The 56,134-nt window shown below is 69.9% G+C and carries 54 protein-coding genes and 1 tRNA gene (2 of these 55 cut by a window edge); 22 read left to right on the top strand and 33 right to left on the bottom strand.

The window, feature by feature from the left end:
- Positions 1–615, bottom strand: the 5' portion of a protein-coding gene (locus AB0M59_RS25385) for an MFS transporter (protein ID WP_364619195.1). The gene continues 573 nt to the left of window position 1, outside the view; only the first 615 of its 1,188 coding nucleotides appear in the window; it begins with the start codon at positions 613–615; its stop codon lies off the left edge, out of view.
- 100 nt (positions 616–715) lie between these two features.
- A complete protein-coding gene (locus AB0M59_RS25380; RefSeq protein ID WP_364619192.1) occupies positions 716–1,201 on the bottom strand; it encodes a MarR family winged helix-turn-helix transcriptional regulator in 486 nt (161 codons plus the stop codon).
- Between the two features lie 324 nt (positions 1,202–1,525).
- On the opposite strand from AB0M59_RS25380, the gene AB0M59_RS25375 reads away from it, so the two are divergent.
- The 6 genes from AB0M59_RS25375 (at position 1,526) to AB0M59_RS25350 (ending at position 8,161) form a co-directional block, all read left to right on the top strand.
- The gene (locus tag AB0M59_RS25375) at positions 1,526–2,701 is read left to right on the top strand and encodes a globin domain-containing protein (RefSeq protein ID WP_364619189.1); all 1,176 of its coding nucleotides are present in this window, start codon (positions 1,526–1,528) and stop codon (positions 2,699–2,701) included.
- Positions 2,702–3,055: 354 nt separating this feature from the next.
- Positions 3,056–4,159, top strand: a complete 1,104-nt coding sequence (locus AB0M59_RS25370; RefSeq protein WP_364619361.1) for a globin domain-containing protein — start codon at positions 3,056–3,058, stop codon at positions 4,157–4,159.
- Positions 4,160–4,212: 53 nt separating this feature from the next.
- A complete protein-coding gene (locus AB0M59_RS25365; protein WP_364619186.1) occupies positions 4,213–4,929 on the top strand; it encodes a dienelactone hydrolase family protein in 717 nt (238 codons plus the stop codon).
- Between the two features lie 145 nt (positions 4,930–5,074).
- On the top strand, positions 5,075–5,824 hold the full coding sequence (locus tag AB0M59_RS25360; RefSeq protein WP_364619183.1) for a lytic polysaccharide monooxygenase: 750 nt from the start codon (positions 5,075–5,077) through the stop codon (positions 5,822–5,824).
- A complete protein-coding gene (locus AB0M59_RS25355) occupies positions 5,821–6,354 on the top strand; it encodes a DUF305 domain-containing protein (RefSeq protein ID WP_364619180.1) in 534 nt (177 codons plus the stop codon). The genes AB0M59_RS25360 and AB0M59_RS25355 overlap by 4 nt, the downstream gene beginning before the upstream one ends.
- A 256-nt stretch (positions 6,355–6,610) precedes the next feature.
- Positions 6,611–8,161, top strand: coding sequence for an ATP-binding cassette domain-containing protein (locus tag AB0M59_RS25350; RefSeq protein ID WP_364619177.1), 1,551 nt, complete (start codon positions 6,611–6,613; stop codon positions 8,159–8,161).
- Between the two features lie 51 nt (positions 8,162–8,212).
- On the opposite strand, the gene AB0M59_RS25345 is transcribed toward AB0M59_RS25350, so the two are convergent.
- From AB0M59_RS25345 to AB0M59_RS25315, 7 genes are all read right to left on the bottom strand, one after another.
- Positions 8,213–8,638, bottom strand: coding sequence for a helix-turn-helix transcriptional regulator (locus AB0M59_RS25345; protein WP_364619174.1), 426 nt, complete (start codon positions 8,636–8,638; stop codon positions 8,213–8,215).
- A gap of 5 nt (positions 8,639–8,643) precedes the next feature.
- Positions 8,644–9,813, bottom strand: a complete 1,170-nt coding sequence (gene dnaJ, locus AB0M59_RS25340; protein WP_364619171.1) for a molecular chaperone DnaJ — start codon at positions 9,811–9,813, stop codon at positions 8,644–8,646.
- A 36-nt stretch (positions 9,814–9,849) separates the two neighbouring features.
- Positions 9,850–10,557 (bottom strand): nucleotide exchange factor GrpE, encoded by a 708-nt coding sequence (grpE, locus tag AB0M59_RS25335; RefSeq protein WP_364619169.1) that lies wholly within the window; start codon positions 10,555–10,557, stop codon positions 9,850–9,852.
- A complete protein-coding gene (dnaK, locus tag AB0M59_RS25330; RefSeq protein ID WP_364619166.1) occupies positions 10,554–12,425 on the bottom strand; it encodes a molecular chaperone DnaK in 1,872 nt (623 codons plus the stop codon). Before dnaK ends, grpE begins: the two co-directional genes overlap by 4 nt.
- A 177-nt stretch (positions 12,426–12,602) precedes the next feature.
- Positions 12,603–14,045, bottom strand: coding sequence for an alpha/beta hydrolase (locus AB0M59_RS25325; RefSeq protein WP_364619163.1), 1,443 nt, complete (start codon positions 14,043–14,045; stop codon positions 12,603–12,605).
- 67 nt (positions 14,046–14,112) lie between these two features.
- Positions 14,113–14,346 (bottom strand): hypothetical protein, encoded by a 234-nt coding sequence (locus AB0M59_RS25320; RefSeq protein ID WP_364619161.1) that lies wholly within the window; start codon positions 14,344–14,346, stop codon positions 14,113–14,115.
- 30 nt (positions 14,347–14,376) lie between these two features.
- Positions 14,377–15,147, bottom strand: coding sequence for a DUF4097 family beta strand repeat-containing protein (locus tag AB0M59_RS25315; protein WP_364619158.1), 771 nt, complete (start codon positions 15,145–15,147; stop codon positions 14,377–14,379).
- 173 nt (positions 15,148–15,320) lie between these two features.
- Here AB0M59_RS25315 and AB0M59_RS25310 point away from each other — a divergent pair, with 173 nt between their 5' ends.
- Positions 15,321–15,854, top strand: a complete 534-nt coding sequence (locus AB0M59_RS25310; protein WP_364619155.1) for a YbhB/YbcL family Raf kinase inhibitor-like protein — start codon at positions 15,321–15,323, stop codon at positions 15,852–15,854.
- Positions 15,855–15,897: 43 nt separating this feature from the next.
- On the opposite strand, the gene AB0M59_RS25305 is transcribed toward AB0M59_RS25310, so the two are convergent.
- Genes AB0M59_RS25305 through AB0M59_RS25295 form a run of 3 tightly spaced genes read right to left on the bottom strand, consistent with a single transcriptional unit; the run spans position 15,898 to position 17,240 of the window.
- Positions 15,898–16,332 carry a GNAT family N-acetyltransferase gene (locus tag AB0M59_RS25305; protein WP_364619152.1) on the bottom strand — a complete coding sequence of 145 codons (435 nt, stop codon included), beginning with the start codon at positions 16,330–16,332 and terminating at the stop codon, positions 15,898–15,900.
- A 21-nt stretch (positions 16,333–16,353) separates the two neighbouring features.
- Positions 16,354–16,914 (bottom strand): TetR family transcriptional regulator, encoded by a 561-nt coding sequence (locus tag AB0M59_RS25300; protein WP_364619149.1) that lies wholly within the window; start codon positions 16,912–16,914, stop codon positions 16,354–16,356.
- A complete protein-coding gene (locus tag AB0M59_RS25295; RefSeq protein ID WP_364371872.1) occupies positions 16,911–17,240 on the bottom strand; it encodes a multidrug efflux SMR transporter in 330 nt (109 codons plus the stop codon). Before AB0M59_RS25295 ends, AB0M59_RS25300 begins: the two co-directional genes overlap by 4 nt.
- 153 nt (positions 17,241–17,393) lie before the next feature.
- On the opposite strand from AB0M59_RS25295, the gene AB0M59_RS25290 reads away from it, so the two are divergent.
- From AB0M59_RS25290 to AB0M59_RS25280, 3 genes are all read left to right on the top strand, one after another.
- Positions 17,394–19,607, top strand: a complete 2,214-nt coding sequence (locus AB0M59_RS25290) for a (Fe-S)-binding protein (protein ID WP_364619147.1) — start codon at positions 17,394–17,396, stop codon at positions 19,605–19,607.
- Positions 19,608–20,019: 412 nt separating this feature from the next.
- Positions 20,020–20,388: a DUF742 domain-containing protein gene (locus AB0M59_RS25285; RefSeq protein ID WP_364619144.1), complete on the top strand. Its 369-nt coding sequence runs from the start codon at positions 20,020–20,022 to the stop codon at positions 20,386–20,388.
- 17 nt (positions 20,389–20,405) lie between these two features.
- On the top strand, positions 20,406–21,413 hold the full coding sequence (locus AB0M59_RS25280) for a cation diffusion facilitator family transporter (protein ID WP_364619141.1): 1,008 nt from the start codon (positions 20,406–20,408) through the stop codon (positions 21,411–21,413).
- A gap of 3 nt (positions 21,414–21,416) precedes the next feature.
- Here the strand turns inward: AB0M59_RS25280 and AB0M59_RS25275 are convergent, their stop codons facing one another.
- From AB0M59_RS25275 to AB0M59_RS25265, 3 genes are all read right to left on the bottom strand, one after another.
- On the bottom strand, positions 21,417–22,106 hold the full coding sequence (locus AB0M59_RS25275) for a CAP domain-containing protein (RefSeq protein ID WP_364619139.1): 690 nt from the start codon (positions 22,104–22,106) through the stop codon (positions 21,417–21,419).
- Between the two features lie 154 nt (positions 22,107–22,260).
- Positions 22,261–26,847, bottom strand: a complete 4,587-nt coding sequence (locus AB0M59_RS25270) for a hypothetical protein (protein WP_364619136.1) — start codon at positions 26,845–26,847, stop codon at positions 22,261–22,263.
- A 76-nt stretch (positions 26,848–26,923) separates the two neighbouring features.
- Positions 26,924–27,394 carry a MarR family transcriptional regulator gene (locus AB0M59_RS25265; protein WP_155548142.1) on the bottom strand — a complete coding sequence of 157 codons (471 nt, stop codon included), beginning with the start codon at positions 27,392–27,394 and terminating at the stop codon, positions 26,924–26,926.
- Between the two features lie 73 nt (positions 27,395–27,467).
- Here AB0M59_RS25265 and AB0M59_RS25260 point away from each other — a divergent pair, with 73 nt between their 5' ends.
- Positions 27,468–28,664 (top strand): FAD-dependent monooxygenase, encoded by a 1,197-nt coding sequence (locus tag AB0M59_RS25260; RefSeq protein ID WP_364619133.1) that lies wholly within the window; start codon positions 27,468–27,470, stop codon positions 28,662–28,664.
- On the opposite strand, the gene dcd is transcribed toward AB0M59_RS25260, so the two are convergent.
- Positions 28,661–29,242, bottom strand: a complete 582-nt coding sequence (gene dcd / locus AB0M59_RS25255) for a dCTP deaminase (RefSeq protein WP_329053741.1) — start codon at positions 29,240–29,242, stop codon at positions 28,661–28,663. The two genes, AB0M59_RS25260 and dcd, sit on opposite strands and share 4 nt — an antisense overlap.
- A gap of 23 nt (positions 29,243–29,265) precedes the next feature.
- Positions 29,266–30,459, bottom strand: coding sequence for an oxygenase MpaB family protein (locus AB0M59_RS25250; protein ID WP_364619131.1), 1,194 nt, complete (start codon positions 30,457–30,459; stop codon positions 29,266–29,268).
- A gap of 109 nt (positions 30,460–30,568) precedes the next feature.
- Between AB0M59_RS25250 and AB0M59_RS25245 the strand changes: the two genes are divergently transcribed.
- A tRNA-Gly gene (locus tag AB0M59_RS25245) sits at positions 30,569–30,639 on the top strand.
- Here the strand turns inward: AB0M59_RS25245 and AB0M59_RS25240 are convergent.
- The 3 genes from AB0M59_RS25240 to AB0M59_RS25230 form a co-directional block, all read right to left on the bottom strand.
- Complete coding sequence (locus tag AB0M59_RS25240) at positions 30,631–31,857, bottom strand: DUF6596 domain-containing protein (RefSeq protein ID WP_364619128.1); 1,227 nt, start codon at positions 31,855–31,857, stop codon at positions 30,631–30,633. The genes AB0M59_RS25245 and AB0M59_RS25240 overlap by 9 nt on opposite strands.
- Complete coding sequence (locus AB0M59_RS25235) at positions 31,854–32,204, bottom strand: YciI family protein (RefSeq protein ID WP_364619125.1); 351 nt, start codon at positions 32,202–32,204, stop codon at positions 31,854–31,856. The genes AB0M59_RS25240 and AB0M59_RS25235 overlap by 4 nt, the downstream gene beginning before the upstream one ends.
- Before the next feature lie 97 nt (positions 32,205–32,301).
- Positions 32,302–32,952 carry a hypothetical protein gene (locus AB0M59_RS25230; RefSeq protein WP_364619122.1) on the bottom strand — a complete coding sequence of 217 codons (651 nt, stop codon included), beginning with the start codon at positions 32,950–32,952 and terminating at the stop codon, positions 32,302–32,304.
- A gap of 94 nt (positions 32,953–33,046) precedes the next feature.
- Between AB0M59_RS25230 and AB0M59_RS25225 the strand changes: the two genes are divergently transcribed.
- The gene (locus AB0M59_RS25225; protein ID WP_364619119.1) at positions 33,047–33,580 is read left to right on the top strand and encodes a GNAT family N-acetyltransferase; all 534 of its coding nucleotides are present in this window, start codon (positions 33,047–33,049) and stop codon (positions 33,578–33,580) included.
- Here AB0M59_RS25225 and AB0M59_RS25220 read toward each other — a convergent pair.
- The 4 genes from AB0M59_RS25220 to AB0M59_RS25205 all read right to left on the bottom strand — a co-directional run bounded on the left by AB0M59_RS25220 (position 33,570) and on the right by AB0M59_RS25205 (position 37,656).
- Positions 33,570–33,896, bottom strand: coding sequence for an MmcQ/YjbR family DNA-binding protein (locus tag AB0M59_RS25220; RefSeq protein WP_364619116.1), 327 nt, complete (start codon positions 33,894–33,896; stop codon positions 33,570–33,572). The two genes, AB0M59_RS25225 and AB0M59_RS25220, sit on opposite strands and share 11 nt — an antisense overlap.
- Before the next feature lie 38 nt (positions 33,897–33,934).
- The gene (locus tag AB0M59_RS25215; protein WP_364619113.1) at positions 33,935–35,632 is read right to left on the bottom strand and encodes a bifunctional metallophosphatase/5'-nucleotidase; all 1,698 of its coding nucleotides are present in this window, start codon (positions 35,630–35,632) and stop codon (positions 33,935–33,937) included.
- Positions 35,633–35,745: 113 nt separating this feature from the next.
- On the bottom strand, positions 35,746–36,525 hold the full coding sequence (locus tag AB0M59_RS25210) for an alpha/beta fold hydrolase (protein WP_364619111.1): 780 nt from the start codon (positions 36,523–36,525) through the stop codon (positions 35,746–35,748).
- 51 nt (positions 36,526–36,576) lie between these two features.
- On the bottom strand, positions 36,577–37,656 hold the full coding sequence (locus AB0M59_RS25205; protein WP_364619109.1) for a Gfo/Idh/MocA family oxidoreductase: 1,080 nt from the start codon (positions 37,654–37,656) through the stop codon (positions 36,577–36,579).
- A gap of 453 nt (positions 37,657–38,109) precedes the next feature.
- Here AB0M59_RS25205 and AB0M59_RS25200 point away from each other — a divergent pair, with 453 nt between their 5' ends.
- Positions 38,110–38,745 (top strand): VanZ family protein, encoded by a 636-nt coding sequence (locus AB0M59_RS25200; RefSeq protein WP_364619106.1) that lies wholly within the window; start codon positions 38,110–38,112, stop codon positions 38,743–38,745.
- Here AB0M59_RS25200 and AB0M59_RS25195 read toward each other — a convergent pair.
- Complete coding sequence (locus AB0M59_RS25195) at positions 38,686–38,862, bottom strand: hypothetical protein (RefSeq protein WP_364371784.1); 177 nt, start codon at positions 38,860–38,862, stop codon at positions 38,686–38,688. The genes AB0M59_RS25200 and AB0M59_RS25195 overlap by 60 nt on opposite strands.
- Positions 38,863–38,929: 67 nt before the next feature.
- Positions 38,930–39,574 (bottom strand): class I SAM-dependent methyltransferase, encoded by a 645-nt coding sequence (locus AB0M59_RS25190; RefSeq protein WP_364619103.1) that lies wholly within the window; start codon positions 39,572–39,574, stop codon positions 38,930–38,932.
- A 27-nt stretch (positions 39,575–39,601) separates the two neighbouring features.
- Here AB0M59_RS25190 and mug point away from each other — a divergent pair, with 27 nt between their 5' ends.
- From mug to AB0M59_RS25165, 5 genes are all read left to right on the top strand, one after another.
- A complete protein-coding gene (gene mug / locus AB0M59_RS25185; protein WP_364619100.1) occupies positions 39,602–40,162 on the top strand; it encodes a G/U mismatch-specific DNA glycosylase in 561 nt (186 codons plus the stop codon).
- A 285-nt stretch (positions 40,163–40,447) separates the two neighbouring features.
- Complete coding sequence (locus AB0M59_RS25180; protein WP_364619097.1) at positions 40,448–41,233, top strand: response regulator transcription factor; 786 nt, start codon at positions 40,448–40,450, stop codon at positions 41,231–41,233.
- Between the two features lie 138 nt (positions 41,234–41,371).
- Positions 41,372–43,207, top strand: a complete 1,836-nt coding sequence (locus tag AB0M59_RS25175) for an acyl-CoA dehydrogenase (protein WP_364619094.1) — start codon at positions 41,372–41,374, stop codon at positions 43,205–43,207.
- 134 nt (positions 43,208–43,341) lie between these two features.
- Positions 43,342–43,617, top strand: coding sequence for a GlsB/YeaQ/YmgE family stress response membrane protein (locus AB0M59_RS25170; protein WP_364619091.1), 276 nt, complete (start codon positions 43,342–43,344; stop codon positions 43,615–43,617).
- Between the two features lie 148 nt (positions 43,618–43,765).
- Entirely contained in the window at positions 43,766–44,059 is a 294-nt protein-coding gene (locus AB0M59_RS25165; protein WP_364619088.1) for a GlsB/YeaQ/YmgE family stress response membrane protein, read from the top strand.
- Here AB0M59_RS25165 and AB0M59_RS25160 read toward each other — a convergent pair.
- Positions 44,049–45,428: an MFS transporter gene (locus tag AB0M59_RS25160; protein WP_364619085.1), complete on the bottom strand. Its 1,380-nt coding sequence runs from the start codon at positions 45,426–45,428 to the stop codon at positions 44,049–44,051. The genes AB0M59_RS25165 and AB0M59_RS25160 overlap by 11 nt on opposite strands.
- Before the next feature lie 122 nt (positions 45,429–45,550).
- On the opposite strand from AB0M59_RS25160, the gene AB0M59_RS25155 reads away from it, so the two are divergent.
- Both AB0M59_RS25155 and AB0M59_RS25150 read left to right on the top strand, forming a co-directional pair.
- Positions 45,551–46,390, top strand: a complete 840-nt coding sequence (locus AB0M59_RS25155) for a helix-turn-helix transcriptional regulator (protein ID WP_364619082.1) — start codon at positions 45,551–45,553, stop codon at positions 46,388–46,390.
- Positions 46,387–47,094: a leucine-rich repeat domain-containing protein gene (locus tag AB0M59_RS25150; RefSeq protein ID WP_364619079.1), complete on the top strand. Its 708-nt coding sequence runs from the start codon at positions 46,387–46,389 to the stop codon at positions 47,092–47,094. Before AB0M59_RS25155 ends, AB0M59_RS25150 begins: the two co-directional genes overlap by 4 nt.
- 4 nt (positions 47,095–47,098) lie before the next feature.
- Here AB0M59_RS25150 and AB0M59_RS25145 read toward each other — a convergent pair whose 3' ends face one another.
- From AB0M59_RS25145 to AB0M59_RS25135, 3 genes are all read right to left on the bottom strand, one after another.
- Entirely contained in the window at positions 47,099–49,189 is a 2,091-nt protein-coding gene (locus AB0M59_RS25145; protein WP_364619358.1) for a VanW family protein, read from the bottom strand.
- Between the two features lie 309 nt (positions 49,190–49,498).
- Positions 49,499–49,831, bottom strand: a complete 333-nt coding sequence (locus tag AB0M59_RS25140) for a co-chaperone GroES (protein ID WP_364619077.1) — start codon at positions 49,829–49,831, stop codon at positions 49,499–49,501.
- A 1-nt stretch (position 49,832) separates the two neighbouring features.
- A complete protein-coding gene (locus AB0M59_RS25135) occupies positions 49,833–51,644 on the bottom strand; it encodes an NHL domain-containing thioredoxin family protein (RefSeq protein ID WP_364619355.1) in 1,812 nt (603 codons plus the stop codon).
- A gap of 164 nt (positions 51,645–51,808) precedes the next feature.
- Between AB0M59_RS25135 and AB0M59_RS25130 the strand changes: the two genes are divergently transcribed.
- The gene (locus tag AB0M59_RS25130) at positions 51,809–52,384 is read left to right on the top strand and encodes a hypothetical protein (RefSeq protein WP_364619074.1); all 576 of its coding nucleotides are present in this window, start codon (positions 51,809–51,811) and stop codon (positions 52,382–52,384) included.
- 48 nt (positions 52,385–52,432) lie between these two features.
- On the opposite strand, the gene AB0M59_RS25125 is transcribed toward AB0M59_RS25130, so the two are convergent.
- The 3 genes in view from AB0M59_RS25125 to AB0M59_RS25115 are tightly spaced (at most 56 nt apart) and all read right to left on the bottom strand, a layout consistent with a single transcriptional unit that may run on beyond the window.
- A complete protein-coding gene (locus tag AB0M59_RS25125) occupies positions 52,433–54,748 on the bottom strand; it encodes an oxidoreductase (protein ID WP_364619071.1) in 2,316 nt (771 codons plus the stop codon).
- Positions 54,749–54,804: 56 nt separating this feature from the next.
- Positions 54,805–55,578 carry an amino acid ABC transporter ATP-binding protein gene (locus AB0M59_RS25120; RefSeq protein ID WP_364619068.1) on the bottom strand — a complete coding sequence of 258 codons (774 nt, stop codon included), beginning with the start codon at positions 55,576–55,578 and terminating at the stop codon, positions 54,805–54,807.
- A gap of 4 nt (positions 55,579–55,582) precedes the next feature.
- Positions 55,583–56,134, bottom strand: the 3' portion of a protein-coding gene (locus AB0M59_RS25115) for an amino acid ABC transporter permease (RefSeq protein WP_364619066.1). It continues 396 nt past the right edge of the window; only the last 552 of its 948 coding nucleotides appear in the window; the start codon falls outside the window, past its right edge; it ends in the stop codon at positions 55,583–55,585.

Below are 56,134 nucleotides of genomic sequence, written 5' to 3'. Positions count from 1 at the left end.
GAGGTACGGCCGGTCGCGGAGCACCTTGACGGACCGCTCGTGGTGCTGCTCGTGCGGCCGCGCGAGCCGGCAGAAGAGGGCGAGGATCGACGCGGCCACGAAGAACGTCGCGACGTCGAGGACGAGCGCGACCCGGTACCCGCCGGCACCGAGCCACGTCAGCAACGCCCCCGCGACGAGCCCGCCGAGGCCGAAGCAGCCGGCCCGCACCATCCCCACCTCGGCGAACGGCCGATCCTTCGGGACGTCGCCCGCGACGTCGGCGATGAGCACGAACAGGGAGCTGTAGAACAGCTGCTGGCCGGTGGAGAGCAGGACCGCGGCGACGACCACCAGGCCCGCGCTGTCCGCGAGCAGGTACGCGCCCGCGCCGGCGGCCTGCAGCAGCTGGGCACCGATCACCACCGTGCGCGGCCCGACGCGGTCCACGAGGCGGCCGGCCAGCGGCGGCACGAAGAGCCCGCCGACGGTACCGAGCGTGACGGCCGTGCCCGCCACCACGAGCGGGGTGCCGACCACCTGCGTCACGTAGACGAGCGCCAAGGGAAGGAACAGTCCTGAGCCGAAGTTGTCGATCCCCAGCGCGCACAGCAGTGCGACCCGGCTACGCGTCACCCATCGACGTTAACCCTGTGGCACACCGCCAAGTCAGGACCGAACGGCCACATTCCGGCGGGCAAAATGCCACTGCCGGTGTCACCCCGGCGGCCGTCCGTCACTTGGTTGTGTCGGCCAGGCACGCGGCGCTGCCGAGAGCGCGGCGGAGGTCGGCGTTCATCTCGGCGAGCCGGCCGATGAGGTCGGTGACGCGCTCGTCGTCCCAGCCGCCGAGCGCCGTCTCCATGAACTCCAGGTAGTTGGCCCGCCAGCGGGCGAGCTCCTCCCGGCCCTTCTCGGACACGCTCACCAGGGAGGCGCGGCCGTCTTCGGGCGCGGGACGGCGGTCGACCAGCCCGGCCGCGGACAGCTGCGTGATCTGCCTGCTGACCACCGACAAGTCGACGAACCGGCGCTTGGCCAGCTCGGACGGCCTGGCTTCGCCGTTCTTCGCCAGGTCCGACAGCAGCATCGCGGCCGCCGGGTGCAGTCCCGGTTCGCTCTGCCAGGCCTGCATGATCCAGGCGTGCTGGAGCTGCGACGCGGTCTTCAGCTCGCGCATGAGCTCGACCCGGACGTCGTCGTCGGTGTCGTCGAAGCCCATCGGGACCCTCCTGCCATTACTTGTGCAATACAAGTTTATTGCCCATCGCTTGCGCGAGCAAGGATCACCCCGGTGAGGTCGCCCACGCCGTCGCGGGCAGCAATACACCCGGTCGGAGCAACAATGCGGGCAAAAGGGCGCCCGGCGGCTACCCTGCGGACGGACGCGCGCGCGACGCGTCCGAGTGACTTCCGGTGACGAGGGGAAGCGGTGGCGATGGACCCAGGAGGCGGCTGTGAGCGGAGATGCCGTTCCCGCGCCCGGGCCCGCCGTGGCTGACCGGGTACCACCGCCCCACCGTCCCCGACCCGCGAACACCCGCCCATGACAGCCGACTCGGTCAGCCCGCTCCCCAGGTCTTCGTCCCCGCGCGAGGCCCCCGCCGCCGTCGTCGCGATGGTCCGGCTCATCCGTGACAGCTGGGCGAAGTCCGAGCCGTACATCGCGGACATCTCCCAGTTCTTCTACGGAATGCTGTTCACCCTCGCGCCGACCACGCGCGACTTCTTCCCCATCAACATGGAGATCCAGCGCGGCCGGCTGGTGCGCGCGCTGGTGCACATCGTGCAGATGGTGGACCGGCCCGACGACCTGGCGCCGTTCCTGCGCCAGCTGGGCCGCGACCACCGCAAGTTCGGCGTGGTGCCCCGGCACTACGAAGCCGTCGGCACCGCGCTGCTGGCGTCGCTCAAGAACCACCTCGGCCGGGAGTGGACCCCCGAGGTCGAACGGGCCTGGGCGGAGGCGTTCACCATCGCCGCGCGGGCCATGCAGGACGCCGCCGCGTCCGACACGAACCCGCCGTCGTGGCAGGCGACCGTGGTCGAGCACCGGCGGCTGACCTGGGACCTCGCGCTGGTGCGGCTGATGCCCGACCAGCCCGTGCCCTACCACCCGGGCCAGTACGTGAGCGTCGAAGTCCCGCAGCGGCCACGGCTGTGGCGCTACCTCTCGCCGGCGAACGCGCCGCGCGAGGACGGCGGCATCGAGTTCCACGTCCGCGCGATCGACGGCGGCTGGGTGTCCAGGGCGATAGTCAGCCACACGCAGCCCGGCGACGTCTGGCGGCTCGGGCCGCCACTCGGCCGGATGACGGTCGACCGCGCATCGTCACGGGGTGTGCTGATGATCGCGGGCGGCACGGGGGTCGCGCCGCTGCGGTCGATCCTCGACCACCTCGCGCTGTGGGGCGAGAACCCGAAGACGCACCTGTTCTACGGCGGGCCGGCCCGCGAGGACCTCTACGACCTCGAGGAGTTGCGCGCCCTCGCGTCCACGAACCCCTGGCTGAACGTGACGCCGGTGGTGGAGCGCGGCGGCGACGTCCCCGGGTTCGAGCAGGGCACGCTGGCCGAGGCGATCACGCGGTACGGCTCCTGGCCGCAGTACGACATCCTCGTGTCCGGCTCGCCGGCGATGATCCGCGCGACGGTGTCGCGCATGCTGGTCGCGGGCAGCGCGCTGGACCAGATCCAGTACGACCCGTTCACGATCGACTAGCACCGCCAATTGCGGACGCACCGCTCCGGTGCACAAATCGAACGAACGACGAGAATTGTTACGCGAGTCGCGTAAACCTTCCGGGTGATCCTTTTTACGCTGTGCCAGACGGGGTTTACCCGGTGTGGCGAAATTGCTCCGTTCGAGCGGACCGCGCGGAATCACGCGCATCTGCACGGGAATTCGCCTACAGTCGGAAACCCTCGGGGGCGGCACCCGCCACAGCGACGCCGCATGCACGGCGCCAAAAAGCCTTTGCACGACTGGAGATCACCGTTCCCGATGAGTGCTGAATCCGTGAAGATCTTCGCGCCGCCACAAGCTGTTCCCGTTTCGGCAGTGGAAGGTCGCGAACTGGCCAGGCTGATCCGTGAAAGTTTTGCCGAGATCGAACCGAAAGCCGACGAACTGGCGCAGTACTTCTACGGCGCGTTGTTCGTCATCGCGCCGGATTGCCGTGATCTGTTCCCGGTCACCATGGCGAACCAGCGGAGCCGGTTGCTGCGCGCGCTCGTGTACGTGGTGCAGATGGTCGACCGGCCCGACGAGCTGGTCACCTTCCTCGGGCAGCTGGGCCGCGATCACCGCAAGTTCGCCGTCGTCTCCCGCCACTACGACGCCGTCGGCGTCGCGCTGCTGTCCGCGTTGAAACGGTTCCTCAAGCAGAAGTGGACGCACGAGGTGGAGTCCGCGTGGACGACGGCGTACGGGCTCATCGCCAAGACGATGCGCGAGGCCGCGCAGGCCGAGACCGGGCCGGCGTCGTGGGCGGCGCGCGTGCTCGACCACCGCAAGCTGTCCCGCGACGTCGCGATGGTGCGGGTGCAGACCGAAGGACTGCTGCCGTTCCGGGCCGGCAGCTACGTGAGCGTGGAGGTGCCGCAGCGGCCGCGGATGTGGCGCTACCTCTCCCCGGCGACCGCGCCGCGCGGCGACGGCCAGATGACGTTTCACGTGCGGACGGTGCCCGGCGGCTGGGTCAGCGGCGCCATCGTCAACCACACCGAACCGGGCGACACGTGGCGGCTCGGGCCGGCGATGGGCACGCTCAACGTGCGCCCGACCGCCACGAGGAAGCGGCTGCTGATGATCGCCGGCGGGACCGGGGTCACCCCGTTCGTCTCGATCCTCGACGATCTCGCGCACTGGAAGCGCAACCCGCCGGTGCACTTGTTCTTCGGCGGCAAAAGACCCGAGGACCTGTACGCGCTCGACGACCTCCGGCGGCTGACCGCGGTGTCGAAGTGGCTGACGGTCACCCCGGTGACCGAGGAGGGCGCGATCCCGGGCGGCGACCGCGGCACGCTCGCCCACGCGGTGACCCAGCGCGGCGCGTGGAAGGACCACGACATCCTCGTCGCCGGCTCGCCGCCGATGATCCGCGCGACGATAGCGAAGCTGCTGAGCGTCGGCGTCGAGCTCGACCGCATCCGCTTCGACCCGTTCACCCTGGACTGAGGAACTCTCAGCGGGCCGCGCGGGCGGGTCGGATTCTCGCTATGTTCACCGATATGGAGATGACCATTCCGGTTCCGGACGGGACCATCGGCGGCTACCTGGCGGAGCCCGCGGGCGAGGGGCCGCACCCGGGCGTGGTGCTCATCCACGACGCGTTCGGGCTGAGCCAGGACACGAAGAACATCACCGACCGCTTCGCCGCCGAGGGCTACCTCGCGCTGAGCCCGGACCTGTACTCGCGCGGCGGGATGCGCCGCTGCGTGCGCCGCGTGTTCTCGGACATGTTCGCGAACCAGGGCCGGACGTTCGACGACATCGAGGCGTCGCGCGCGCTCCTGGCCGGCCGTCCGGACTCCTCGGGCCGGATCGGCATCGCCGGGTTCTGCATGGGCGGCGGCTTCGCGCTCGTCGCGGCGTCACGCGGCTTCGAGGCGTCGGCGCCGTACTACGGGCAGCTGCCGAAGAACCTGTCGGTCCTCGACGACGCGTGCCCGATCGTCGGGAGCTTCGGAAAGAAGGACTTCTCGCTGCGCGGCGCGGCGGCGAAGCTCGAGACGGCGCTCACCGAGCGTGAAATCCCGCACGACGTCAAGGAGTACCCGGGCGCCAGCCACGGGTTCGCGAACAAGATCGAAGTCGCGGCGCCGCTGAACCTGCTGCTCAAGGTCGTCGGGTTCACCTACCACCACGAGGCGTCCGAGGACGCGTGGCGCCGGGTGACGTCGTTCTTCGGCGAACACTTGCAGCAACCGGCCCGACCTTCGCACTGAGCCGAGCGGGTCAGCGTTTTCGCTGAACGGCTGTACTTCGTTGACCGTTGTGCCCGATTCGCCTTATGGTCTAGACCACATCTTCCCCGGATGTGCTCGTTCGTCCTCCCTCCGGAACAACGCTGTTCCCCCTCGAGGAGCCGAAATGACCTGGAAACGCAAGCTCTTCGCGGCCGCTGCCGGTGTCCTGATCGCCCCGGTGCTGGTCGTCGTCCTCCCCGCCACCACCGCGAGCGCTCACGGTTACATCTCGGACCCACCCAGCCGGCAGGCCAACTGCGCGGCCGGGAAGGTCCCGAACTGCGGCGCCATCGTCTACGAACCCCAGAGCGTCGAAGGGCCCAAGGGCCTGCGCAGCTGCGACGGCGGCAACTCCCGCTTCTCGGAACTCTCCGACGAGTCGAAGCCGTGGCCGGCCAAGTCGGTCGGCACGATGGTGACGTTCAACTGGGTCTTCACCGCCCGGCACGCCACCTCGAACTACGAGTACTACATCGGCGGCACCCGCGTCGCGAACATCTCCGGCAACAACCAGCAGCCACCGGCGACGGTGCAGCACCAGGTGAACCTGGCCGGCTACTCGGGCCGGGTGAAGGTGCTGGCGATCTGGAACATCTCCGACACGACCAACGCGTTCTACAGCTGTGTCGACCTCCAGATCGGTGGCGGCGGAACCCCGCCCCCGACCACGACCACCCCGCCCCCGACGACGACCCGGCCGCCGACCACGACCCCGACCACGCCGCCCTCGAGTGGCACGTGGGCGGCGGGGACGGCGTACAAGGCCGGCGACGTGGTGACGTACAACGGAGTCAGCTACCGCTGCCTCCAGCCGCACACGGCGATCGCGGGCTGGGAGCCGCCGAACACGCCGGCCCTCTGGCAGCGCCAGTGAGAGTGCTGCTGGCCGTCGTCGCGCTGCTGCTGACCGGCTGCGGCGCGACGGCGGCCCCACCCGCGCACAACGCGGCCGACGTGATGTTCCTGCAGATGCTGATCCCCCAGAACCAGCAGGGCATCGAGATCGTCCGCCTCGCCGCGGACCACCCGCTCCCACCGGCGCTGAAGGAACTGGCGGCGGCGATCGAGTCCACCCAGCGGACCGAGACGGACGACATGAAGCGCTGGCTGCGCGACTGGGGTGAGCCCGAGACGATGGACATGAACCCCCAGGCCCACGCGGGCCACGGCGGCATGAAGATGACCTCGCCGGACCTGGTGGCCACGCTTCGGGCGACCCCGGACGCCGAGTTCACCCGCAAGTTCCTCGACGTCCTGACGGGCCAGCAGCAAGGAGCGGTCGAGCTGGCCCAGACGGAGAACGGCGCGGGCGGCGGAGTCAACGCCCAGGCCCGTGATCTGGCCAGGCGGGTCATCGAGTCGCGGACCGCCGAGGTGAAGCAGTTGTTGAACTTCAAGGTTTGACGTCCCCGCGGCCCCGGGGTGCCGACCGCGAGCAGCCCCCTGCCCGGCTGCTCGCGGTCGGCGCGTTTATTCGGTTGGCCACGCCCGCGCGCCGAGTTAGCCTCGTGATCATGAAATTCTCCTGCGCCGTCTTCGCGAGGTTGCGTACCCGCCGCTGACGGCGGCGCACCGATCTCGTTCCCTGCCCGCCGTTCCGGCCTTCGCCGGGCGGCCGCTCTCGTGCTGCCCGGCTCCCTCCAGAGCTGCGGAGCATCCCTTGACTTTCCTCGTACCCGAACACGCCCACCTGCGCGCGGACCGCGTCAGCGTCACGCTCGGCTCGCGCCGGGTCCTGCACGACGTGAGCGTCACCGTCTCGCCCCGGTCCCGGCTGGCGATCGTCGGCGAAAACGGGCACGGCAAGACCACCCTGCTGCACGTTCTCGCCGGACTGCGAGCGCCCGACCACGGCACCGTCCACCGGACCGGCACCATCGGTGTCGCCCGCCAAACCATGCCGTTCCGGTCCGGCGAAACCGTCGGCACGCTGACCACCGAAGCCCTGCGCGAAACCCACGACGCCTTGCGAGCGCTCGAAGCGGCGACCGAGAACTTCGCCGAAGACCGTTACGCCGCAGCGCTCGACACGGCCACGCGCCTCGACGCGTGGGACGCCGAACGCCGCGTCGACGTCGCCCTCGAAGCCCTCGACGCCTGCGCCGACCGGGGCCGCGAGCTCAGCACGCTTTCGGTGGGGCAGCGCTACCGCGTGCGCCTGGCCTGCCTACTCGGCGCGCGGCACGACTTCCTGCTGCTCGACGAGCCTGGCAACCACCTCGACGCCGGCGGCCTCGCGTTCCTCACCGACCGCCTGCGCGGCCACGACGGCGGTGTCGCCCTCGTCAGCCACGACCGTGCGCTGCTCAGCGACGTCGCGACCGAGTTCCTCGACCTCGACCCCAGCCAGGACGGCCGCCCGCGCACCTACGCCGGCGGCTATCCGGCCTGGCAGGACGGCCGGCGCCGCGACCGCGAACGCTGGGTGCAGGAATTCGAGGAGCAGCAGGACACGCACCGGCAGCTCACCGTCGCGGTGACGCAGGCACGCGACCGGCTCAGCACCGGCTGGCGGCCGGACAAGGGCACCGGACGGCACCAGCGCCAGTCCCGCGCACCCGGCGTCGTCCAGGCGCTCAACCGGGAGCGGGCGGCGCTGGAGGCGCACCGCGTGACCGTGCCCGAGCCACCGCTGTCGTTGCGCTGGCCCGATCTCGGCTCCGGCGCTCGGGCGCTGGTCCGCCTGCACGACGTCGGCGTCGCCGGTCGCCTCACCGGCCCGGTGACGCTGTCCCTCGACCGCGGCGACCGGCTGCTCGTCACCGGCGAAAACGGCGCGGGCAAGTCGACGCTGCTGTCCGCGCTCGCCGGCGAGCTCACCCCGACGACGGGTTCCGTACGGCACCTGCCCGGCGCGAAAGTAGCGCTGATCGGCCAGGAAGTCCCGGCGTGGCCCGAAGAATCGACCGCTCGCCGGCTGTTCGAGCGGGCGGGCGTCCCGTTTTCGGCCATGGGCCTGCTCGACGCGGAAGCCCTGCGCACCCCGGTCGGCCGCATGTCCCAGGGACAGCAACGGCGGCTCGACCTGGCTCTGCGGCTGGCCGGACGCCCGGACGTCCTCGTCTTCGACGAGCCGACCAACCACCTGTCGGCGGTGCTCGTCGAGGAGCTGACCGAGGCCTTGCTCGAAACCCCGGCCGCGGTGGTCGTGGCGACGCACGACCGCCGGATGCTGCGCGACCTCGAGGCCTGGCCACGGCTGGACCTCTGACGCACGAAGGCCTCCCCGATGAGTTCGGGGAGGCCTTCGGTGTGTCAAACGTCAGCGGCGCCTGGGACGCCAGACCACCATCGCCGTCTGCTGGTTGAGCGGGACCAGGTCCCGGCGGTACGACGCGTGCGCCGCCGCCGCGGCCTGTTCGCCCGCGACGTAAGCCGCGGCCAGTTCTTCGGTCAGCTCGGCGAGGCGGGCCCGCAGCGCGTCGACCTGGTTCTCCAGCTCGATGATGCGCTTGATGCCGGCCAGGTTGACGCCGTCCTCCTGCGACAGGCGCTGGACTTCGCGCAGCAGCGCGATGTCCCGCATCGAGTAGCGCCGCCCGCCACCGGAAGTGCGGCCCGGCGAAACCAAGCCCTGCCGGTCGTAGGTGCGCAACGTCTGCGCGTGCATCCCGGCGAGCTGTGCCGCCACCGAGATGACGAACACCGGGGTCTCTTCGTCGCCTTCCTGGGGGATCCCGCCGAACATCCCACTCACCTGCCTTCGAGCAGCTCAGTGATCTCGGGCCGGGGGTCGTGCCCGGCCATCGACTCGGCGTACGACTGCAGTGCCTCGCGCGCCTTGTCGTCCAGTTTGGCGGGGATCGCCGCCTGGAGGGTGACGAGCAGGTCACCCTGCGAACCGTCGCGCTTGGCGATGCCCTTGCCGCGCACGCGCAGCACCCGGCCGCTCGCGGTGCCCGGCGGCACCTTGAGCGAGACCTTGCCCTCGAGCGTCGGCACCGTGATCGTGGTGCCGAGCGCCAGCTCGGTGAAGTCGACCGGCACGGTGATCGTCAGGTCGAGCGCCTTGCGCCCGAACAGCGCGTGCGGGGCCACGTGCACCCGGACGTAGAGGTCGCCCGCCTGCGCGCCACCCCGGCCCGGCTCGCCTTGGCCGGCCAAGCGGATCCGCTGGTCGTCGTCGACGCCCGGCGGGATCCGGACGGTCAGCGTGCGGGTCCGCGTGCTGACGCCTTCGCCGCCGCACTCGGGGCACGGGTCGTCGATGATCTGCCCGCGTCCGCGGCAGTCGCGGCACGGCTCGGAGAACGCGAACGCGCCCTGGCTGCGGCTGACCAGCCCCGACCCCGAACAGGTCGGGCAGGTCCGCGGCGACGTGCCAGGCTTCGCGCCGTTGCCACCGCACGTCGAACAGGTCGCCGGGCTCGACAGCCGCAGCGGCAGGGTCGCGCCCTTGACCGCCTCGACGAAGTCGATCCGGACGTCCGTCTCGACGTCGGCGCCGCGCTGCGGCCGGTTGGCCGTCGCGCCCGCCGTCGTCCGGCCACGGCCGAACAGCCCGCCGAGGATGTCGCCGAGCCCGCCGAAGCCGCCCTGCTGACCGGCGCCGGCCTGACCGAAGATGTCGCCGACGTCGAAGTTGCCGGTGCCGCCGCCACCGGGGAAGTTGAAGCCGCCCCCGCCGCCGAACAGCCGCCGCGCCTCGTCGTACTCCTTGCGCTTGCTCGCGTCGGAGAGCACGCCGTAGGCCTCGGAGACCGCCTTGAACTTCTGCTCCGCCTGCGCGTTGCCGGCGTTCGCGTCCGGGTGGTTCTCCTTGGCCAGCTTGCGATAGGCCTTCTTGATCTCGTCCGCCGTGGCGTCGGAGGAGACGCCCAGTTCACGGTAGAAGTCCTTGCCGACCCATTCCCGAGCACTCATCGGGCGCCTCCTCCTTCCAGCTGAACCGGATACTGCTTACTGCTGCTGGTCATCGAGTCCGCCGCCGAGTGGCAGCTCGCCACCGACGGGCGGGTGCTCCGCCGGGCCGCCGGGCTCGTGGTCGGTGACCCCGACCAGTGCCGCCCGCAGCACCCGATCGCCGAAGCGGTAGCCGCGGCGCATGACCACGGTCACCGTCGGGCCCGCCACGTCCGGCGAGGTGTTGTGCTGCACGGCCTCGTGCACGCTCGGGTCGAAGGCTTCGCCTTCGCTGCCGAACGATTCGAGCCCCGCGCGCTGCAGGCCGCTGATCAGCTTGTCGCCGACGGCCTTGAACGCCCCGGTGAGGTCACCGTGCTGCTCGGCCCGCTCGAGGTCGTCGAGCAGCGGCAGCAGGTCGTTCACCACCGTCGCCTTGGCACCGAGCACGACCGCCTCGCGGTCACGCTCGACCCGCTTGCGGTAGTTGGCGTACTCCGCCTGCAGGCGCTGGAGGTCGGCGGTGCGCTCGGCCAGCTCCTTCTCGACGTCGGAAACGACCGACACCGATTCGTCCACAATGGACTCGCCGAGCGAGGGACCCGCGTGTTCCACGGGCATTTCCTCCGGCTCCGGCGCGGCGTGGGCCGGACCGGGCGGGCGAACCTGCCCGGTCTGGGGGTCCACCCGCCGCCGATCCCGCACGACCACCGGCTCCTCGGGGCCGCGGCCCTGGTTCTCGGATTCGTCGTAGCTGTGGGTCACTTCTTCTCGTCCTCTTCGACGATCTCGGCGTCCACCACGTCATCGGCCTTGGCCTGGCCACCGGCCGCGCCGGCGTCGCCACCGGCGGCACCCGAGGCGCCGGCCGCACCGGCCGCCGCGTCGGCGTTCGCGTTGGCGTACAGGGCGGTGCCCAGCTCCTGCGAAGCGGTGTTCAGCTTCTCGATCGACTCGCGGATCTTGGCCGAGTCGGTGCCCTTGAGCGCCTCGTTCGACTCGTCGATCGCGGACTTGACCTTGCCCTTGAGGTCCTCGGGCAGCTTGTCGTCGTTGTCCTTGAGGAACTTCTCGGTCTGGTAGACCAGCGTCTCGGCCTGGTTGCGGGTCTCGGCCTCTTCGCGACGGGTCTTGTCCTCCTCGGCGTGCGCCTCGGCGTCCTTGACCATCCGCTCGATGTCGTCCTTCGGCAGCGCGGAGCCACCGGTGATCGTCATCGACTGCTCCTTGTTCGTGCCGAGGTCCTTGGCCAGGACGTGCACGATGCCGTTCGCGTCGATGTCGAAGGTGACCTCGATCTGCGGCACGCCACGCGGGGCGGGCGGCAGGCCGGTCAGCTCGAACATGCCGAGCTTCTTGTTGTGCGCGGCGATCTCGCGCTCACCCTGGAACACCTGGATCTGCACCGACGGCTGGTTGTCGTCCGCGGTGGAGAAGATCTCCGAGCGCTTGGTCGGGATCGTGGTGTTGCGCTCGATGAGCTTGGTGAACACGCCGCCCTTGGTCTCGATGCCCAGCGACAGCGGGGTGACGTCCAGCAGCAGGACGTCCTTGACCTCGCCCTTCAGGACACCGGCCTGCAGCGCCGCGCCGACCGCGACGACCTCGTCCGGGTTCACGCCCTTGTTCGGCTCGCGGCCGCCGGTCAGCTCCTTGACCAGGTCGGACACGGCCGGCATGCGGGTGGAACCACCGACGAGCACGACGTGGTCGATGTCGCCGACGGCGATGTTCGCGTCGCGGATCACGTTGTTGAACGGGTTCCGGGTGCGCTCGAGCAGGTCCGAGGTGATCTTCTGGAACTCGGCGCGGGAAAGCTGCTCGTCGAGGAACAGCGGGTTCTTGTCGGCGTCGACCGTGATGTAGGGCAGGTTGATGCCGGCCGAGTTCGAGCTGGACAGCTCGATCTTCGCCTTCTCCGCAGCCTCGCGGATGCGCTGCAGCGCCATCTTGTCCTTGGTCAGGTCGATGCCGTTCGTGGCCTTGAACTTGTCGACCAGCCACTTGACGATGCGCTCGTCCCAGTCGTCACCACCGAGGTGGTTGTCACCGGAGGTGGCGCGGACCTCGACGACGCCCTCACCGATCTCCAGCAGCGAGACGTCGAAGGTGCCACCACCGAGGTCGAAGACCAGGATAGTCTGTTCCTTCTCGCCCTTGTCCAGGCCGTACGCCAGCGCGGCGGCGGTCGGCTCGTTGACGATGCGGAGCACGTTCAGGCCGGCGATCTGCCCGGCCTCCTTGGTGGCCTGCCGCTGCGCGTCCTCGAAGTACGCCGGGACGGTGATCACCGCGTCGGTGATGGTCTCGCCCAGGTACGCCTCGGCGTCGCGCTTGAGCTTCATCAGCACGCGGGCGCTGATCTCCTGCGACGTGTAGTTCTTGCCGTCGATCTCGGTCTTCCAGTCGGTGCCGATGTGCCGCTTCACGGACCGGATCGTCCGGTCGACGTTCGTCACGGCCTGGTTCTTCGCCGGCTGACCGGTCAGCACTTCGCCGTTCTTGGCGAAGGCGACGATCGAAGGGGTGGTCCGGGAGCCTTCCGAGTTGGCGATGACCGTCGGCTCGCCGCCCTCAAGGACGGCGACGACCGAGTTGGTCGTGCCGAGGTCGATGCCGACCGCTCGCGCCATGGTGCTTTCCTCCTGTGTAAGCCTGCATGTTCTTGACCTGCACGTTCTTCCTCGCCTTGAGCGAGGCTGTGTCAAGTTCTATCCGGCCTTCGCGCATCTCGTCAAGCTCGACTTGAGCCGAGTGCGCTCAACCTTGTACCCAGCCTAACGAGCCGGTTCGGGTTCTTGTTCCCGGGTTCAGCGGCAGATGTGGTCCCGGGTGGGCGTGACACCGCTCACCAGGTAGTCCACCTCCGCCGCGCGGGCGCAGGCGGAGTTGAACAGCCCGGTGTGGCCGTCGTCGGTGCGGGTCAGCAACGCCGAGCGGTCGATGCTCGCCGCCAGGCCGCGGGCCCAGGCCAGCGGGGTCGCCGGGTCGTGGGCGCCGCCGACCACCAGGATCGGCGGGGCGCCGCGGACCGGGTGGGGCTGCGGTGGGTTCTTCGCCGGGACCGGCCAGCCGGTACAGCCGCTGGTGAAGTCCCAGTACTCCGAGTACCGCCAGCTGTGCGGCGCCACCGCGCGGAGCAGGCCCGCCATCGTGCCCAGGTCGGCCGGCCCGGTGAACGGCGACGGGAAGTCGTGGCAGCCGATCGCCCGGTACGCCCCGTAGATCGGGGACAGGAACTGGTTCCGCTCGGTCAGCCCCTTGGCGTCGGGGAACTCGCCGCCGGCCGCGGCCAGCGCCTTGCCCAGCGACGGCCACTCCTCCCGGAGGTAGAGGTGGTTGTAGACGCCGGCCGAGATCTCGTCGGCCGTCGCCGAACGGCCCAGGTCGCTCGCCCACACCGCGCCGCGCGCCGCCCGGGCCACGACGTCGTCGTAGAAGCGGAGGACGTCACGCCCGTGCAACACGCACTCGGCCGAGCCGCGGCACCAGTCCGCGAACCGGACCAGCGCGTCTTCGGTCGCCACGGCCTCTTCGAGGATCGCCTGGCGCAGCGGCCGGGCGTGGTCGACGGCGCCGTCGAGCACCATCGTCCGGACCCGGCCGGGGTGCTTCGACGCGTAGACCGCCCCCAGCTCGGTGCCGTACGACAGGCCTAGCCACGAGATCTTCGGCTCGCCGAGCGCCACGCGGATCGTCTCGATGTCCTCGGCCGCGCTCTGCGTGTCCGCGTTCGCCAGCAACGGCCCGGTCCGGGCCACGCAGTCCTCGCCCGCCGCGCGGTTGTGCGCCACCAGCGCGTCGAACCCCGGGCGCGACGCCGGGAACCGGTCGAGCGCCGGATCGAACAACGTCGCCGGGTCACACGTGATGCGTGGCGTGCTGAACCAGTCGCCGCGCGGGTCGAAGCCCACGACGTCGAACCGCTGCCGCAGCCGCGCGAGGTCCGGCGAGGCCAGCCCGCCGAACTGGACGAACCCGACGCCGGAGCCGCCGGGCCCGCCCGGGTTCACCAGCAGCGAGCCGATCCGCCTGCCCGGATCAAGCGCCGGCAACCGGGCCAGCGCGAGCCGCGCCGAGCCCAGCTCCGGCCGCGCGCGGTCGATCGGCACGTCGACCGCCGCACACTCGGCTGTCGGTTCTTGCTGCGTCGCACACGGCTGCCACACCGGCGAAGACGCCGAAGCGACGGCCGGTACCGCCGCCAGGACCACGACCGCCGCGATGACCGCGACGACCCGGCGCACGTCCATGATCTGGTTCCTCCCCCTGCACGCCGGCCTTCGGCGTGCTTCCTTCCTAACAGCGACCACCGACGGTTCAGGAGCGGCGGCCGGTCCAGGAAGAGAAGAAGAAATCCGAGTTTCCTTGCTGCACAACGACTTCCGCCGGAGTGCCGACCCAGGAAGTCACTCGATAGTGGGAATCCGCGGCGACCGGCACCCCCTGGGCCGGCGCCGCGGACTCCTCCCCCCGCGTGAACCCCACGACGCCGAACATCGCGACGGCTCCCAGCAGCGCGGCCGCCAGGACGCGCCGTTCGATCTTGACCATGGTGAAAATGCCCCCGTAGTAAGGAAAAGGTCAGGCCGCGCGGACCGTGACGCTGCCGCTCTCGGTCGTGAGGTCGAGCGTGTTGGGCGCGGAGCCGTCGGTCTGGACGTCGATGTTCCGGCTCCCGCTGTCGCTGTCCCCGACGACGCGGTACGGCCCGCCCGGCACCTCGACGTCGACGCTCCCGCTGTCGGCCTTGATCTTGACGTTGTTCGCCTGCGCCAGCGTGAAGTCGACGCTCCCGCTCGACGCCGTCACGTCGACCGGCCCGCGCACCCCGGTGCCCTTGATGCTACCCGAATCGGCGTGCACCTGGACCTCGCCGACGTCCGACAGGTCGATCCCGCCGCTCTCCAACCGCAGCTTCACGAGGCCCGGCACGTCCTCGACGCGGGCGTGGCCGGAGTCCGACTGGACGTCCACGCTCGCCACCCCGGCGACGTCCAAGCCGCCCGAGTCCATCCGGCCGGTCACCGGCACGCCCTCGGGCACAACCACTTCGAAGTCGACCGAGCAGTTGTTGCCGCAGTCGCTGAGCACGAGCTGGTCGCCGTCGACGCGGAAGAACGTGTCACCCGGCTTGCTGCGCCAGTGGTAGTTGATTTTTTCGTGCACCGTCGACGGTCCGGTGCCGGTGCGGATCTTCACCGACCCCGAGTCGCCTTCCAGCTTCACGCTGCGAATGGTCTCCGAAAGGGTCTTGCTGTTCTGGAAGTCCGATCCCCAGCCCCAGCCGAACGCGGTCGCCAGGCCGACGCCGATCAGGACGATGCCACCCAGAGCCAGAAGCGGGCGCGCCATGGTCGTTGGTCCCCTCAGTTGTTTCCTCTGCGTGAGAAACGGTATGGCCAGGTGCGGGTGCGGCACATGGGGGTAACCCCCCGAAAGAACCCTGAGATCCGTCCCTGACACGCGGGGGCGGCTCGGGGGGCCTAACCTGGCGCCAGGCTCCAGTTCCGTGATCAGGAGGATCCATGCCGCAAGCTCCCGGCCCGTACGAATCCCTGCCCGACGTGCCGTCCTTCACCCTCCGCAGCTCCGACGTCGCCGACGGCGAAACCCTGGCCACGCCCCACCTCTCGGGCATCTTCGGCGCCGGCGGCGAGGACCGTTCGCCGCAGCTGGCCTGGGAAGGCTTCCCGGCGGAGACGAAGAGCTTCGCGGTCACGTGCTACGACCCGGACGCCCCGACCGGCAGCGGGTTCTGGCACTGGGCGGTGTTCAACGTCCCGGCGTCGGTGACGGAGCTGGCCTCCGGCGCGGGCGACGGCTCCGGCCTCCCGTCCGGCGCGGTCACGTTGAAGGGCGACGGCGGGGTCAAGCAGTTCCTCGGCGCGGCGCCCCCGCCCGGGCACGGCCCGCACCGGTACTACTTCGCGGTGCACGCGCTCGACGTCGACAAGCTGGACGTGCCGGAGGACGCGACGCCGGCCTTCCTGGGCTTCAACATGTTCGGGCACACGCTCGCTCGCGCGGTGCTCACGCCGGTGTACGAGAACAAGGGCTGAGTTCGGAGGAGGGACCCGGCGCTGGTTCCGCACCGGTGCCGGGTCAGCGCGGGGCCTCCTTGTTGACGCCCTCGCGCTCCAGGTAGCGGCCCTTGGTGTGCTCGTCGAAGCCGAACTGCCGGTACAACCCGTGCGCGTCGGCGGTGTGCAGCATCCAGCGGAAGCCGGCGCCGGGCCCGTTGTCGATCATCTCCCGCACGAGCTCCTTGCCGAGGCCGGTGCCGCGGGCGGAGTCGACGACGAACACGTCGGCCAGATACGCCGAGCCGACGCCGTCGGAGAAGGCCCGCGCGAAGCCGACCAGCTCGTCACCGCGGTAGGCGCCGACGACCCGCCAGGAGCCGTCGATCGCGGCCTCGACCTGCGAACGCGTGCGCCAACGGCCCCAGTAGGCCTCGGTGGAGAGGAACTTCCACACCACTTCGAGGTCCAGCCGCGTGCGATCGTCGTCGAGTTCGTAGTCACCGAAGGTCCGCATGATCCGAAACTAAGCCCGGCGTCAACGCGGTTTCATCAGGTAGTCCACCACTGGCCGCAGCTCTTCCGCCGACGGCGGCTCGTCGTCGATCAGGCCCTGGATCAGCAGCCCGTCGATGCCCGCGAGGAACACGCGGAACGCCACTTCGTCGTCGTGGCGGACCATCGACGTCAGGACGTCCAGCCAGCGACGCGCGGCCGGCCGCAGCTCCGGCTTCCGCGCCGCCAGCAGGTACAGCTCGTACTCGGCCATCGTGCGCCCACGGCGCGGCCCCAACGCCTCCGAGAGGAGGCCGGCGACCTCTTCCGCTCCGCGCGAACCGCGGGACCGGGCCCGGTCGATCATCCAGTAGACCTCGGTGGCCATGTCGCGGGCGCACGAGATGAGCGTCGCGATGAGCAGGTCGTCCAGCGACGAGAAGTGGTACGTCGTGGACGTCGTCGGCACGCCTGCCTCGGCCGCGACGATCCGGTGCGTGACGCCGGCGACGCCGTCGCGCTCGATCACCCGCAGCGTCGCCTCGATGATCTCCGCGCGCCGCTTGTCGCCGCGGGCCTTGCGGCCGTCGACCTGCAGTTTCACGTCGATGCACTCCCGATCTCGATCAGCACCACACCGCCGATGACCAGCGCCAGCCCGGCGATCATCGCCGCGTTGACCGGCTCCTTCAAGAACACGACGCCGATGATCGCCACCAGGGCGACGCCGGCCGCGGCCCAGATCGCATACGCGACGCCGATCGGCAACCCCATCTTCAGCACGTACGACAGCGCGACGAACGCCACGGCGTACCCGGCCACCACGACGATCGACGGCCCGAGCTTGGAGAAGCCCTCGGAGAGCTTCAGCGAGACCGTCGCGGAGACCTCGGCGGCGATCGCCAGCGCGAGGAGAAGGTACGCACCCATAGGGTGAAAAGTACCTGAACGATCGTCCCGAAACAAAGAGCGACGTACACCACATCGGTGGGACTTAAGGCCACTCAACGGGTTACTCATCAGTAAGGAAGGTTAGTCTCCCGGCACCACCACAGTTCTATCCGGACGAAAGGCACCCGAACGATGGGCGCTCTGCAACTGACGCTCGGCGGGCTCTCCGTCGTGCTCGGCCTCGTCGCCTGGGGCATGTTCGCCGCGACGATCGCCCGTTTCGTGCGGGTGATCCGCCTCGGGCAGCCCGACTCGACGCGCAACGGGCCGTTCCTGCCGCGCATGAAGACGCTGATCAAGGAGTTCGCCGCGCACACGCGGATGAACCGCAAGCGCAGCGTCGGACCCGCGCACTGGCTGGTCATGTGGGGCTTCCTGCTCGGCTCGCTGGCCCTGTTCGAGGCGTACGGCGAGGTCTTCGTCCCGACGTGGGGCTGGCCGATCCTCGACGACTTCCCGCCGTTCCAGCTGCTCATGGAGCTGCTCGGGCTCGGCACGATCGTCGGCATCCTGGTGCTGATGGCGGTCCGCCAGCGCAACCACCCGCGCCGCGCCGACCGCCAGTCGCGCTTCGCCGGCTCCAACTTCAAGTGGGCCTACTTCATCGAGGCCGTCGTGCTCGTCGAGGGCATCGGCATCATCGGCGTCCGCGCCGCGAAATCCGCGCTGAACACGCACGAAGGACCGCTGTGGGCGTCCTTCGTCTCCAACCCGATCGGCCAGCTGCTGCCGGCCAGCCCGAACCTGGTCACGGCGTTCGCGTTCGTCAAGCTGATGAGCGCCACGGTCTGGCTGATCGTCGTCGCGCGCACGATGACCATGGGCATCGCCTGGCACCGCTTCAGCGCGTTCTTCAACATCTACTTCAAGCGCGAGCAGGACGGCGGCGTCGCCCTCGGCGCGCTCAAGCCGATGATGAGCGGCGGAAAGGTCCTCGACCTCGAGGAAGCCGACCCGGACGAGGACACCTTCGGCGTCGGCAAGATCGAGGACTTCAGCTGGAAGGGCTGGCTGGACTTCTCGACGTGCACCGAGTGCGGCCGCTGCCAGGAGCAGTGCCCCGCGTGGAACACGGGCAAGCCGCTGTCGCCGAAGCTGCTCATCACGCAGCTGCGTGACCACGCCTACGCGAAAGCGCCGTACCTGATGGCCGGCGGCAAGCGCGACATGGCGGGCGACGAGGTCGGCCTGTCCGGCGACAACATGTACGCCGGGATCGACGTCCTGGCCATCGCCGAGTCCCAGAAGGCCTTGATCGGCGATGACGGCGGCGTCATCGATCCCGACGTCCTGTGGTCCTGCACCAGCTGCGGTGCCTGCGTCGAGCAGTGCCCGGTCGACATCGAGCACGTCGACCACATCGTCGACATGCGCCGCTACCAGGTGATGATCGAGTCGTCGTTCCCCAGCGAGCTGAACGGCATGTTCAAGAACCTGGAGAACAAGGGCAACCCGTGGGGCCAGAACGCCAAGGACCGGCTCGCCTGGACCGAGGACCTGGACTTCGAGGTGCCGGTGTTCGACGGCGACCTCGGCGACGCCGAGTACCTGTTCTGGGTCGGCTGCGCCGGCGCGTTCGAGGACCGCGCGAAGAAGACGACGCGGGCGGTCGCGGAGCTGCTGCACATGGCCGACGTGAAGTACACGGTGCTCGGCTCGGAGGAGTCCTGCACCGGCGACCCGGCCCGCCGCGCGGGCAACGAGTTCCTGTTCCAGATGCTGGCGCAGCAGAACGTCGAGGTCCTGAACTCGGTGTTCGAGGGACGTGAGCGCAAGGCCCGCAAGGTCGTCGTGACCTGCGCACACTGCTTCAACACCCTCGCCAACGAGTACCCGGAGCTGGGCGGTCAGTTCGACGTCGTGCACCACACGCAGCTGCTGAACCGCCTGGTTCGCGAAAAGCAGCTGGTGCCGGTGGCGCCGGTCGCCGAGGACGTCACCTACCACGACCCGTGCTACCTCGGCCGCCACAACAAGGTGTACGAGGCACCGCGCGAGCTGGTCAGCGCGACCGGGGCGCAGCTGCGCGAGATGCCGCGGCACGGCGACAAGTCGATGTGCTGCGGCGCGGGCGGCGCGCGGATGTGGATGGAAGAGAAGATCGGCAAGCGGATCAACGTCGAGCGCGTCGACGAGGCGCTCGGCACCGCGCCGTCGAAGATCGCGACCGGCTGCCCGTTCTGCAAGGTGATGCTGAACGACGGCCTCACGGCGCGCCAGGCCGACGGCAGCGCGAGCGAGAAGGTCGAGATCGTCGACGTCGCGCAGATGCTGCTCGAATCGGTCAAGCGCAAGCGGGAGCCGAAGCCGATCGCTCTCGGTGCCCCTTCACTCGCAAAAGAGTGACATAGATCGAAATGCACGCGGCCCCGGTCAGGAAGTCCTGACCGGGGCCGTTCTCATTGCGATTCACGCATTTCCGTAGCTGCCGGACTACCCCTTGTCACCGACCGCCGGACACATCCACTAGCTGGGAATTTATAACGGTAATCGATTTCCCGAAGAATGTTCACGATATTCACCGAAATGGCCCATCAGGCCAACAACAAACCTTGGCCAAAAGCCCCGGGGTCCGGCGTATCCTGACCTTTCCTCGCCGTCACCGCTGCCAGCGAGGCCACTTAGCCGATGACGGAATCAGGGGGCAGCGAGGATGGGTGAGGACCCGCGGACCACGGCGGCCGGACGCGGGGTAGATCAACACCCGTCCACCGGCCGGCACGCCCTCCGCAGCGAAGCACCCCTCGAGGAACGCCGGATGGTCGAGCCCGCCGGCTACGTTCCCGTCCAGCGCACCCTCGTGCGTCCGTACGTCCTGACCCGCGGCCGGACGCAGTCGCGGCGGCACCTGGCGATCGAAGCCATGGTCTCGACCCGGGCCGGAGCGCACTGGAACGGCGCCCGGCTGACCGGCGAGTTCCGCTCGGTGCGCACGTTGTGCCACCACCCGCGCTCGGTCGCCGAGGTCGCCGCCAGGCTCAGCGTGCCGCTCGGGGTCGCCCGGGTGCTGCTGGACGACATGGCCGAGCAGGGCCTGGTCACGATCCACGACAACCGCGTGAACACCGACGGACGGCCGGCCGTGGCGCTCATGGAACGCGTGCTGCACGGCCTGCGCCGCCTCTGACCATTACGCTCACCAAGGTGAGCGAGGAACCCGAAAAGCCCGGTGGCGAAAGCACACTGACCGTCCTGCTCGCCGGTGGGGTGAACCTGGCGATCGCGATCATGAAGCTGATCGCGGGCATCATCACCGGCTCGGGCGCGATGCTCTCCGAAGCGGCGCACTCGGTGGCCGACACGTTCACCGAGGTCCTGCTGCTGACCGCGTTGAAGCGTTCCGACCGCCCGGCCGACCGCGTGCACCCCTTCGGCTACGGCAAGGAGCGCTACTTCTGGTCGCTGCTCGCCGCCGTGTCGATCTTCGCGTCGGGCTCGATGTTCGCGCTCTACGAGGGCGTTTCGACGCTGTTCGGCCACGGCGAGGCGCAGAGCACGTCGATCCTCAGCTACATCGTGCTGGCGGTGGCGTTCCTGCTCGAAGGCACCTCATGGGTGCAGGCCGTGCGCCAGACCGTCCGGGAGTCGAAGGCCGAAAACCGGTCATTCCGGACGTACCTCCGCCTGATTGACGACCCGGCACCGAAGACAGTGCTCTTCGAGGACTCGGCCGCGCTGATCGGCCTGCTGGTCGCGTTCGCCGGCATCGGGCTGCACCAGCTCACCGGCTCGGAGGTCTGGGACGGCATCGCGTCGATCGTCATCGGCGTGCTGCTCGCCTGCGTCGCCTACCTGCTCGGGCGGACGAACCGCGGCCTGCTCATCGGCCGCCAGGCGAACCCGGAGATCGTCCGCGGCGTCCGCGACCACCTGTCCGCCGCGCCGGAGATCGAGGCCGTCGTGGACCTGCAGACGATGCTGATGGGCACCGACCAGGTCCTCGTCTGCACCCGCGTCGACTTCGACGACTCCCTGAGCGCCGGCGACCTCGAACGCGCGTGCGTCCGGCTCGCGAGCGAGCTGACCGAGTCGTTCAACGACGTCACCGAGGTGTTCATCGAGCCGGTGCCGCGGACCGATCCGGAGCTGCGCGCGACGGTGCTGGCCCGCTACGGCGAGATCGCGGAGCGGTGGAACAACCCGGGTCAGTAGCGCTCAGTACCCGAAGTCCTGAGTCCAGTACCAGCCCTTCGTGGTGACGCCGACGCCGATCTTGGCGAGCGAGCAGTTCAGGATGTTCGCGCGGTGGCCCTCGGAGTTCATCCACGCGTCCATGACCTGCGCCGCGGACGTCTGCCCCTTCGCGATGTTCTCCGCGCCCGGCTTCGAGTAGCCGGCGGTCTTGATGCGCTGGTCGAACGTGACGCCTTCGGGGTTCGTGTGGGCGAAGAAGTTCCGGGCGGACATGTCGTCGCTGTAGTCCTGCGCGGCCTTGGTCAGGTGCGACTCCTCGGTCAGCGGCTTGCAGCCCGCCTGCGCGCGCTCGTCGTTGACGAGGGAGATGACCTGCTCGGCGGTCGAGGACGCGACGCGGGCCGCGGCCTTGGTGCTCGGCGGCGCCGCCGCTTCCGACGTCGTCGGCTTCGGGGCTTCGGACGTCTCGGTCGGAGTCGGGGCCGCGCTGGACGTGGTCGGCGCGGGAGCGTCGGTCGTGGCCTGCTTCGTCGCCGGGGACTGCCCGCCGGCGAGGTCCGTGCCGCTGCCGCCCCCGGAACCGGCCGGCGCGTCGGGCAGCACCAAGGCCGCGGCGCCGAGTTCGGCCGTGTTTCCTTCCGCGGTGGCCATCCAGGTGCCTGTCGCGGCGGAGAAAACGCCGAGCAGCACACTGAGTGACACCATCACCACGCGACCACGTTCACCAATGGGGGACACGGCGCGAGAACGTATCACGGAACGATTACAGCGAGAACCCTACGAACGCACTGGTCACATTTCTCGGGCCGGCATTCGACGACCGACATGAAGTCCGCGGCAATCGGACGCTTCGGCGTTACTCCGTTCAGCCGCTTCGGACGACGAAGGAGGCCTCGCCGGACGCCGTCACCGGACGGCCAGTCGGGTCCTGGCCGGTGACGGTCGCCTTGCCCGTGAAGCCTTCCTTCCCCGCGACCGCCGTGCAGGTGAAGGTGATTTCGGCGTCCGCGGCCAGGCCGGGTGCGGTATGCGCGCACGACGCCGTGTGGTCGTCCGCGACGGACACGGCGGTGAGCGGCGCGTCGCCGGTGTTCTTGACCAGAATCGAGAACGTGACGGTGTCGCCCGGGTGGACTTCGTACGGCGTCGCGTCCTTCATCAGGGCGATCTCGGGGTGGACGACGTCGACTTTCGCTTCGGTTTTCGATTGCACGGAGCGATTGGCCGGGTCGATTCCCGTCACTTCGGCGGTAGCGGTGAAGTCGTCGTCCGGCGCTTTTCGAGTGCAGGTGTAGCTCCGGTTTTCTCCGGCCGCCAAGGTGCCGAACTTTCTCGCGCACGGCTCGTCGCTCATCGCGGACACGCTGGTCAGCGGGACGTCACCGGTGTTGGTGACGGTGATCGTGAACGTGACGTCGTCGCCCACGCGGACCGTGCTCGGCTTCGCCTGCTGCGTGATCTTCACCGCCGGGTGGATGACATCGATCTGGTCGGCGTCCTCGGCGGCGACCGGCGGGCCGATCGGGGGCGTGGCCGTGGCCTTCGCGGTGCTCACGACGTCGTCGTGCGGTGCGGTCGTGGTGCAGTCGAACTTCTGCGCCGCACCGGGTTCGAGGCTGTCGAAGGCCTTCACACAGGGCTCGCTGACGTTCACGCCGGTCAGCGCGACGTCGCCGGTGTTGGTGACGGTGATCGCGAGGGGCACGGTGTCGCCCTCGCGGAAGGGACCCTTCGTGTCCTGGGTGATCGAAAGTGCGGGGTGCAGGACCGTGAAGGAGGCGTCGTCGGTCGCGCTGACCTGACGGTTCGTCGGATCGGTGCCGATCGCGGTGGCGGAGCTCACGAAACTGTCGGTGCCGGCGTTTACCGTGCAGGAGTGGTGCTGGAGAGCGCCGGGAGGGAGGGTGCCGATGGGCTGAGCGCACGCCGGAGTGCGACTGTCCGCAATGGACACGTCGGTCAGGGGGACATCGCCGGTGTTCGCGACGACGAGGGTGAACGTGACGGTGTCGCCTTGCCGGACCTGTGCTGGCGTCGCGTCGTCCGTGATGGTGACCGCCGGGTGGATGACATCGACCGGTTCCCCGGCGGTGGCGGTCACGGGACGGTTCGTGGCGTCGGTGGCGGTGACCTTCGCGGTGGCGGTGAAGTCTTCTTGGCTCGCGCTTTCGCTGCAGGTGTAGATCTGCTTCGCCTGCGGTTCCAGCGGACTCACGGATTTGGCGCACGCCGGTGCGCCCGGATCGGCTACGGAGACGTCACTCAGCACGCTGTCGCCGGTGTTGGTGACGGTGATCGTCGAGGTGACGGTATCGCCCGGGCGGACGACCTTCGGCTCGACGGTCCTGCCGATCGTGATGGCCGGGTGGACGACGTCGACGGTGGCTTTGGCGCTCGCGGCGACCGCGGAGCCGGTGGGCGGAGTGCTGGTGACCTGGACGACGGCGGTGACGTCGTCGGCCGGCGCGGTGAGGGTGCAGCCGAAGTCCCGGGTGCCGCCGGGTTCGAGGGCGCCGTCCAGGACCTGGGCGCAGCCGGTGGCTCGCGCCTGCGGTCCGGTGGCCCGCGGAGTGGCGGCTCGGGTGGCCGGGGTCGGCATGCCTGAGGTCGGCGTGTTCGGCGTTGGCGCGGCCGGGGCAGGCGTGTTCAAGATCGGCGCGCCGGTCGTCCGGGCGCTCGCGGCTTGCCCACCGGCGGCCGGCGACCCTGCGTCGGCGTGCCCACTAGGCGCTTGCGAGTCCGTGACCCGCAAGCCGGTCAGCGGCACGTCACCGGTGTTGCGCACCGTGATCCGCAGCGGCACCGCGTCGCCCTCGCGGAACGGCCCGCCAGTGACGTCGGCGGTGATCGCCACGCCGGGGTGCTGCACGGCGAACGCGGCCTCCGCGCTCGCCGTCACCGGCCGGGCCGTCGGGTCCACGCCCGTCACCGCCGGCTTGTTCGTGAAGCCGGTGGCGCCCGCGACCGTCGTGCACGTGTACGCCTGCGTCGCTTGCGGCTGGAGCGTTCCGAGCGGCTTCGCGCATCCCGCGACCTGGTCGTCCACGACCGTCACGCCGGTCAGCGGCACGTCGCCCGTGTTGGTGGCGGTGATCGACCACGTCACCGTGTCGCCTTCGCGGACGGCCGCGGGCGAAGCCTGCGCGGCGAGCGCCACCGCCGGGTGGATCACGTCGACCACGGCGTCGTCGGTGACCTTCACCGTGCGGCCGAGCTGGTCCTTCCCCGACGCGGCCGCCGTGTTGGTGAAGTCGTCCGGTGGGGCCGGCGCGGTGCAGGTGTACGTCTGCCTGCCCTGCGGCGGCAGCGCGCCGATCGGCTTGGCGCACGCCGGGGTGCGGTCGTCGGTGACGGCGACGTCGGTCAGCGGTGCGTCGCCGGCGTTGGTGACCGTGATCGTGAACGTGATCGGGTCGCCGGTGCGGACGATGCCGGGCGTGGCGTCCTTCGTGAGCGTCAAAGCCGGGGTGATCACCGTGACGGTCGCCGACGCGGTGGCGGCCACTGGCTGCCCGGCGAGGTCGGTGCCGGTGGCGGTCACGTGCGACGTCGTCGTCGTGGACGGGTTCGCCGTGCACGTGTACGTCCGCGTCGCGCCCGCGGCCAGGCCGTCGAGTGTGCGCGAGCACGACGTCGTCGTGTCGTCGGTGACCTTCAGCGGCGCGAGCGGGCTGTCGCCGGTGTTCTTGACCGCGACGGAGAACGTCACGGCGTCACCCGCGTGGATCACCGGCGGGTCCGCGGTCTTGGTGACCTCGACGGCGGGCGCGATCGTCGGCGCGGGTGCGTCCGCGGTGGCGGTGACCTGCTTGCCGAGCTCGTCGGTGGCGGCCGCGGCCGCGGTGTTGACGCCGTCGGCGATCGGGGCCTTCGCTGTGCACGTCGTGGTACGGCTTTCGCCCGGGGCGAGAGCCCCGGCGAGCGCGCACGAAGGCGCCTTCGCGTCGGTGACCCGCAGGCCGGAAAGCCCGGTGTCGCCGGTGTTCGTGACCTTGATCGTGAAGGTCGCGGTGTCGCCGGCGCGGTAGGCGGGCTTGTCGGCCGTCTTCGTCATGCCCAACGACGGGTGCACGACGTCGACGGCGGCAGTTGCGGTTCCGTCGAGCGCGTCACCGAGCGCGCTCGTGCCGGTCGCCTTGACCGTGTTCGTGAAGTCGTCGTCCGGGGCCGGGCCGGTGCAGTCGTAGGTGACCGTCTGACCCGGGCCCAGCGAGCCGAGTGGCTTGGCGCAGGCGGAAAAGCCCTCGTCGGCGACCTGCACCCCGGACGCCGCGACGCTGCCCGGGTTGGTCACGGCGACGGCGAACGTCACGGGCTCGCCGGCGTGCGCTTTCGGCCGCGTCGCGCGCAGGGCGACCTGGAGTTCGGGCACCGGCACGGAAAACGCCATGTTCTGCGCGAGGTAGCTGTCCCCGCTGGTGACGAAGCCGAGCTTCGCGCTCGTCGCGCCCGCGGGGATGTTGTCGACGTTGAACGCCTTCGCGTCCACGCTGAAGTTGTTCTTCACCCCCGGCGCGGCCGCGTTGTCGGCGTTGGAGATGAAGAAGTTCGACGTCCCGCCGGTCGCGGGCTCGGCGGCCGGGGTGCCGTCGACCAGGAACTGGTCGCCGGAGCCACCCCAGTCGCCGTCGTAGGCGGTGACGCCGATGTGTGCGTCGGCGGCCGCCGCGCGGAAGCCGGTGATCGTCGTGTCCGCGGGGACGTCGGAGGCCTGGCGGACGTGTCCGTCGTAGACGACGACCTTGCGCTTGTTCGGCGCGAAATCGGGATTGCGTGACGGATACGCGTAGACCAGGGCGATCGACCAGCCGCCGGCACAGTCGAAACCTCGGGGCGCCCAGACGTTGCCGACGGTCACGTCGAGCGCGGAGCCGGTCGGCGCGCCCGCGAACTGGCTGGTCACGTCGGCGTGGGCGGAGTAGTACGGGCCGTCTTCAGCGAATCCCGAAGGCGCCACGTCAACCGGCTCGGCGCTGCCCACCGAAAGCCGGACGTTCTGCGTGGCGGGGTTCCCGGGCGGCGGAACGGCGGGAACGCCCTCGCGAAAGCCGCACGTCGTCCCGGTCGTGTTGCCCGCCCAGTTCAGGCGGGCGAAAGCGATGCGAGCGCCCGGCGGGATGCGGACGGACGCACTCGCGGAATCGAACGTGCCCGGGTCGGCGTCGATGTCGGCCCACTGCATGAAGAAGTCGTCGTTGACGAGGGTGTCCTTGCGGTCCGCCGTGTTCGCGCACGCCGCGGGGGTGTCGACCGCGCCGGCGCTCGGCGCGCGGTCGGCGGCGACCGGGCAGCGCAGGACACCGTTGCCCGCGTACAGGAAGTCGCCGTAGACGACGTCGTCGTAGCCCACCGCGAAGGGTGCGGCGCCGGCCGCACCGGCTGCCGGCGGCACCGCCGCGGCGAGGAAAACCAGTGCCAGAACGAGAACCCAGCGAAGCGGTCTATCGGGCAACCGCATTCCTCGCTACCTCCGGGGCCGGGACGACCTTTCGGAGCTTGGCACGAACGAGGGGTTTACGCGTCAGTTCTCACCCGTCCGTGGAACCGGTCAGCTTCGCCGTCGATTCGTGCGTGAGGGCGGTGGCCCCCTCGACGAACCCGATCACCGTGCGGAGTTCGTCGTCGGTGTAGCGGTCGCACAGCTCGTACATGCGCTTGACGAGGTTGTCCCACAGGTGCACGCCGCTCGCGATGGCCTGTTCGTCCAACGCGATGAGGACGCGGCGACGGTCGTCGGGGTGCGGCCGGCGGTCGACGATGCCCTTGCGCTCCAGCCGGTCGATCATCGCGGTCACCGACGCGGGCGCCAGGCCGGACAGCCGCGCCAGGTCCTTCGGCGTCTGCGGCCCGAACCGCGCGAGGTAGTCCAGGACCTTGCTGTCGACCGCCGACAGCCCCCGCGTCTCGGAGATCGCGGTGTGGAACATGACCGTCTCCGTCGACAGCTCCCGGGACCTGAGCAGGACTTCTTCGACCAGGTGCGCTCGCTCGCTTGACACGGGCCCCAGCCTAGCCCACTCTTTAGTTCGACAGAACGAATTAGTTTCTAAGAGATTCGAGGGGACGAACGAGATGACCAAGGCACTGATCATCGGGGGCGGCATCGCGGGCACGATCACGGCCATCGCGCTGCACGAAGCCGGGCACGAACCGGTGCTGTTCGAGGCGTACGACCGCGGCGCCGAGGGCGTCGGCGCGTTCCTCACGCTGGCGGTGAACGGCCTGGACGCGCTGCTGCCGCTGGGTCTCAAGGACGTCGTCAAGAGCACCGGCTTCGACTCGCCCCGCATGTCGATTGGGCTCGGCAACGGCACGCGGCTGACCGAGTTCACCCTGGGCGGCACGCTGCCGGACGGCACCGTGACCCAGACCGTGCTGCGCTCCGACCTCTACGTCGCCCTGCGCGACGAGGCCGCGCGGCGCGGGATCAAGGCCGGGTACGGCAAACGCCTGATCGGCGCGAGCCAGACGTCTTCGCAGGTCAGAGCGGACTTCTCGGACGGCTCACACGAAACCGGCGACCTCTTGATCGGCGCCGACGGACTCCGGTCGCGCGTCCGCACGATCATCGATCCGGACGCGCCGTCGCCGCGGTACGTGCCGCTGCTCAACACCGGCGGGTTCGCCGAAGGCCTGAGCCTGCCGGACGAGCCGGGCGTGCTGAACATGGTGTTCGGCAAGCGCGTGTTCTTCTGCCACGTCGTGAGCCCGGTCGACGGGCGCGTGTGGTGGTTCGCGAACCCGGCCCGCAAGACCGAGCCGACCACGTCCGAGCTGGCGACGCTGGCCGGCGAGAAACTGCGCGCCGAGCTGCTGCACCTCGTGGCGCGCGACCGGACGCCGGCGGCGGAGATCATCCGCGCGACGCGCGAGGTCTACCCGGCGTGGCCGACGTTCGACTTCCCCACGGTCCCGGTCTGGCACCGCGGCCGCATGGTGATCATCGGCGATGCGGCGCACGCGACGTCACCGGCGGCGGGTCAGGGCGCGTCGATGGCCATCGAAGACGCCGTCACGCTGGGCAAATGCCTGCGTGACGTGCCGGACGTCGAGCGCGCGCTGAGCACGTACGAAAGCCTGCGGCGCGAGCGCGTCGAAGCCGTCGTCGCCGCCGGGAAGCGCAACGGCGACGACAAGGTGATCGGCCCGGTCGGCCGCGTCGTCCGCGACTTCTTCATCAAGCGGGTGTTCTCGAAGCCGTTCGACGAGGACCCGAACGCCTTCATGTGGAACCACCACATCGACTGGAACGAGAAGATCTCCGCTTAGCGCCAGGTGTCGACGCGGTGGAAGTTCTTGTACGCCCGGCTCGGGGTCGGGCCGCGCTGCCCCTGGTAGCGGGACCCGGCCTCACTCGAGCCGTACGGGAACTCGGCCGCGCTGGAGAGCCGGAAGATGCACAGCTGGCCGATCTTCATGCCCGGCCAGAGCGTGATCGGCAGGTTCGCGACGTTCGACAGCTCGAGCGTGATGTGCCCGGAGAAGCCCGGGTCGATGAACCCGGCGGTCGAGTGCGTGAGCAGCCCGAGGCGGCCGAGCGACGACTTGCCTTCGAGGCGGCCGGCGAGGTCGTCGGCCAGGGTGACGAGCTCGAACGTCGAGCCGAGCACGAACTCACCCGGGTGCAGCACGAAGGGCTCGTCGCCCTCCTTCTCGACCAGCGAGGTCAGGTCGTCCTGCTGCAGTTGCGGGTCGATGTGGGTGTACTTGCTGTTGTTGAAGACGCGGAAGTACCGGTCGAGCCGGACGTCGACGCTCGACGGCTGGACCATGCCGGCGTCGAAGGGGTCGATGCCGAGCCGGCCGGCGTCGAGCTCTTTGCGGAGGTCACGGTCACTGAGCAGCACGCCGGGCAGCCTATCCGGTGGGTTCAGGCCGCTCGCATGTGCTGCGCGTAGGTCGTATCGGGCGCGAAGATCTTCTCGAGCCGCTTCACGTACCCGCGGCGCCCGGCCTCGCCGAGCCGTTCCTGCAGCGCGGTGGCACCGGGGATGAACCGCCGCACGGTCTCGGCGGCGAAGTTGACGCCCGCCACCGCGACGATCGCGGCCTGCGCGACGGGGTCGTTCGGCAGCCCGAGGAAGTCGGCGTTGCGCTTCCCGAGCACGAGCCGGCTGATCGACGAGTGCACGGCGACGGAGACGTGCGAAAGCACCTTCCCGACGGCGCCGCGCCCTTCACCGACGGCGGCGTTGGCCTCTATGAGCGCCTTGGCGAGGCGCTTCGAGTCGTCGTCCGGGATGAACTCGGTGGCGGCGAGCAGCCAGAGGAGGCGCCAGGCGTCCTCTTCGGAGGTGGGCAGCAGCTCGTCGTCGACGCCCATGAGCCAGCCGATGTAGCGCCAGAGGTGCAGGATGTCGCCGCGCTCGCGGGCGGAGTAGCGGAGGCCGAGCAGCTGCGTGCCGAAGACGTAAACGAGGGAGAAGAGCAGCAGGGTGCCGGCGGTCTGGACCTGGTTGACGGGCCGGTCCCAGGCGTCGTAGTCCCAGTCGTCCCGCCGGTTCATGGCGGCGCGCACGTGGGCGTGCACGAGCCGGATCCGGAGGGCGGAGGCGTAACCCTGCGCGCCGTGCTTGAGGGCGCCGGGCGTGGTGACGTCGATCCACCAGGCGGCGGTCTCGACGAGCCGACGGGTGGCTTTGTACTCGATCTCCCCGGTCCCGACCAGGGACTTCGTGGCACGGGACGCGAGGTAGCCGCCCATCAGCGACATGTCGCCGAGCGGGAACAGCCCGAGCAATCCGGCCCGCGTGATGGCTTTGGCGCCGCGCTCGAGCCGCTCGTCGTCGACCCAGTAGGGCTTCGCGTCGACCTCGTCGAAGAAGGCCTTGAGCGGCCCGTCCGCGGCGGCGCCGTTCTTCAGCGCGTCCTCGAAGAGCCTGCGCCCCTGGCCTTTCGGCTGCTGCGCCATCCACGCGACGACGTCGTCGGCATGCTGGTCCTGCACCTGAGCGAACTCCCGGAGCCGCGCGACCTGGCGTTCGTCGCCCCGGATGTCCCCTTCGACGAACAGCCGTTGGGCCAGCCGGAACCCGCCTTGCCGGAACAGCTCGGGCTCATCCACGGCGCTCACCTCCGAAGTCGACAACAAGTGTTGTCACTTGAGGCGCGAACGTCAAGGAGGGAGGGTCTGGACACGGGGATCACGCCGCCGTGTATGCTTGCGACGCACTGCGGATGTAGTTCAATGGTAGAACATCAGCTTCCCAAGCTGAATACGCGGGTTCGATTCCCGTCATCCGCTCTCAGCGAAACCCCGGACACTTCCTCCGGGGTTTTCGTTTTGTATCCGAGCCCGCAAATGAGCCACGTGCGCGGCGGGCAAACCGGTTTCCACCGCCCGCTCCAAAGCATCCGAAGCCGAACGCGATCCCAAGCGGTGCAACAACTCCGCGCGTGACGCGTGCCACCACGGATAATCGTCCAAGCCGGCCAATGCGTCCACCAGTTCCAGCGCCGCGGAAGGCCCGTCCCTTTCCGCCACCGCCGCCGCGCGATTCAGGCGGACCACCGGGGTGTCCTGGACCGACAACAGCACGTCGTACCAAGAGATGACGGCATCCCAGTTCGTCTCCGAATACGACGGTGCCAGGTCGTGGCAGGCCGCGATCGCCGCCTGGACCACGTACGGGTTCGGGACCGAGGGCGTCCGGCGCAGGCCGACCCCCACCAGCGCGACGCCTTCCTTGATCAGCGCGAAGTCCCACGCCGATCGGTCCTGCTCGGCCAGCAGTACTGGCACGCCCGCGGAGAACCTGGCCGCGCGGCGGGCGTCCTGCAGCAGCACCAGCGCCAGCAACCCCAGCGCCGTCGGCTCGTCGGGCATCAACGAAGCCAGCAGACGCGCCAGGCGGACCGCCTCCTCGATGAGGGAAACCCGGCCCGTGTAGCCCTCGTTGAAGATCAAGTACACCGTCGACGCCACACCGGACAAGCGGGAAGGCAGTTCCTCAGCAGGAGGCACCCGGTACGGAATGCGGGCCTGAGCGATCTTCTGCTTCGCGCGCGTCAGGCGCTTCGCCATCGTCGCTTCGGGGACCAGCAGGCCGCGGGCGACCTCCGCCGTCGACAACCCACCCAACGTCCGGAGCGCCAAGGCGACCTGGGCGTCGACCGACAACGCCGGGTGGCAGCACGTGAACACCAGCCGCAGCAGGTCGTCGCGGACGGAGACCGGGTCCGGGAACGGGTCGAACGCCGGCATCGCGTCCGCCTCCTTCCCGAACCGCTTCGCTTCGCGGCGGACGACGTCGACCGCGCGACGGCGGGCCGCCACCAGGAGCCAGCCGCGCGGGTTGTCCGGGACGCCGTCGCGCGGCCACGTCTCCAGCGCGCGCACGACGGCGTCCTGGACCGCGTCCTGGGCCAGGTCGACGCTGCCGGTGACGCGGACCAGCGTGGCCAGTACCCGGGTGCCCTCGTCCCGGACCAGCCGCGCGACCGCGTCCCCGGCGTGGGTCACTGGCCGAAGTCGACGACCGGCCGGACCTCGATCGCGCCGTCCCAGGCACCCGGGATGCGCGACGCGACCTTGACGGCTTCGTCGAGGTCGGCGCACTCGATCAGGTAGAAGCCGGTCAGGGCTTCCTTCGTCTCGGCGTACGGGCCGTCGCTGGTGACGACGTCGCCGCCCTTGCCGCCGGTGACGCGGACCGTCGTCGCGGTCGCCGTCGGGTACAGCGCCGCGCCGCCGCGGATCACGGCCTGGGCGCCGTCGTGGAACTCGTTGTAGTCCTTCATCAGGTCCGCGGCCTCGGGCTTGGTCGGGTCGACGTCGGAGGCGAAGATGATGGCGGCGTACTGGGGCATGGCTGCTCCTCACAGGTCCTGACCGGCGCCGATCGCCGGCTTTCACTGTAAGGACGAACGGCGCGGACGTCCCGTGGACAACCGCGCCGGACTTTTCTCAGCCTTCGACGAGCTCCCAGTCGGCGTCCGGGGTCGCTCGGTCGTAGACCTGGCCCGGCGCCGCCTTGAGCACGGTTCGGACGTCCGGGTACAGGTTCGCGACGTGCTCCAGCTCCAGGCCCTCGACCTCGAAGTCCTCGGCCTCGGGAACCTCGAAGCCGACGAACAGCCAGGTGCCGTCCTGCTCGCGGACGACCTGGCGGACCGCGCGCACCGGCTTCTGCGAGCCGGTCGGGATCTCCGTCAGGCCGCTGCTGATCTGGGCTTCGTCGTCCGGCGAGCCTTCGAACTTCCAGGCCGCGCGGCGCTGGTCGAGCAGGCGGATGTCCTCGTCTTCGTCGTCGGAGCCGGTCACCGACGACAGCAGCCACATGCGCCGCTCGGGGTCCCAGTCGGCGGCCATCCCCATCGGCAGCTCGGCCAGCGCGGCCAGCTGCGGGAGCAGCTCGAGGGCCTCGCGCACCGACATCTTGCCGAAGCTCTCGCGGTTGACGACCACGTCGTCGGACAGCTCGGTGCCGTCGCTGATGAACCAGTCGTCCTCGTCGTCCAGGACGACGAAGCCGAGCGCGTCGGGGTCGTTGACCAGTGCCAGTGCGATGATCACCGGCGCTTCCGGGTCCTGGCGCAGCGGCCACTCGGTCGGCATGCGCCATATCCCACCATCGGGGCATCGGGCGCGCAGATCCGGGGTCACCCGAAAATCGCGCGAACCCCGCCGCGACGTCGGGCACCATGGACGGATGCTCAAAGGTGACCTGGTCCGGCTGCGTGCCCTCGAACCCGAAGACGCCGAGATGATCCACCCGTGGCTGAGCGACCCCGAGGTCGGCCAGTGGATGAACAACAGCCACCCGCGGTCGCTCGCCCAGGTCCGCAAACGCGCCGAAGAGCGCCCGGTCAACAGCTACGAGCTGGTCGTTCTCGGCATCGAGACCGTGGCCGACGGCCGGCTCATCGGGATCGTCGACCTGCGGGACGCCGAACCCGAGGTCGGCAACGCCGAGCTGGACATCTACATCGGCGACGCCGAGTACCGCAACGGCGGCGGCTACGGCACCGAAGCGCTGCGCCTGATGTGCCGCTACGGCTTCAATTCGATGCGGCTGCACATGATCACGCTCTGGGTCGTCGCCGAGAACGAACGCGCGCGGCACGTCTACCGCAAGGTCGGGTTCTCCGAAGACGGCCGCCACCGCGAAGCGTTCGTCGCGATGGACGGCGAGCGCCACGACATGATCCTGATGAGCATGCTCAAGGGCGAGCTCAAGTCGTGAGCCGCCGCGGCGCCTTCCGCCGCCACGCGTCTTCGAGCAGCTCACGCAGCTGATCGACGTCGACCTTCGCCAGGTCGACGATGATCGAGCCGGACCCGTCGTAGTGCGGTGTCGTGAAGAAGGCCGCGTCGCCGGAATCCAGCAACGCGGCCTTCTCGTCGAGCCCGCACATCACGACCAGGCCGCCCTCGGCCTCGGTGCGCAGCCGCGCGAAACCCTTGCCCGCCACCTTCAGCGCGGGCGTGCGGTACCAGGTCGCCGCCTCGACCTCGGGAAGTTCCGAGGCCAGGCGGACGACGTCTTCCCAAGTCGTCATGGGTCCATTGTCGACCCGGCGTCTTGGAAATACGGGAACTACGGCAGCTTCGTGACGCGGTCCGCGACGGGCGCGGCCAGGTTCGGGTGGGCGCTCAGGTACGCGGTGAACGCGTCCAGGTCGACCGGCCCGCCTGCCAGGTCCGTGCCCTTGGTGAACTCGGTGAAGCCGTCCCCGCCGGCGGCGAGGAAGTTGTTCACCGACACGCGGAACGTCGCCGCCGGGTCGACCGGCGTGCCGTTCACCGTGATGTTCGAGACCCGCGAGCCCTGCGGCGCGGACGCCGAATAGCTGTAGTGCAGCGAGCTCGAGATCTGCAGGAACTTCGTGTTCACCCCCGGCGCCCACTGCTGCTCCAGCACGTTCTTCAGGTTCGCGCCGGTCAGCGTGATCGTCTGCATGATGTTCGAGAACGGCTGGACCTTGAACGCCTCGCCGTAGGTCACCACGCCGTCGCCTTCGCCTGCCATGGACGACGCGTACGTCAGGTCGGCGCGGATGCCACCCGGGTTGGTCATCGCGATGACGGCGTTGTTCGACGTCGTGCCCGCGAGCTGCGCGTCGGCGATGATGTCGCCGAGCGCCGACTCACCGGCCGCGTTCCCGGCCGCCTTCAGGTCCTCGGTGATCGTGCCGACCTGCTTGTTCCCGATCGGGCCCGACTTCGCCACCGCGTTGGCGACCAGCGCCGCCACCGCCGGGTCCGGGGTGACCGTGCGCGTGACGATCTCGTTGCGGGCCTGCGTCGCCGACCGGACGACGTCGCGCGTCTTCAGGCTGATCTTCAGATCGACGACCGAGAGGAGCCGGCCGAACGACGCACTCTGGATGACCGGACGCGGCTGGCCGGCCGGGTCGTTGATCACGCAGTTGTACTGCTGGTGGCTGTGGCCGGTGAAGATCGCGTCGACCTTCGGGGTCACCGCCTTCGCGATCGCGGTGGCCGGGCCCGGCAGGACTTTGCAGTCGTTCGGGCCCTCGAGCTCGGTGCTGTCACCCTGGTGCATGAGCACGACCTGGGCCTTGACGCCGAAGAAGTCGAGCAGGTTCGCGGTGCGGTTGATCGCCTCGACCTCGTCACCGAACTTCAGGCCCTTGATCGCTTCCGGCGTGACGACCGACGGCAGGTCCTTCAGCGTCGCGCCGATGACACCGATCGGCACGCCGCCCTCGAACTTGACGGAGAACGGCAACAGCGCGGGCAGTCCGTTGGTGAAGTACACATTGGACCCGAGGAACGGGAAGTCCGCACCCTTGAACTTCTTGTCGAACTGGCAACCGTCGGTCGGGTGGCAGCCGCCGAACTGCATGCGCTGCAGTTCCTGGTAGCCCTCGTCGAACTCGTGGTTCCCGACGACGGACGCGTTGACGCCCAGCATGTTCAGGAAGTCGATGGTCGGCTCGTCGTGGAAGAGCGCCGAGGTCAACGGCGACGCGCCGATGTTGTCGCCGGCGGACACGACGAACGAGTTGCGCACCTGCGACCGCAACTGCTTCACGTGCGTGGCCAGGTAGGCGGCCCCGCCGGCGTCCACAGTGGTGGTCCCGTCGGACAGCGTGACACGCCCGCTGGAGCCGGTCGGCGGCTCCAGGTTGCCGTGCAGGTCGTTGAACCCGATGATCCGGACGTCGGTGGTGGGGTCCGGGCGCTGGCCCGCGGACGCGGGAGCGGTGGTCACCGCGGTCGTCGCCAGCGCGGCCGCGGCGAGCACCGCGAGCCGGGTTGAAAGCCTCATGCGTGTTCCTCCGATTCGCGCCCAAGGTCCCCAAACGGGCGCACGGCGGAGGATTCTGCCTCGCGAAGCAGTCAGCTACCAGGGTCAAAAGACGGACGTAGAGCGAATGTCACCTAACGGCTGCCCTGGAGCAGCACTCGCGCGACGAGCGCGGGGTCGTCGTTCATCGGCACGTGCCCGCAGCCGGGCAAGAGCCGGAACGTCCCGTGGGGAGCGACCTTCCGCAGGTCGGCGACGCGCGGGCGGGCGAGGATCCGGTCGTGCTCGGCCCAGGCGATGGTCACCGGGACGCCGGTGACCGGGCCGGTGAAGCGGAAGTCCCCGCGGGACTGCGCGGCGGTCGGCTCGAAACCCGGCGCGGTCGCGAGCGCGTGGGCGTCCTCGACGACGGCGTCCGGGGTCAGCAGGCCCGGCTTCCCGACGATCATCCCGGTCAGCGCCTTGCGCCCGGCCGGCGTGGCGGCGATGCGGCGCACGACGTGCGGGGGCGTGCGCTGAGCGAGCGCGCGGTGGGCCTTGAGCGTGGCGATCGCGTACATCTTCTGCGTCCGGTTCCACAGCCCGGCCGGCGACAACGCCGTGACGCTGCGGACGAGCCCGGCCTGGCCGAGCGCCAGCGACAGCAAGCCGCCGAGCGAGTTCCCCGCGACGTGCGGACGGTCGAGACCCAGCTCGGTGAACAGCTCCTTGAACATCACCAGCGCGGGCTCGACGCCGTAACCGCCGGACGGCTCGGGTGACTCGCCGAAGCCCGGCAGGTCCACGGCGATGACGTCACGATGCGGCGTGAGCAGCGGAAACACCGGCGACCAAGCCTGACGACGGTGGCCGATGCCGTGGATCAGCACCAGCGGCTCGCCCCGGCCCTCGCGGTCGTAGACAACGTCGTCCATTACCCGAGAGTAGGTCGAGGCCGGCGGAAAAGCTACAACGGCCGGTAACAGTTACTCTGCGTCCGGGTGAATCCGCGCGCCGGCGTCGGCGGAGCGCTGAACGGCGTCGAGCACGCGGTGCACGCGCAGCGCGTGCGCGAAGTCCGGCAGGTCGCCCTTGAGGTGCCGCGCGTAGGCGTGCGCGACGTTGTACGACGGCTCGGCGCTGCGCCCGGCCAGCTGCGGCAGCTCGTACCGGGTGGGCACGGTGAGCTTCTCCAGCACACCGGTCCGGCTGCCGCGCAGCGTCAGCTTCGCGATCCAGAACAGCGGGTCCGCGGCGGTGACGACCAGGGTGCCCTCGGTGCCGTTGATCTCCCAGTGGAAGTCCGTGGCGGGCGACGACCCGCCGCGCAGGTGCAGCGAGGCGACGGCGCCGCCGGTCAGCACGCCGCTGACGGCGATCTGGTCCGGCGCGGTCATCGCGACCGAGTCGCCGGTGACCTCGTCGCGCACCCGCGACCGGACGGTCGTCACCGTCGCCGACAGCTCGGCGAACCGGCCGAGCACCATGTCGAACGCGTCGACGGTGTGCGCGAAGGGGATCGTCAGCATGGTCGCCCCGCCTTCGGGGTGCAGCTGGTAGTCGCGCCCGGCCCGGACCGAAGGACCCCAGTTGCCACCCGAGCCGATCAACGACGTCGAGAGCACGCGGCCCACGTAACCGTCTTTGATGAGGTCACGCAGGTAGCGCAGCGCGGGCGCGGACCGTCCCTGCAGGCCGACCGCCGTCTTGGCGTCCTTCGCGGCTTCCGCAAGCGCCTCGGTTTCGGCCAGGCTCACGCCGAGCGGCCACTCGCTGAGCACCTGCTTGCCGGCGGCCAGCGCGGGCTCGATCAGCGCCCGGTGCTCGCTCACCTTCACCGCGACGACGACCAGGTCGACCTCCGGGTGCCGTGCCAGCTCCCCGGCATCGCCGAAGGTCAGCGGCACGCCGTACTTCTCGCCGGCCACCCGCGCCGTCTCGGCGCTGCTCCCGCTCAGCGCACGGAGCTCGTAGCCGTCCACGGCGGCCAGCGCGGGCACGTGCGCGGTGGCGGCCCAGCCGCCGTTCGCGCTGAGCCCGACGATGCCGACCCGGACCGGTGCCATGAGCGTTCCCTTTCGTTGCCCCCACAAGACTTCGACGTGCCGAGCGTCGTGGTCATTCCCGGGTCAGCGCAAGACGCATCCGGTTACGTCTCCCTTTTCCGGATATGACTTCGGACTCGCCGACGGAGTCCGCGGCCACGCGCCTGTGGCGCAACCCACATCGAAGGTCAGGGCTCACGCACACCGAGGGTTTGGTAACACCCATTAACGCTCGCGCGATGAGGCGATCGATCCGGCAACTGGGGGAAACATGGGCATCGAGGTCGTACTCGTGGTGCTGGCCGTCGTCGTGCTGCTGATCGGGGGCACGGTGTTCAGCGCGTGGCGGGCCGAGCGCTCCGAGGACCGCGAAGACGACTGACCGATCGGCCCGGGCCGGTCGGCCGAGTGGCCGATCGGGTCCGGCTCATCGACCGAAGCGGCTCCCGGGTCAAGATCCATAACGTCGGTGGCATGACGAACGCACAGGTCACCGCCCTGCAGTACGGGTTCATCGGCTTCCTCGCGCTGTGGGCCGTGGTGCTGGTGCCGCAGCTGATCACGCAGCTGGCCCGGCACGGCGGCCTGCGCCTGCGCGGCATCGCGACGACCGGCGCGGTCCTGCTGTACGGCTGCATGACCCTGGCGGTCGTCTTCCTGCCGCTGCCCGGCCCCGGCACGCGCCGGCTGAGCCAGACCGTGCAGCTGCACCCGTTCCAGTGGATCACCGACATCCACACTGAGCTGCTGAAGCACGGCGAGCCGCTGTCGCAGTGGTTCATGACGCAGACGTTCCAGCAGGCCTGCATGAATGTGCTGCTGTTCGTCCCGCTGGGCGTGTTCGCGCGGGTGCTGTGGCACCGCGGCCTGATCGGCACGGTCCTGATCGGCTTCACCGCGTCCCTGCTCATCGAGTTCACGCAGGTCACGGCCAACTTCGGGACGGCGCCGTACGTCTACCGCATCTTCGACGTGGACGACCTCATGAACAACACGTTCGGCGCGGGAGTCGGCTGGGTGTTCGGCGCGCTGCTGCTGGCGGTCCTGCGTTCACCGATCGGCGTGCAGCCGGCCCGGCGCGAGCGGGTCCACCTCGCCCAGACGCGCTAACCGGGCCTTCCGCTGCAGGGCGGCCCGCTTGGCGGCCCGGCGGTCCTCGAGAACGACGACGAGGACGGCGACGGCCAGTACGAGCGCGACGAGCCCGAGGACGATCGCAAGCTGCACGAAATCCTCCTCGGTACGGCGCTGTGCGGGAGATCACAACAGGTTACGCAGGTCTGTGGTGAATTCGCTACCCCCGGCGACGGTGGCGCGCGGCGAACCAGTTCCGGTCGTCCGTGAGCCAGCCGTCGAAGATCAGGTCTGCTGAGGTCAGAGCCTCCTCGAGGGTCAGCCGGCGGCACGTGAATTCTTGCTCCCACCGTCGCTCACCGGCCGAATACCGCACCGTCGCCGACAGCAGATCTCCCTCCCGGACCACATCGGCCAGCTCGACCGCCACCTCTCCGAGACGCCCGCCCTGCCCGGATGCGACGGCGTCGAACCATTCCGGCGGGTGCCATTCGACGATCAGCCGTCCGGCCGGCGCCAGGTGCCGCCGCGCGGCGGCGAGCAGCGCGTGCCGGTCCGAGTCCACCGCCGTGTTGACCAAATGGCTCCCGAGCAGCACAGCGTCGAACGGCCGCCCGAGGTCCAGGTCGCCGATCCGCGCGCACACCGTCTCGGCACGGACGTGCGCGAGCATCTCCGGCGAGTCGTCCACGGCGACCACGGGGTGGCCCAGCTCCACCAGCGGGTGAGTGACCCGGCCGGCCCCACACCCCAGCTCGAGGATCGATGCCCCCGGCGACAAAGCCGCGTGCACGATCTCCGGCTCCCCGGCCGGCGGCAACAGCAGGTAGACCTCGACCGAACACCCGTCCGCGGTGACCTCCATCCCCCGAGGGTGCCGGAAACTGGACGGGTGAGCACCCGACCCACGAAGGACCAGCTGACCGCCGCGCACAACACGACCATCCCGGACGTCCTCGCCCCCGGCCTCCACGTCCTCTTCTGCGGCATCAACCCCGGCCTCTACTCCGGCGCGCTGAAACAGCACTTCGCGCGGCCCGGCAACCGCTTCTGGCCCGCGCTCCACAAGGGCGGGTTCACGCCACGCCTCTACAAACCGAGCGAGCAGGACCAGCTGCTCGATCTGAAGCTCGGCATCACGAACGTCGTCGCCCGGACCACCGCCCGCGCCGACGAGCTCACCGCCGACGAGTTCCGCGAAGGCGGCCAGCTCCTGGAAGCGAAGGTGCTCGAGTACCGGCCGCGGTGGCTGGCCGTCGTCGGGATCACCGCCTACCGGACCGCGTTCGGCTTCCCGAAGGCGCGCGTCGGCCGGCAGGAGCACCGGATCGGCGACACCCGGGTGTGGGTGCTGCCGAACCCGAGCGGCCTCAACGCGCACTGGACGCCGGCCGGGCTCGCGGCGGAGTTCGCGGAGCTGCGAGCCGCATCCGAACATCGTCGAAATCGTTGAAAAAGAGGCGAGCCACCCTCAGTAGCGCCAACCGCCCCATCAGGACCTTTCCCGCCCGGTCGAGCCGACTTCTTCCAAAGGTTTTCTACCCAGAGTTTGCTGTGACCGGGCGATTAGGCCATGAGGGGGAGATGGCGTCATGAGCTGCGCAATCGCGACTCGTACCCGATAGGAGGAGTCACTTTTGGCCGGTCCCGGCAGGGGGAACCGGACGGTGCCGGGCGCGTGAACCGAGGGGTCGCGTCAGGCGTCCCAAGAGCGACGGCGCAGAGACGGAGGCCCACGATGCACGGCATCGAGCCCACCCGCAGGCCGATCGGGCCCGCCGGACCCGGCGGGCGAAGTCTCGGCGTGGCGGTCGTCGACCCGGTCCCGATCTTCCGCGACGGCCTCGCCGCGCTCGTCCACCGCAGCCAGGGGCTGCACTGGGCGGGCCAGGCGGCCAGTCACCACGCCGCGCTGCAGCTGTGCGAGCAGGTCAAGCCGGACGTCGTCGTGCTCGACTCGGCGCTCGACCCGAACTGCCACCTGACGAAGCTGCTCAACGCCGGCGACCCGGCGCTGATCCTGGTCACGCTCATCCGCGACACGAATCGCACGCAGCAGTACCTCGCGGCCGCGATCGCCGCGGGCGCGCACGCGATCGTGCCGCGGTCGATCGACTCACGACGGCTCGCCGAAGCGATCCGGCGGGCCCACACCGAACGCCGGTACATCGACCCGGCGCTGGCCGCGCTCACCGCCCGGCCGAAGCGGTCGACCGTGCCGAAGGGCGACCTCGCCCACGACAGCCCGCCGTCGCCGCGCGGCGGCATGCCGCTGTCCAGGCGCGAGTACCAGGTGCTCCAGCTCGTCGCGGAGGGTCTCGAGAACTCGGCGATCGCGAAGCTGCTGTTCCTGTCCGTCGAGACGGTCCGGACCCACGTCAAGAGCATCCTGCGCAAGCTGTCCGCGCGGGACCGGACGCACGCCGTGACGATCGCCTTCCGGGGCGGGATACTGGTTGCCCGCGCGGAGGACGGCCACATGCCGGTGACTGCCGACACAACAGCCCTTCCGGGCCAGCGCTGACCCCTGAAGGTGCCCGGATTTCCGTACTCGGAAGTGCGGATCTGCTTGCTCCAGTTACCCGCAGGTAATATCCTGAAGTTACCGGCGAGTAAGGCGACGTGTGCCCGGCCGGGGAGCCGAACACATTGGAGTGACGACATGGGCCACTACAAGAGCAACGTCCGAGACCTGGAGTTCAACCTCTTCGAGGTCCTGGGCGTGCAGGAGCGCCTGGGCAAGGGGGTGCTCGCCGAGTCCGACGAAGAGACCGCCCGCGGTGTGCTGTCCGAGCTGAACAAGCTCGCGACCGGCCCGCTCGCCGCGTCCTTCGCCGACGCCGACCGCAACCCGCCCGTGTACGACCCGAAGACCTTCAGCGTCAAGATCCCCGAGTCGTTCAAGAAGAGCTACCAGCAGCTCCTCGACGGCGAGTGGTGGCGGCTCGGCCTCACGAACGACCTCGGCGGCTTCGGGCTGCCCCCGACCGTGCAGTGGGCCGCGTCCGAGCTCATCCTCGGCGCCAACGCCCCGCTGTTCATGTACCTCGCGGGCCCGAACTTCGCGATGATCGTGAACAAGAACGGCACCGAAGAGCAGAAGCACTGGGCCCAGCTCATGATCGACCGGGCCTGGGGCGCCACGATGGTGCTGACCGAGCCGGACGCCGGCTCCGACGTCGGCGCGGGCCGCACCAAGGCCGTCAAGCAGGAGGACGGCTCCTGGCACATCGACGGCGTGAAGCGGTTCATCACCTCGGCCGAGCACGACATGAGCGAAAACATCATGCACCTCGTGCTGGCGCGCCCCGAGGGTCCCGGCATCGAGACCAAGCCGGGCACCAAGGGCCTGTCGCTGTTCCTCGTACCGAAGTTCCACTTCGACTCGAAGACCGGTGAGCTGGGCGAGCGCAACGGCGCCTACGTCACGAATGTCGAGCACAAGATGGGCATCAAGGCCTCGACCACCTGCGAGCTGACCTTCGGCCAGCACGGCACCCCGGCCAAGGGCTGGCTGCTCGGCGAGGTCCACGACGGCATCGCGCAGATGTTCCAGGTCATCGAGTACGCCCGGATGATGGTCGGCACCAAGGCCATCGCGACGCTGTCGACGGGTTACCTCAACGCGCTCGAGTACGCCAAGGAGCGCGTCCAGGGCGCCGACCTGCCGAACATGCTGAACAAGGCCGCCCCGCGCGTCACCATCACGCACCACCCCGACGTCCGCCGCTCGCTGATGCTCCAGAAGGCGTACTCCGAGGGCCTCCGCGCGGTGTACCTGTACACGGCGTCGTTCCAGGACCAGCTGTGGACCGGCGAGGGCGACCAGAAGGTCGCGCACGGCGTCAACGACCTGCTGCTGCCGATCGTCAAGGGCGTCGGCTCCGAGCGCGCCACCGAGCAGCTCGTGCAGTCGCTGCAGACGCTGGGCGGGTCCGGCTTCCTGCAGGACTACCCGATCGAGCAGTACATCCGCGACGCCAAGATCGACTCGCTGTACGAAGGCACCACGGCGATCCAGTCGCTGGACTTCTTCTTCCGCAAGATCGTCCGCGACAAGGGCCAGTCGCTGGCCTTCGTCGCCGGCGAGATCACGAAGTTCATCGAGTCCGAGGCGGGCAACGGCCGGCTCAAGAACGAGCGCGGGCTGCTCAAGCAGGCCCTCGAGGACACCCAGGGCATGCTGGGCTCGCTGATCGGCTACCTGACCACGTCGCAGGAGGACCCGCAGAACATCAACAAGGTCGGCCAGCACACGGTCCGCCTGCTGATGTCGGTCGGCGACCTGCTCATCGGCTGGCAGCTGCTCAAGCACGCCGAGGTCGCCATCGCGAAGCTCGACGCGGGCGCGTCCGCCAAGGACGTCCCGTTCTACGAGGGCAAGATCGCCGTGGCCTCGTTCTTCTCGAAGCAGGTGCTGCCGGAGCTGACCTCCCGCCGCGCGATCGTGGAAGCCGCCGACAACGCGCTGATGGAGCTCGACGAAGCCGCTTTCTGATGGTCACGAAAAGGGCTCTCCCCGCGTCGGGAGGGCCCTTTTCGCGTTTCAGGGCCGTCCGCCCGGGGCACTCCGCTCACCGAGTCCGACGGACCCGAGTGGCCGGGTTCGCGGATCCTTGAGAGGAGAAAGTGATGACTGTTGCCGGCATCGTCAGCGCACTCATCGTCGGGCTGATCATCGGTGTCCTGGGCCGGCTGGTCGCTCCCGGCAAGCAGGGCATTCCGATCTGGCTGACCATCGTGATCGGCATCATCGCCGCCTTCATCGGCACGGCCATCGCCCGCGGGCTCGGGTACGCCGACACCAACGGCATCGACTGGCTGGAGATCCTCACCCAGGTCGTCCTCGCGGCGATCGGCGTCAGCGTGGCAGCGGGGCTCTACGGCCGCCGTGGCGTGACGAGGTAGCCCCTTCCCAGGCCGATCCGGCCCGGTTCGCCGTCAAGGCGAGCCGGGCCGGATCTTTTTTCGCGCTCACTCCATCGGGGGTCTGCGCGAGCGACGCGCCGCGATCGGTGTCACGGTGGCGCTTATTGCGCTATCCGAGGAGGCAGCTGTGCTCGGCGGACTTTGGGGCATCATCTCGACGATCATCGTGGGCCTGGTCCTGGGCGTGCTCGGGAGGCTGTTCGCACCGGGCGACCAGAAGATCCCGATCTGGCTGACCATCGTCGTCGGCATCGTGGCCGCGTTCATCGGCAACTGGCTCGCCGGGGTGTTCGGCGTCAAGGACACCTCCGGCATCGACTGGATCCGGCACATCTTCCAGATCGTCGCCGCCGTCGTCGGGGTCATCGCGGCTTCGGCGATCTACGCCAAGGTCAAGGGCGGCAGCCGCACTACCGCCTGACGGCCAGACCTGCGCCGGCGAGCAGCAGCACGGCGGCGCAGGTCATCGTCGTGGTGAGGGCGTGCGCGGACGACGTCGTGGCGAGCGTCAGGAACAGGCTGCCGAACGTCGCCACGCCGACGACCTGGCCCAGCTGCAGCGTGGTGGTCAGCAGACCGCTGACGTCCGCCGCGCGGTCGAGCGGGACGTGCGTCAGCGCGTTCACCATCAGGGAGCCGAACGCGGGTCCCATCGACACGCCGAAGAGCAGCAGCGCGACGAAGAACAGCGCGCCGCCGTCGCTGCCCAGGGCGAGCAAGGCGTAGGCGACCGCGGAACCGACGTAACCGCACGGGGTCAGCCAAGCGTGCACCCGCCGCGGCAGCCGGTTCCAGAAGAACCCGCAGAGCCCGAACACGATGCCGCCGGGTGCCATCGCCAGGCCGGCCGCCATCGCCGTCTTCCCGAGGCCCGACTGCAGGTGCAGCGACACGCAGAAGAGGAACCCGCCGTAGGACGCGACGCCGGCCCCGAGCGTGGCCAATCCCGGCGCGACGCCACGGATCTTGAGCACGGCGAGGTCGACGAGCGGGTCGCGCACGCGGCGTTCCACGAAGACGAAGAGCACGGCCAGCAGCGCGCCGACGGCGATCGAGCCGAACGTCCAGGCGGGCCAGCCGGTTTCGTGCCCGAGCACCAGCGGCAGCACGACGAGCACCACCGCCGGCACGGCGATCGCGAGCCCGCCGAAGTCGAGCCGACGGCCCGCCTTCGCGGCACCGCCGGGCACCAGCTTGAGCGCGAGCACGGCCACGAGCACGCCGATCGGCACGTTCACCAGGAAGATCGGCCGCCAGCCCGCCCCGAACAGATCGGCGCCGACGAGCACCCCGCCGACGACCTGGCCCGCGACGAACGCGACCGAGATGACCGCGGTGTACGCGCTGAGCGCCTTGGCCCGCGCCGCGCCGGTGAACCGCGCCTGGATGACGCTGATGACCTGCGGCATCATCAAGGCCGCCCCGGCGCCCTGGGCGATCCGCGCGACGATCAGCGTCGCCGGGCCCGGCGCGAGGCCGCAGAGCGCGGAGCAGACGGTGAAGGCGATCGTGCCGGTGACGAAGAGCCGGCGCCGCCCGAACAGCTCGCCGAGCCGGGCGCCGGTGATCAGCAGCATCGCGTAGCCCACGGTGTAGCCGGAAACGACCAGCTGAAGCGCGGCGCCGGACGCGTGCAGGTCGGTGCGGATGCCGGTCATCGCGACGTTCACGACGGTGACGTCGAGCAGCGCCATGAACTGGCCGAGCAGCAGGACGGCCAGCATGAACCACGGCCGCCGGTCCGGCCGGGCTTCCCGGTCCGTGGCCGGGGCAGGGGTGGTCAGTGTCATGCGTCTGACATTGGGACTTTTCGTTTGTGAGTGGAGAGAGCCTGGGGATGCTGGTACTCCCAGCACCTCCTTCGTCCGCTGAACCGTCTAAAACTGTCGTACCCCTCGGGCACCATGTCCGCATGACCCCGACACCGGTCCACACCAGCCGCCGAGAGGAACTCGGCCAGTTCCTCAAGGCGTGCCGCGCGCGGATCGGCCCGGCGGAAGTCGGGCTCGCGCCCGGCCCACGTCGTCGGCTCAGCGGGTTGCGCCGCGAAGAGGTGGCGCTGCTCGCCGGTGTCGGCGTCACCTGGTACACGTGGCTGGAGCAGGGGCGGCCGATCAACGCGAGCTCGCAGGTGCTCGATGCGGTAGCGCGCACGCTGCGGATGGAACCCCCGGAACGGGAGCACCTGTACCGGTTGGCGGAGCTGACGCCGTCCCGGCTGCCGTCGACGGTGGAAACGGTGCCGGACACGGTCCGCGAGGTGCTTCGCGCGCTCGACCCGCTGCCCGCCACGCTGGTCAACGGCCGGTTCGACATCCTGGAGTCGAACGCGGCCCAGGAGGAGCTGTTCTGGGAGTGGCACAGCTTGCCGTGCCTCCACAAGAACCTGCTGTGGTGCTGCGTGACCGAACCGAACGCGCGGCGGTTCTTCGTGAACTACGACGAGGAGGTCCCCTACATGGTCGCGCGGATGCGCGCCGAGTACGGCAGGCACGTCGGCGATCCGTCGTGGGAAGAGGACATCCGCCGGCTGTGCGCGCTGAGCCCGGAGTTCGCCGAACTGTGGGCCCGGCACGAGGTCGCCGAACCGCAGGCCCGGCTGCGGCAGCTGAACCACCCGCAGGCCGGCCGGATGAACCTCAGGCTGATCGAACTGGCGGTGTCCGAGGCGCCGGGACTGCGGATCCAGGTGTCCACTCCGGACGACGCGCGCAGCTGGGCGTTGCTGCCCCGGACCCGGCGGCCGTCATGACGTCCCTCGAGTTGAGCGGCCAGGGGCTGACTTCGTTTCCCCCGCTGCCACCGGGGGTGACCCGGCTCGACCTGTACAAGAACTCGCTCACGTCGGTGCCCGCGTTGTTGTGGGAGCACACCGAATTGGAAGTGCTCAACCTCGCGACGAACCGGCTTTCCTCGCTGCCACCGGGTATTTCGGCGCTGAAGTCGGTGCACACGCTCGACTTGGCGCACAACGAGTTCGATTCGCTGCCGGACGAGCTGGGCGAACTGGCCGGGCTCACCGAATACTTGTACATCAGCGACAACCGGCTGTCTTCGTTCCCAAGTGCGTGGTGCCGATTGGGCCGGTTGCGGTATCTGGGTTGCACGGACAACCGGCTCACCGCGTTGCCTTCGGACCTGTCCGGGTTCTCTTCGCTGCGCGAACTCCGGTTGTACCGCAACGCGTTGACCGCGCTGCCGGAGTCGATCGGCACGCTCGGCGCCCTGCGGGAGCTGCACCTGCGGGGCAACCGGTTGACTTCGCTGCCGGAGTCGATCGGCTCGCTGGGCGAGCTGCGTCAGCTCGACCTGCGGAAGAACCTCTTGGTGACCCTGCCGGATTCAGTGGCTCAACTGTCCAAACTGGACAAGCTGGATCTGCGGTGGAACAAGTACTTCCGGGAGCCGGCATGGTTACACGACTTCGAGGAGGCGGGATGCATGGTCCTTCGCTGACAACTCAACAGAGGATGGTCGGGCGCGGACCGTAGGTCGCGGTGTGCGTTGTCCGGCGGACTTCGGCGCCGGACGACACGTCGTAGAGCACGCGGGTGTCCGTGACGCTGAAGCCGGGCGTGCCGATCGTGGGCTGACACGGTTCGGCGCCGCCGAACTGGACCGGTGGCGGGTCGCCGGGCGTCTGGGCGCCGGCCTGGCTCTCGACGCGGTAGTGGCGGGTGCCCCAGATCCGGACCGTCACGGAGTCGCCGGAAACCGTGGCCTGGATGGCGATCCCGGTCGGCGAGTCGTTGGTCAGCTTGAGCTCGACGGCGCTGCCGTCGGCGTTGACGGCCTTGGCGTCGCGGCCGGCGGGGTAGCGGTCGAGGTAGTGGTCGTGCTCGAGGTGGCCGCCGTCGGCCAGGCCGGCGAGGTAGCCCGCGTTGTACAAAGTGGACGCGAGCTGCGAGACGCCACCGCCGACCACGGTCGAGCCGGTGCCGTCTTCGTCGGCCGGGGCGGGCACGTAGCCGCTGTCGGCAGTGCGCGGGCCGGAGCGGGCGCCGAGGCTGAACGTCTCGCCGGGCTTGACGATCGTGCCGGACACCCGGGCGGCGAGCGTCCGGTTGTTCGTCGCGGCCGGCCCGGCCAGGCCGCCGGTGGTGAACTCGCCGACGACTTCCTTGATGCCGAGCGCGCCGGCGGCGTCGGTGGTCACGCCGGGCTTCGACGCGCTGTAGACGACGGGCAGGTCCCGGCCGTCGGTCTTCTTGAGCACGTCGATGAGTGGCAGGAAGGTCTTCTCCCAGTTGACCTTCCGGGCGTCCTCGGAGGGCTCGACGGCGGGTTGGTCGCCGGTGAAAACGATCTGGGCGTCCTGGCCGTCGGTCTCGGTGCTCGCGAGCCCGTCCTTCAGGGCGGCCTGCAGCTTGCCCTGGTCGATGCGGACCTCGAGGGCCCCACCCTCGACGGCGGCGAACTGGAACGACGACGCGATCGTGGCCGGCGTGAGCGGGACGTCCTTGCCCTGCCCGTGCACGACGACCGGTTTCGCGACGGCGGGCACGACGATCTGCTGGTAGGCGGCCTGCACGCCGGCCGCGGTCGCCTTGACGGGCGTGATCGCCAGGCCGAGCTTGACGCCACCGGGGTCGAGCCAGTGGTCGGTGACGGCGTGCACGGCGCCGGCGAGGTCGGTCAGCTGCTGGCCTTGGCGCGGCAGGATCGGGTACGGCGTGACACCGCCATCGCCGACCGCCGTGAACCCGACCGCACCTTCGGTGGCCGGGTGGTTCAGCCTGCCCTCGGCCAGTTCGCGCACGGCCTGGCTGATCTGGTTCGGATCGGTCCGCGTCGCGACGCCGACCTCACGGCTGGTGAAGAAGGACATGACCCGCGTGATCGGGCTCAGCGGCTGGTGCCCGGCGAGGCCGAGGGTGTTCGGCCAGTCGAGCCCGAGCCCCGACTGCGAAGGCACGAGCTCGGCCTGGACATCGCCCCCGTGGATGACGACGGGCCGGGTGAGCCGCGGCTCGAGTTCCTTGCGCAGCTTGGCTTCCGCCTCGGCATGGGTCAGCCCGCCGACATCGATGCCCGCGACGGTCACCCCACGCGGAACGTCGCCGGCGCTGGCGATGAGGTCGATGGCGTAGAGGATGACGAAGAGCCCGAGCGCGATCCCGATGGACATCATGGTCCGGGCGAGGCCGGTCCGAAGCTTCCGCGCGGGAGTCTCGGGGGCGGGCGGCGGGGTGGGGGTTTCGAGGAGTTCACCGAGCAGGTCATCGGCGAAGAGATCGCTGGTGACGGCGGCCTCATCGACGGCGGGTGCCCGCTGAGCGGCGGCAGGAGGTTCCTCGGCGGCTAGGGGCTTGGTGACGGGCGGCTCCGCAGCGGGTGCGGTCGCCGCGGGTAAATCCGCGAGCGCGGCTTCGGGTTCTGCGCGCGATTCGGTGGGTTCGACCGCGGCAGGTGGCTCCGCGAGCACAGGCCCAGTCGCACCTTCGCCCGCGGAGGAGGGTTCCACCGCAGCGGGCACGGGCTCGGCGCGTTCGGCAGCGGGCTCGGCTACGGCAGGGGATTCGTTGGGCGCAGCTCCCGCAGGCGGCTCCACACGGGGCTCGGCTGCCGCAGGCGGCTCGGCGGGCAGGACCTCGGAGGTCGGCTCCGTAGCGGGCTCGGCCACGCCAAGCGATGCCTCGGCAGCTCCAGCGGCTGGCTCCGCGGGCGCAGGCCCGGTTGCGCCTGCGGCTGTGGCAGAGGGTTCCACCGCAGCTGGCGCAGGCTCGGCTCGCTTGGCAGCAGGCACGGCTACGGCCGGGGATCCGGCGGGCTCGGCCGCGGCGGGCGACTCCACGGTCGCCGGCTCGAGCTCCCGCACCTCGGCAGGCTCGCGCGCCTCGTCGTGTGCCACGCCCCCGCCCTACAGGTAGAGCCCCGTCCCGTGCTCCGTGCGCTCGGTCGCCACCGCGTGGATGTCGCGTTCGCGCATCACCAGGTGCCCCTCGCCCTGGATCTCGACCTCGAGCTGGTCCTCCGGGTTGAAGAGCACGCGGTCGCCCGTCTTGACGTTCCGCACGCTGTTCCCGGCGCCCAGCACGTCACCCCACGCGAGCCGGCGCGCGACCTGCGCCGTCGCGGGGATCACGATGCCTCCGCTGCTTCGGCGCTCGCCCTCTTCCGGGGACAGCCGCACGAGGACGCGGTCGTGCAGCATCTGGATCTCGAGTTTCGCCCCGTCAGCCACGGTTCGCATGCTACTCGGCGGGCACACCCGCCATGACCAGGCTCAGCTCCCGCGCCCCGTCCGCCTGGATCCGCACCGGGACGCCCCAGTCCTGCCGGGTGATCCGGCACGCCGGGTGCTCACCACCGTCGTCGCAGCTCGCCGCCTGCGCGACCACCTGCAGGACGCCCTCGGTGACACCGTCGGCCAAAAGGATCTTGCGTGAAAGATCCGTGCCGGTGCCGATACCGTCGGCCAGCAGCGAGGGCGGCGACGCGCTGATCTCCAGCCGCGTCGACGGGCCGAAGCGGTCGTCCAGCTTCTCGCCCGGCGGTGCGGTGAAGACGACCGAAAAGTCGATCTCGCCCGGTGCGAGCACTGTCGGCGGCCTGCGTACAGCGTGCGCATCGCCCGACACCTGCGTCGGCTCGCCCACGGGCAGCGGGCCGATCCGGTTGCCCGCCGACTCGACGACCAGCAGCTCACCATCGTGCAGCAGCAGCCCCTGGGGCTCCGAAAGCCCGGTGGCGATCGTGGTCACTTGGCGCGTGAAGACGTCGAAGCGGCGTACGGCGCCGTTGTAGGTGTCGGCGATCGCGATCTTGTCGCCGGGCAGCACGGCGAGGCCGAGCGGGTGCTGCAGCAGCGCCTCGTCGGCCGGGCCGTCGGTGTGGCCGAAGGAGAAGAGGTCGACCCCGATCGCCGTGTGCACGGTGAACGACTCGCCGGCGGGCTCGATCCAGCGCAGCGCCGACGTCTCCGCGTCGGCGAGCCACAGCTTGTCGCCGTCCGCGGCGAGGCCGGACGTCTGCGCGAAGAACGCTTCGCCGACGTCGCCGTCTCGGAGGCCTTCGACGGTCGTGCCCGCGAAGCGGCGGATGGTGCCGGAAACCGGGTCGAACACGCTCAGCGTGTGGTTGCCGGCCATCGCGACGACGACCCCGCCTGCCGGGCCGTACCAGGCGACGTCCCACGGGCTCGTGAGGTCGACCTCGACGCCCTTGCCGGAGTCCGGTCCGCTGCGCCACTGCGCGCCGGTGCCGGCGACCGTGGTCACCTCGCCGGTGATCAGGTCGAGGCCGCGCAGCCGGTGACCGGCGGTGTCGGCGACGACGGCATGGTAGCCGGCGCGCTCGGCGACGTCGTAGGGCAGCAGCGCGATACCGGACGGCTCGGCGAACGTCGCGATGTCGAACGGCCCGTCCTGGCCACCGCGCTCTCCGCTGCCGAAGCGCCGGATGACCGTCTCGCCGTCCGAGGCGAACTCGACGACGGAGTGGTGCCCGGTGTCCGCGACGAGGACACGTCCCTCGGCCGTCGCGACGGCCTTGCTCGGGAAGCGCAGCTCGCTGACCTGCTCTTCGACCGCGACGTACGGGCTGCCGCCGCGGCGAAGCGTCCCCTTCGCTTCGTGCTTCGTCACGAGGTCCGCGATGACGCGGCGAAGCGCCTCTCCGTGCCCTTCACCGGCGGCGACGTGCACGACGTACCCCTCGGGGTCGACGACCGCCAGCGTCGGCCACGCGCGGACCGCGTACTGCGACCACAGCTCCATCTTCGGGTCGTTGACCACGGGGTGGTGCACCTCGTAGCGCCGGACCGCGGCTTCGATCGACGCGCGCTCGCCCTCGTGCAGGAACTTCGGCGAGTGGACGCCGATCGTGACGAGCACGTCCGCGAACTCGGCTTCGAGCGGGCGCAGCTCGTCGAGCACGTGGAGGCAGTTGATGCAGCCGCTGGTCCAGAAGTCCAGCAGGACGACGCGCCCGCGCAGCTCGGCGAGGGTCAGCGCGCGGCCGCCGGTGTTCAGCCAGACGTCGCCGCGCAGCTCGGGGGCGCGCACGCGGGCCTGCGGTCGGGGTGATGTCACGGCAAGAGTGAACTACAGGTGTTCACGCTCTGTTCCGGAGTTCAGCCGATGAGAGAACAAACTCACCCCACGGGGTGCCCTGCCTGAACGGCGGAAAAGGGCGCGCGGCGGGGTGAGCCGCCGCTTAGGCTCACCTCATGACCCCCGTCCAGCCGGCCGGCGCCCTCACCTTCGAGGAGGCGCGGCACCTGCAAGAGAACCTCCGGGAGCCCGTGCGTCCCGGGCTGACCGGACCCGAGCTCGACGACGTCGAGCGCCGCTTCGGTTTCCACTTCGCCGCGGACCACCGCACGTTCCTGTCCGCCGGCGTCCCGATCGGCGACCGCTGGCCCGACTGGCGCTGCGGCAACTCGGAGCAACTTCGCAAACGGCTGGCCTGGCCGGTCGACGGCGTGCTGTACGACGTCGAGCACAACGGCTTCTGGCTCCCGGACTGGGGCACGCGCCCGGTCGGCCCGGAGGACGCGGTCCGCGAAGCCCGCCGTCGCCTGGCCGACGTGCCGCAGCTGGTGCCGGTGTGCGGGCACCGCTACCTGCCGGGCGTGCCGGGATCCGCGGGCTACCCGGTGCTGTCGGTGTACCAGACGGACATCATCGTGTACGGCTCCGACCTGCGGGATTACCTGAACCGCGAGTTCGCGACGGGCGGCATCAGCACGGCCCCGCCGGACGGTCCGAGGTACATACCGTTCTGGTCCCGCTTCATCGACTAGCCGACTCTGACGACGTCTAGGCTCACGGCTAGAGAAGCTTAGAAGCGGCTAGTTCTCCCGCCGCAGCATCCGGCTGACGCCCGCCGCGACCGTGGTCGCCAAGATCCAGCCCGAGGCCGTGAACCCGGCCGCCACCCAGTTGTCCGGCCCGTGCATGTACCAGCGCGACTTGTTGCCGAAGTCCACGATCGGCACCAGCAGGTCCGCCGTGTAGATCACCGGGTTCCACTGCAGCCCCGTGTCCTGCTGGTTCACCACACAGCGCGGCCCGTTCGCGATGATCTCGTGCGCCGGATCCGACGACTTCCACGTCACGCAGTCGTCCGAGCCCAGGCCGAACCACAGGCTCCCCAGCACCAGCAGCGTGAACAGCCAGCCCAGCGCGCGCACCGGCCGGTAGCCGTACCCGACCATCGACCGCTGCAGCCAGCTCCACAGCCGCACCCCCGGCCCGAAGAACTTGAAGCCGCCGGCCAGCGCCTCGTACCGGAACTGCTGCTTGCGCAACGCCACCGTCGACGCGTGTTCTTCGTTCCCCGCCGCGCGGAGCATGTGGGCCAGCTGGTCGTACGGGCCCGGCCGGTAGCCGCGCATGGCCTTGCTCAGCAGGTCGATGCGGTGGTCCAGCGCCTTGTCGTCGGCCAGCGGGATGCTCTTGCCCAGGGCGTCGTAGCGGAAGTCCTCCAGCTCGATGCCGCCGGACGCCGCCCAGAACGCCTCGTTGTCGGTCAGCGTTCCGCAGTGCGCTCGGCGCAGCACCACCCGGCCGGTCGGGGGGACGGTCGGCGTCAGCGTGAACTCGTCCGCCGCGACGTCGCCCGCGTCGAGCGCCACCAGGAACGGGGACAGCGAACCTAGCTGGGAGCCGCGCAGATCCACTCGGCGGGCGACCTGCGCGCCGTCGAGGTTGACGCCGCCTTCCGCGACGAACGGGCGGCCGTTGTTGTCGCGCAGCGTGAGGTCGCGGCCGATCCGGCCGGTGCGGATGTCGAGGGAGAAACTGCTGGTCGCGCGCAGGCCCGGCTCCGTCAACCGCGTGCCGGCCAGGTTGATCGAGCCGCCGACCTCGACGCCCTGCAGCCGCAGCGTGCCGTGGATCGTCGCGTCCGTGAGCTGGAAGTTGCCCGCGATCTTCGACCGGCGCGCGGAGAAGACGTCCCGGCCCGGGTGGCGGAACATCGAGTTCCAGGCCAGGAAGTTGCCGCCGACGGTGACGTCCGCGAGCCGCAGCTGCCCGGCCGGGACGCGCAGGCTCGTCGCCTCGATGTCGCCGCCGATCTCGGTGCCGTCCAGGTGCAGCGCGCGGTCGTAGTACGGCTGAGACTTGCCGCGCACCACGCTGACCTCGGCGCCGGCCAGCCGCAGCGAACCGCCGATCCGGGCGTTGACCATGCGCAGCGTGCCGAGCGCCTGCAGGCCGTCCGACAGCTCGACGTTGCCGTCGACGCGCATCCGGTCGGCGACCAGCGCCGGGCGCGGGTCGAGGTACGGGTCGTTGGACTTCCACGCGTCGACGGCGATCGGACCCTGCTGGGACACGGTCAGCTTGGCCTCGCGCAGCACGATGTCGCTGTCCACCGTGGCGCTCGGCAGGTACATGATCCCGGTCGCGGAGAAGCGTTTCCGCTGGCTGGCGGGCCCGTAGTTGTCGACCTCGCAGAGCAGGCTGCCGCCGATGTGCAGGCCGTTGCCGTTGAGCGCGAAGCCGTCCGGGTTGTTCAGCGTGGCGCCGGAGAAGTTGACGTTACCGCCGGTCCGCAGGCCCGGGAGCCGGACTTCGCCGTTCGCGACCATCCGGTACGCCAGCAGCGCGCCGGCGAGCACCAGCCGGTCGGCGTGGATCGCCTTGCCGTGCGGGTGGGCGATCACCGTGCGGGTGAGCACCAGCGACCCCTCGATCACGGCGTCGGTGAGGTTGACCGCGGCGTTCGGCATCCCGCGTTCGCGGTCGTCGCCGCGCTGGACGGTGGTCTCCTCGATCTCGCGGTCGGCGCCGTCGACCTGCACGACGCTGCGGATCAGCCGGACGTCGTTGCGGCTGCGCATGTTGCGGGCCTTGAGCCCGGGCAGCCAGCACTTGCGGAAGACCAGGCCGAGCAGGTGCGCCTCGCGCACGTCCGGCGGCTGCTCGAACCGGCAGCGCTCGAACCGGAAGAGGTACTTGAGGTCCGCGGCGCGCAGGTCGAGCGTGCCGGTGATGTAGGCGTCCTCGACGTAGACGATCGGCGCGTTCGTGGCCGTTCGCCGCCAGCGCAGCAGCCCGCCGTTTCCGGGTTTGAGCAGGTCAGACGCCTTGACCTCGTACCGGCGGTCGGGGATGCCCGCGAACGGGTCGAGAGGAGGCAGTGCGCTTTCGGTCGTCAAAACGGCAGCCCCCCTCCCTCACCCACCCCCAACGTAGCGAACGCGAACGGAATTCGTCACGCGTTGGGGTTCAGCACCCGGGCGAGGAACGACTTCGTCCGCTCCTCTCGCGGGCTCCCGATGACCTGGTCGGGCGGGCCCTCTTCGACGACGACGCCGCCGTCCATGAACAGGACCTTGTCCGCCACTTCGCGCGCGAACTGCATCTCGTGCGTGACGACGACCATGGTCATGCCGTCCTTGGCGAGCTGCTTCATCACGCCCAGGACGTCGCCGACGAGCTCCGGGTCCAGCGCGGACGTCGGCTCGTCGAACAGCATCAGCTTCGGCTTCATCGCGAGCGCCCGGGCGATCGCGACGCGCTGCTGCTGGCCACCGGACAGCTGTGCCGGGTAGTTCTTCGCCTTGTCGCCGAGGCCGACGCGGTCGAGCAGCTCCAGCGCGCGTTGCCGCACCTGGGCCTTCGGCTCGCGCCGCACCTGGATCGGCGCCTCCATGACGTTCTCCAGCGCGGTCATGTGCGGGAAGAGGTTGAACCGCTGGAACACCATCCCGATGTCCTTGCGCTGGAACGCCACCTCCTTCTCGCGCAGCTCGTGCAGCTTGTCGCCGCGCTGCCGGTAGCCGACGAGCACGCCGTCGACGTAGAGCCGGCCCGCGTCGATCTTCTCGAGGTGGTTGATGCAGCGCAGCAGCGTCGACTTGCCCGAGCCGGACGGCCCGATCAGGCAGAGCACCTCGCGCTCGTGCACCTCGAGGTCGATGCCCTTGAGGACATCGACGCTGCCGAAGCTCTTGCAGATCTTCTGCGCGGAAACGACCGGGGTCACTGCCTCATCCCTTTCCGCCACTGGCGCCGGAGCCGAACCGGAAGCCCAGCATCCGGCCCGCCCACCTGGTCTTCGTCGCTTCACCACGCGAGGTGCCGCGCGAGAACCGTTTCTCGATCTGCATCTGGACCAGGGTCAGCACCGACGTCATGAACAGGTACCAGGCCGCGGCCGTGATCAGCAGGGGCACGGTCTTGTAGTTCTGCGAGTAGATGGTCTGCGCCGCGACCATCAGCTCGAAGTACCCGATGACCACGACCAGCGACGTCGTCTTCAGCATGGAGATCGTCTCGTTGCCGGTCGGCGGGATGATCACCCGCATGGCCTGCGGGAGGATGATCCGCCGCAACGTCCTCGTGCGGCTCATGCCGAGCGCGCCCGCCGCTTCCAGCTGGCCGTCGTCGACCGACTGGATGCCGCCTCGCACGATCTCCGCCATGTACGCGGCTTCGTTGAGCCCGAGGCCGAGCAGTGACGCCGTGAACTGCGTGATCAGCTGGTTGGTGTCCCAGCTGACGAACTCCGGGCCGAACGGCACCCCGAGCCCGAGCCGGGG

It is taken from the genome of Amycolatopsis sp. NPDC051371 (genome assembly GCF_040682155.1).
Lineage (GTDB): Bacteria > Actinomycetota > Actinomycetes > Mycobacteriales > Pseudonocardiaceae > Amycolatopsis.
Note: the sequence above shows the minus strand (reverse complement) of the source record. Positions and strands in the feature narration are given on the sequence as shown.

Bases quoted from the DNA above. Each gene is read 5' to 3' on its own strand.
- AB0M59_RS25380 (WP_364619192.1), bottom strand. From the start codon at position 1,201: ATGGGCTTCGACGACACCGACGACGACGTCCGGGTCGAGCTCATGCGC.
- AB0M59_RS25375 (WP_364619189.1), top strand. From the start codon at position 1,526: ATGACAGCCGACTCGGTCAGCCCGCTCCCCAGGTCTTCGTCCCCGCGC.
- AB0M59_RS25365 (WP_364619186.1), top strand. From the start codon at position 4,213: ATGGAGATGACCATTCCGGTTCCGGACGGGACCATCGGCGGCTACCTG.
- AB0M59_RS25360 (WP_364619183.1), top strand. From the start codon at position 5,075: ATGACCTGGAAACGCAAGCTCTTCGCGGCCGCTGCCGGTGTCCTGATC.
- AB0M59_RS25345 (WP_364619174.1), bottom strand. From the start codon at position 8,638: ATGTTCGGCGGGATCCCCCAGGAAGGCGACGAAGAGACCCCGGTGTTC.
- dnaJ (WP_364619171.1), bottom strand. From the start codon at position 9,813: ATGAGTGCTCGGGAATGGGTCGGCAAGGACTTCTACCGTGAACTGGGC.
- dnaK (WP_364619166.1), bottom strand. From the start codon at position 12,425: ATGGCGCGAGCGGTCGGCATCGACCTCGGCACGACCAACTCGGTCGTC.
- AB0M59_RS25325 (WP_364619163.1), bottom strand. From the start codon at position 14,045: ATGGACGTGCGCCGGGTCGTCGCGGTCATCGCGGCGGTCGTGGTCCTG.
- AB0M59_RS25320 (WP_364619161.1), bottom strand. From the start codon at position 14,346: ATGGTCAAGATCGAACGGCGCGTCCTGGCGGCCGCGCTGCTGGGAGCC.
- AB0M59_RS25315 (WP_364619158.1), bottom strand. From the start codon at position 15,147: ATGGCGCGCCCGCTTCTGGCTCTGGGTGGCATCGTCCTGATCGGCGTC.
- AB0M59_RS25310 (WP_364619155.1), top strand. From the start codon at position 15,321: ATGCCGCAAGCTCCCGGCCCGTACGAATCCCTGCCCGACGTGCCGTCC.
- AB0M59_RS25305 (WP_364619152.1), bottom strand. From the start codon at position 16,332: ATGCGGACCTTCGGTGACTACGAACTCGACGACGATCGCACGCGGCTG.
- AB0M59_RS25295 (WP_364371872.1), bottom strand. From the start codon at position 17,240: ATGGGTGCGTACCTTCTCCTCGCGCTGGCGATCGCCGCCGAGGTCTCC.
- AB0M59_RS25290 (WP_364619147.1), top strand. From the start codon at position 17,394: ATGGGCGCTCTGCAACTGACGCTCGGCGGGCTCTCCGTCGTGCTCGGC.
- AB0M59_RS25285 (WP_364619144.1), top strand. From the start codon at position 20,020: ATGGTCGAGCCCGCCGGCTACGTTCCCGTCCAGCGCACCCTCGTGCGT.
- AB0M59_RS25260 (WP_364619133.1), top strand. From the start codon at position 27,468: ATGACCAAGGCACTGATCATCGGGGGCGGCATCGCGGGCACGATCACG.
- AB0M59_RS25235 (WP_364619125.1), bottom strand. From the start codon at position 32,204: ATGCCCCAGTACGCCGCCATCATCTTCGCCTCCGACGTCGACCCGACC.
- AB0M59_RS25230 (WP_364619122.1), bottom strand. From the start codon at position 32,952: ATGCCGACCGAGTGGCCGCTGCGCCAGGACCCGGAAGCGCCGGTGATC.
- AB0M59_RS25225 (WP_364619119.1), top strand. From the start codon at position 33,047: ATGCTCAAAGGTGACCTGGTCCGGCTGCGTGCCCTCGAACCCGAAGAC.
- AB0M59_RS25220 (WP_364619116.1), bottom strand. From the start codon at position 33,896: ATGACGACTTGGGAAGACGTCGTCCGCCTGGCCTCGGAACTTCCCGAG.
- AB0M59_RS25215 (WP_364619113.1), bottom strand. From the start codon at position 35,632: ATGAGGCTTTCAACCCGGCTCGCGGTGCTCGCCGCGGCCGCGCTGGCG.
- AB0M59_RS25210 (WP_364619111.1), bottom strand. From the start codon at position 36,525: ATGGACGACGTTGTCTACGACCGCGAGGGCCGGGGCGAGCCGCTGGTG.
- AB0M59_RS25205 (WP_364619109.1), bottom strand. From the start codon at position 37,656: ATGGCACCGGTCCGGGTCGGCATCGTCGGGCTCAGCGCGAACGGCGGC.
- AB0M59_RS25200 (WP_364619106.1), top strand. From the start codon at position 38,110: ATGACGAACGCACAGGTCACCGCCCTGCAGTACGGGTTCATCGGCTTC.
- AB0M59_RS25190 (WP_364619103.1), bottom strand. From the start codon at position 39,574: ATGGAGGTCACCGCGGACGGGTGTTCGGTCGAGGTCTACCTGCTGTTG.
- AB0M59_RS25180 (WP_364619097.1), top strand. From the start codon at position 40,448: ATGCACGGCATCGAGCCCACCCGCAGGCCGATCGGGCCCGCCGGACCC.
- AB0M59_RS25175 (WP_364619094.1), top strand. From the start codon at position 41,372: ATGGGCCACTACAAGAGCAACGTCCGAGACCTGGAGTTCAACCTCTTC.
- AB0M59_RS25170 (WP_364619091.1), top strand. From the start codon at position 43,342: ATGACTGTTGCCGGCATCGTCAGCGCACTCATCGTCGGGCTGATCATC.
- AB0M59_RS25160 (WP_364619085.1), bottom strand. From the start codon at position 45,428: ATGACACTGACCACCCCTGCCCCGGCCACGGACCGGGAAGCCCGGCCG.
- AB0M59_RS25155 (WP_364619082.1), top strand. From the start codon at position 45,551: ATGACCCCGACACCGGTCCACACCAGCCGCCGAGAGGAACTCGGCCAG.
- AB0M59_RS25150 (WP_364619079.1), top strand. From the start codon at position 46,387: ATGACGTCCCTCGAGTTGAGCGGCCAGGGGCTGACTTCGTTTCCCCCG.
- AB0M59_RS25140 (WP_364619077.1), bottom strand. From the start codon at position 49,831: ATGCGAACCGTGGCTGACGGGGCGAAACTCGAGATCCAGATGCTGCAC.
- AB0M59_RS25130 (WP_364619074.1), top strand. From the start codon at position 51,809: ATGACCCCCGTCCAGCCGGCCGGCGCCCTCACCTTCGAGGAGGCGCGG.